General features: G+C 37.4%; 48 protein-coding genes and 1 pseudogene (1 of these 49 running past the window's edge). 25 read left to right on the top strand and 24 right to left on the bottom strand.

Annotated elements, in window-relative coordinates; translation table 11 throughout:
* Window positions 1–328: 328 nt before the first annotated feature.
* Window positions 329–1,807 carry a cardiolipin synthase gene (gene cls, locus H592_RS0112765; protein ID WP_028869110.1) on the top strand — a complete coding sequence of 493 codons (1,479 nt, stop codon included), beginning with the start codon at window positions 329–331 and terminating at the stop codon, window positions 1,805–1,807.
* A 966-nt stretch (window positions 1,808–2,773) separates the two neighbouring features.
* Window positions 2,774–3,085 carry a hypothetical protein gene (locus H592_RS0112760; RefSeq protein WP_245600420.1) on the top strand — a complete coding sequence of 104 codons (312 nt, stop codon included), beginning with the start codon at window positions 2,774–2,776 and terminating at the stop codon, window positions 3,083–3,085.
* A 417-nt stretch (window positions 3,086–3,502) separates the two neighbouring features.
* On the opposite strand, the gene adhE is transcribed toward H592_RS0112760, so the two are convergent.
* Window positions 3,503–6,160 (bottom strand): bifunctional acetaldehyde-CoA/alcohol dehydrogenase, encoded by a 2,658-nt coding sequence (gene adhE / locus H592_RS0112755; RefSeq protein ID WP_028869108.1) that lies wholly within the window; start codon window positions 6,158–6,160, stop codon window positions 3,503–3,505.
* A gap of 411 nt (window positions 6,161–6,571) precedes the next feature.
* On the opposite strand from adhE, the gene H592_RS22285 reads away from it, so the two are divergent.
* Both H592_RS22285 and H592_RS0112745 read left to right on the top strand, forming a co-directional pair.
* A complete protein-coding gene (locus tag H592_RS22285; RefSeq protein WP_051369160.1) occupies window positions 6,572–7,717 on the top strand; it encodes an AI-2E family transporter in 1,146 nt (381 codons plus the stop codon).
* A gap of 62 nt (window positions 7,718–7,779) precedes the next feature.
* Window positions 7,780–8,718, top strand: coding sequence for a class I SAM-dependent methyltransferase (locus tag H592_RS0112745; RefSeq protein WP_028869107.1), 939 nt, complete (start codon window positions 7,780–7,782; stop codon window positions 8,716–8,718).
* A 164-nt stretch (window positions 8,719–8,882) separates the two neighbouring features.
* Here H592_RS0112745 and pta read toward each other — a convergent pair whose 3' ends face one another.
* Entirely contained in the window at window positions 8,883–11,045 is a 2,163-nt protein-coding gene (pta, locus tag H592_RS0112740) for a phosphate acetyltransferase (protein WP_028869106.1), read from the bottom strand.
* 62 nt (window positions 11,046–11,107) lie between these two features.
* Window positions 11,108–12,307 carry an acetate kinase gene (locus H592_RS0112735; RefSeq protein ID WP_028869105.1) on the bottom strand — a complete coding sequence of 400 codons (1,200 nt, stop codon included), beginning with the start codon at window positions 12,305–12,307 and terminating at the stop codon, window positions 11,108–11,110.
* 278 nt (window positions 12,308–12,585) lie between these two features.
* Here H592_RS0112735 and yfbV point away from each other — a divergent pair, with 278 nt between their 5' ends.
* The gene (yfbV, locus tag H592_RS0112730; RefSeq protein WP_245600419.1) at window positions 12,586–13,035 is read left to right on the top strand and encodes a terminus macrodomain insulation protein YfbV; all 450 of its coding nucleotides are present in this window, start codon (window positions 12,586–12,588) and stop codon (window positions 13,033–13,035) included.
* A gap of 1 nt (window position 13,036) precedes the next feature.
* On the opposite strand, the gene rlmA is transcribed toward yfbV, so the two are convergent.
* The 4 genes from rlmA to H592_RS0112710 all read right to left on the bottom strand — a co-directional run bounded on the left by rlmA (window position 13,037) and on the right by H592_RS0112710 (window position 17,512).
* Window positions 13,037–13,852: a 23S rRNA (guanine(745)-N(1))-methyltransferase gene (gene rlmA, locus H592_RS0112725; RefSeq protein ID WP_028869103.1), complete on the bottom strand. Its 816-nt coding sequence runs from the start codon at window positions 13,850–13,852 to the stop codon at window positions 13,037–13,039.
* Between the two features lie 131 nt (window positions 13,853–13,983).
* Window positions 13,984–14,724, bottom strand: coding sequence for a pyruvate formate lyase 1-activating protein (pflA, locus tag H592_RS0112720; protein ID WP_028869102.1), 741 nt, complete (start codon window positions 14,722–14,724; stop codon window positions 13,984–13,986).
* A gap of 199 nt (window positions 14,725–14,923) precedes the next feature.
* The gene (gene pflB / locus H592_RS0112715; protein WP_028869101.1) at window positions 14,924–17,209 is read right to left on the bottom strand and encodes a formate C-acetyltransferase; all 2,286 of its coding nucleotides are present in this window, start codon (window positions 17,207–17,209) and stop codon (window positions 14,924–14,926) included.
* A gap of 18 nt (window positions 17,210–17,227) precedes the next feature.
* A complete protein-coding gene (locus tag H592_RS0112710) occupies window positions 17,228–17,512 on the bottom strand; it encodes a hypothetical protein (protein WP_028869100.1) in 285 nt (94 codons plus the stop codon).
* Between the two features lie 541 nt (window positions 17,513–18,053).
* Between H592_RS0112710 and H592_RS0112705 the strand changes: the two genes are divergently transcribed.
* Complete coding sequence (locus tag H592_RS0112705) at window positions 18,054–18,557, top strand: glycine cleavage system transcriptional repressor (RefSeq protein ID WP_028869099.1); 504 nt, start codon at window positions 18,054–18,056, stop codon at window positions 18,555–18,557.
* A 268-nt stretch (window positions 18,558–18,825) separates the two neighbouring features.
* On the opposite strand, the gene H592_RS0112700 is transcribed toward H592_RS0112705, so the two are convergent.
* Both H592_RS0112700 and fldB read right to left on the bottom strand, forming a co-directional pair.
* Window positions 18,826–20,346 (bottom strand): DUF3360 family protein, encoded by a 1,521-nt coding sequence (locus H592_RS0112700; protein WP_028869098.1) that lies wholly within the window; start codon window positions 20,344–20,346, stop codon window positions 18,826–18,828.
* A gap of 411 nt (window positions 20,347–20,757) precedes the next feature.
* On the bottom strand, window positions 20,758–21,276 hold the full coding sequence (gene fldB, locus H592_RS0112695; protein ID WP_028869097.1) for a flavodoxin FldB: 519 nt from the start codon (window positions 21,274–21,276) through the stop codon (window positions 20,758–20,760).
* 56 nt (window positions 21,277–21,332) lie between these two features.
* Here fldB and xerD point away from each other — a divergent pair, with 56 nt between their 5' ends.
* The 3 genes from xerD (at window position 21,333) to recJ (ending at window position 24,887) form a co-directional block, all read left to right on the top strand.
* Complete coding sequence (gene xerD / locus H592_RS0112690; RefSeq protein ID WP_028869096.1) at window positions 21,333–22,229, top strand: site-specific tyrosine recombinase XerD; 897 nt, start codon at window positions 21,333–21,335, stop codon at window positions 22,227–22,229.
* A gap of 105 nt (window positions 22,230–22,334) precedes the next feature.
* Window positions 22,335–23,087 carry a bifunctional protein-disulfide isomerase/oxidoreductase DsbC gene (gene dsbC / locus H592_RS0112685; protein ID WP_028869095.1) on the top strand — a complete coding sequence of 251 codons (753 nt, stop codon included), beginning with the start codon at window positions 22,335–22,337 and terminating at the stop codon, window positions 23,085–23,087.
* A 69-nt stretch (window positions 23,088–23,156) separates the two neighbouring features.
* A complete protein-coding gene (recJ, locus tag H592_RS0112680; protein ID WP_028869094.1) occupies window positions 23,157–24,887 on the top strand; it encodes a single-stranded-DNA-specific exonuclease RecJ in 1,731 nt (576 codons plus the stop codon).
* A 188-nt stretch (window positions 24,888–25,075) separates the two neighbouring features.
* Here recJ and trmL read toward each other — a convergent pair whose 3' ends face one another.
* On the bottom strand, window positions 25,076–25,540 hold the full coding sequence (gene trmL / locus H592_RS0112675; RefSeq protein ID WP_028869093.1) for a tRNA (uridine(34)/cytosine(34)/5-carboxymethylaminomethyluridine(34)-2'-O)-methyltransferase TrmL: 465 nt from the start codon (window positions 25,538–25,540) through the stop codon (window positions 25,076–25,078).
* 424 nt (window positions 25,541–25,964) lie between these two features.
* On the bottom strand, window positions 25,965–26,660 hold the full coding sequence (locus H592_RS0112670; RefSeq protein ID WP_028869092.1) for a response regulator: 696 nt from the start codon (window positions 26,658–26,660) through the stop codon (window positions 25,965–25,967).
* A 522-nt stretch (window positions 26,661–27,182) separates the two neighbouring features.
* Here H592_RS0112670 and H592_RS0112665 point away from each other — a divergent pair.
* Together H592_RS0112665 and cysE are read left to right on the top strand one after the other, a co-directional pair.
* Complete coding sequence (locus tag H592_RS0112665) at window positions 27,183–28,115, top strand: cation diffusion facilitator family transporter (protein ID WP_028869091.1); 933 nt, start codon at window positions 27,183–27,185, stop codon at window positions 28,113–28,115.
* 115 nt (window positions 28,116–28,230) lie between these two features.
* On the top strand, window positions 28,231–29,010 hold the full coding sequence (gene cysE / locus H592_RS0112660) for a serine O-acetyltransferase (RefSeq protein WP_028869090.1): 780 nt from the start codon (window positions 28,231–28,233) through the stop codon (window positions 29,008–29,010).
* A gap of 71 nt (window positions 29,011–29,081) precedes the next feature.
* Here the strand turns inward: cysE and H592_RS0112655 are convergent, their stop codons facing one another.
* On the bottom strand, window positions 29,082–29,303 hold the full coding sequence (locus tag H592_RS0112655; RefSeq protein ID WP_028869089.1) for a DUF1653 domain-containing protein: 222 nt from the start codon (window positions 29,301–29,303) through the stop codon (window positions 29,082–29,084).
* A 171-nt stretch (window positions 29,304–29,474) separates the two neighbouring features.
* Between H592_RS0112655 and H592_RS0112650 the strand changes: the two genes are divergently transcribed.
* Entirely contained in the window at window positions 29,475–29,708 is a 234-nt protein-coding gene (locus tag H592_RS0112650; RefSeq protein ID WP_028869088.1) for a cell division protein ZapB, read from the top strand.
* A 234-nt stretch (window positions 29,709–29,942) separates the two neighbouring features.
* Here the strand turns inward: H592_RS0112650 and rraA are convergent, their stop codons facing one another.
* The 3 genes from rraA to pyrB all read right to left on the bottom strand — a co-directional run bounded on the left by rraA (window position 29,943) and on the right by pyrB (window position 31,966).
* Complete coding sequence (gene rraA, locus H592_RS0112645; RefSeq protein ID WP_028869087.1) at window positions 29,943–30,458, bottom strand: ribonuclease E activity regulator RraA; 516 nt, start codon at window positions 30,456–30,458, stop codon at window positions 29,943–29,945.
* Window positions 30,459–30,565: 107 nt separating this feature from the next.
* The gene (gene pyrI, locus H592_RS0112640) at window positions 30,566–31,021 is read right to left on the bottom strand and encodes an aspartate carbamoyltransferase regulatory subunit (protein WP_028869086.1); all 456 of its coding nucleotides are present in this window, start codon (window positions 31,019–31,021) and stop codon (window positions 30,566–30,568) included.
* A 9-nt stretch (window positions 31,022–31,030) separates the two neighbouring features.
* Window positions 31,031–31,966: an aspartate carbamoyltransferase gene (gene pyrB / locus H592_RS0112635; protein ID WP_028869085.1), complete on the bottom strand. Its 936-nt coding sequence runs from the start codon at window positions 31,964–31,966 to the stop codon at window positions 31,031–31,033.
* Window positions 31,967–32,137: 171 nt separating this feature from the next.
* Between pyrB and dacB the strand changes: the two genes are divergently transcribed.
* The gene (dacB, locus tag H592_RS0112630; protein ID WP_028869084.1) at window positions 32,138–33,592 is read left to right on the top strand and encodes a D-alanyl-D-alanine carboxypeptidase/D-alanyl-D-alanine endopeptidase; all 1,455 of its coding nucleotides are present in this window, start codon (window positions 32,138–32,140) and stop codon (window positions 33,590–33,592) included.
* 204 nt (window positions 33,593–33,796) lie between these two features.
* Here the strand turns inward: dacB and H592_RS0112625 are convergent, their stop codons facing one another.
* Window positions 33,797–35,347, bottom strand: a complete 1,551-nt coding sequence (locus tag H592_RS0112625; RefSeq protein WP_028869083.1) for a hypothetical protein — start codon at window positions 35,345–35,347, stop codon at window positions 33,797–33,799.
* 177 nt (window positions 35,348–35,524) lie between these two features.
* Complete coding sequence (gene srmB, locus H592_RS0112620; protein ID WP_037071750.1) at window positions 35,525–36,889, bottom strand: ATP-dependent RNA helicase SrmB; 1,365 nt, start codon at window positions 36,887–36,889, stop codon at window positions 35,525–35,527.
* A gap of 406 nt (window positions 36,890–37,295) precedes the next feature.
* Here srmB and cobT point away from each other — a divergent pair, with 406 nt between their 5' ends.
* The 7 genes from cobT (at window position 37,296) to H592_RS0112585 (ending at window position 46,195) form a co-directional block, all read left to right on the top strand.
* Window positions 37,296–38,348: a nicotinate-nucleotide--dimethylbenzimidazole phosphoribosyltransferase gene (gene cobT, locus H592_RS0112615; protein WP_245600418.1), complete on the top strand. Its 1,053-nt coding sequence runs from the start codon at window positions 37,296–37,298 to the stop codon at window positions 38,346–38,348.
* A 131-nt stretch (window positions 38,349–38,479) separates the two neighbouring features.
* A complete protein-coding gene (locus tag H592_RS22280; RefSeq protein ID WP_037071749.1) occupies window positions 38,480–39,253 on the top strand; it encodes an adenosylcobinamide-GDP ribazoletransferase in 774 nt (257 codons plus the stop codon).
* Window positions 39,254–39,379: 126 nt separating this feature from the next.
* Window positions 39,380–40,285 carry a histidine phosphatase family protein gene (locus H592_RS0112605; RefSeq protein WP_028869080.1) on the top strand — a complete coding sequence of 302 codons (906 nt, stop codon included), beginning with the start codon at window positions 39,380–39,382 and terminating at the stop codon, window positions 40,283–40,285.
* Window positions 40,286–40,515: 230 nt separating this feature from the next.
* The gene (nhaD, locus tag H592_RS0112600) at window positions 40,516–41,961 is read left to right on the top strand and encodes a sodium:proton antiporter NhaD (protein ID WP_028869079.1); all 1,446 of its coding nucleotides are present in this window, start codon (window positions 40,516–40,518) and stop codon (window positions 41,959–41,961) included.
* Window positions 41,962–42,587: 626 nt separating this feature from the next.
* Window positions 42,588–43,073 (top strand): pilin, encoded by a 486-nt coding sequence (locus H592_RS24810; RefSeq protein WP_028869078.1) that lies wholly within the window; start codon window positions 42,588–42,590, stop codon window positions 43,071–43,073.
* Between the two features lie 3 nt (window positions 43,074–43,076).
* Entirely contained in the window at window positions 43,077–44,762 is a 1,686-nt protein-coding gene (gene pilB / locus H592_RS0112590) for a type IV-A pilus assembly ATPase PilB (RefSeq protein WP_028869077.1), read from the top strand.
* 206 nt (window positions 44,763–44,968) lie between these two features.
* Window positions 44,969–46,195 (top strand): type II secretion system F family protein, encoded by a 1,227-nt coding sequence (locus H592_RS0112585; protein WP_051369159.1) that lies wholly within the window; start codon window positions 44,969–44,971, stop codon window positions 46,193–46,195.
* Window positions 46,196–46,304: 109 nt separating this feature from the next.
* Here the strand turns inward: H592_RS0112585 and H592_RS24930 are convergent.
* The 3 genes and pseudogenes from H592_RS24930 to H592_RS0112575 all read right to left on the bottom strand — a co-directional run.
* Window positions 46,305–46,528, bottom strand: a pseudogene (locus H592_RS24930) (transposase); the annotation flags it as partial.
* 317 nt (window positions 46,529–46,845) lie between these two features.
* The gene (locus H592_RS0112580) at window positions 46,846–47,484 is read right to left on the bottom strand and encodes an SDR family oxidoreductase (protein ID WP_028869075.1); all 639 of its coding nucleotides are present in this window, start codon (window positions 47,482–47,484) and stop codon (window positions 46,846–46,848) included.
* 128 nt (window positions 47,485–47,612) lie between these two features.
* On the bottom strand, window positions 47,613–48,029 hold the full coding sequence (locus H592_RS0112575; RefSeq protein WP_028869074.1) for an MAPEG family protein: 417 nt from the start codon (window positions 48,027–48,029) through the stop codon (window positions 47,613–47,615).
* Window positions 48,030–48,897: 868 nt separating this feature from the next.
* Between H592_RS0112575 and H592_RS0112570 the strand changes: the two genes are divergently transcribed.
* Window positions 48,898–49,641, top strand: coding sequence for a sulfite exporter TauE/SafE family protein (locus H592_RS0112570; RefSeq protein WP_028869073.1), 744 nt, complete (start codon window positions 48,898–48,900; stop codon window positions 49,639–49,641).
* Between the two features lie 208 nt (window positions 49,642–49,849).
* On the opposite strand, the gene H592_RS0112565 is transcribed toward H592_RS0112570, so the two are convergent.
* From H592_RS0112565 to H592_RS0112555, 3 genes are all read right to left on the bottom strand, one after another.
* Window positions 49,850–50,770 carry a LysR family transcriptional regulator gene (locus H592_RS0112565; protein ID WP_028869072.1) on the bottom strand — a complete coding sequence of 307 codons (921 nt, stop codon included), beginning with the start codon at window positions 50,768–50,770 and terminating at the stop codon, window positions 49,850–49,852.
* Between the two features lie 91 nt (window positions 50,771–50,861).
* Complete coding sequence (locus H592_RS0112560; protein WP_028869071.1) at window positions 50,862–51,152, bottom strand: putative quinol monooxygenase; 291 nt, start codon at window positions 51,150–51,152, stop codon at window positions 50,862–50,864.
* A 61-nt stretch (window positions 51,153–51,213) separates the two neighbouring features.
* Window positions 51,214–52,311 carry an L-dopachrome tautomerase-related protein gene (locus tag H592_RS0112555; RefSeq protein ID WP_028869070.1) on the bottom strand — a complete coding sequence of 366 codons (1,098 nt, stop codon included), beginning with the start codon at window positions 52,309–52,311 and terminating at the stop codon, window positions 51,214–51,216.
* A 295-nt stretch (window positions 52,312–52,606) separates the two neighbouring features.
* Here H592_RS0112555 and grxB point away from each other — a divergent pair, with 295 nt between their 5' ends.
* Together grxB and H592_RS0112545 are read left to right on the top strand one after the other, a co-directional pair.
* The gene (grxB, locus tag H592_RS0112550) at window positions 52,607–53,239 is read left to right on the top strand and encodes a glutaredoxin 2 (protein ID WP_028869069.1); all 633 of its coding nucleotides are present in this window, start codon (window positions 52,607–52,609) and stop codon (window positions 53,237–53,239) included.
* Window positions 53,240–53,941: 702 nt separating this feature from the next.
* Complete coding sequence (locus tag H592_RS0112545) at window positions 53,942–54,739, top strand: glycine betaine ABC transporter substrate-binding protein (protein WP_211235664.1); 798 nt, start codon at window positions 53,942–53,944, stop codon at window positions 54,737–54,739.
* A gap of 530 nt (window positions 54,740–55,269) precedes the next feature.
* On the opposite strand, the gene yddG is transcribed toward H592_RS0112545, so the two are convergent.
* The gene (yddG, locus tag H592_RS0112540) at window positions 55,270–56,208 is read right to left on the bottom strand and encodes an aromatic amino acid DMT transporter YddG (RefSeq protein WP_028869067.1); all 939 of its coding nucleotides are present in this window, start codon (window positions 56,206–56,208) and stop codon (window positions 55,270–55,272) included.
* 317 nt (window positions 56,209–56,525) lie between these two features.
* Between yddG and H592_RS0112535 the strand changes: the two genes are divergently transcribed.
* Both H592_RS0112535 and chrA read left to right on the top strand, forming a co-directional pair.
* A complete protein-coding gene (locus tag H592_RS0112535; RefSeq protein WP_028869066.1) occupies window positions 56,526–57,515 on the top strand; it encodes a hypothetical protein in 990 nt (329 codons plus the stop codon).
* Window positions 57,516–57,662: 147 nt separating this feature from the next.
* Window positions 57,663–57,671, top strand: partial view of a chromate efflux transporter gene (gene chrA, locus H592_RS0112530; protein ID WP_028869065.1) — the beginning only. It continues 1,176 nt past the right edge of the window; 9 of the gene's 1,185 nt are visible here — the first part of the coding sequence; the start codon lies at window positions 57,663–57,665; its stop codon lies off the right edge, out of view.

Below are 57,671 nucleotides of genomic sequence, written 5' to 3'. Positions count from 1 at the left end.
TAATTTGGGCCACCATTATTGTCTTTACTCTTCTCTTTGATTTCTCTATTCGATTGTTTATGTTTAAGAAAATTATTCAAAATAAATAATCGAGTCGAGAAATATTTGTTATTATTCACTTTCTTTGGCTGTTGTTTGCAGTATTAATAATGTTCTGAGCGTATTCATACCCTTCATCATTCAAGATGTAAAAAATCAGCCTGTCGCAAGGTGAAAATATTCTAGGCATCAATTGATTGTTCGAATAAAGCTATATTTTTTTTGATCTTTCTATATTGTTAATCAGTAAATATTATAGATATGTTGTAATCATTTTAATGAGAAATTTATGGATCGTTTTATACCGCATATGACATGGCTAGAGAGTGAAATATATATTGTACTTTCCGCAACACTTTATTTTAGCCTATTAGCTATTGTTTCATTTCGAGTGGTATTAACACGTAATCAAATTGGCGTGTCATTAGCGTGGTTATTGCTTATTTTTGCACTGCCTTTAGTCGGTATGGTGGGGTATTTTATTTTTGGAGAGTTAACCCTAGGTGCGAAACGTAGTAGGCAGCGCAAGTTACTAGCGGGAGAGTTTTTAAATTGGATACAGCAACAAGCTACCACTCATAAACAAAGTAAAGATAAGATCAGTGCCAATGCACATTCAATGCAAGCCTTTGTCGAATCCTATACCAATATGCCAATGGTTAAAGGTAATAAACACACATTGCTCACCGATACGGATCAGATATTGTTGGAGCTGATCAAGGAAATAAAAGCGTCACAAAAACATTGTTATTTAATGTTTTATATCTGCAACGAAGGTGGGCTTATTAATCAATTGTTAAATGAATTAAAAGCCGCTGCTATTAGGGGAGTAAGGTGCCAGTTACTCTTAGACTCAGTAGGCAGCCATGATTTTTTTAACTCTGCAATACCTGCTCAATTACGTAAAGCCGGTGTAGAAGTGGTTGAAGGTCTACCTGTAGGCGCGCTGCGCTTATTATTTCAAAGACAAGACCTAAGATTACATCGAAAATTAGTGTGCATTGATGACCATATCGCGTACACCGGCAGTATGAACTTAGTGGATCCTGCTTTTTTTAATGTGCATAAAGGCATTGGTGAGTGGGTTGATGTGATGGTGCGTTGTGAAGGGCCAATCGTACAACATATGCAAGGCTTATTTGTATGGGATTGGTGTTTAGAAACAGAACATGTACTTAATCTCCCGCCTGCAAATAATGCTTTATTTTGCATTGAAGGAGATGAAAATTCTCAATTGATCCCCTCGGGGCCTGAATTTGGCAAAGTGGGTATTCATCAAGTTTTACTGACGGCGATTTATGAAGCTAAATACAGTTTAGTGTTAACCACCCCTTACTTTGTGCCCGATGAAAGTTTGTTAACAGCTTTGCAAGTCGCTGCAATGCGTGGTGTTGATGTGAAGATAATCTTGCCGGCAAAAAATGATTCTTTGATGGTGAAATATGCCTCTCGTGCGTTTTTTGAAGACTTGTTAAGTGCAGGTGTAGAGATTCATCAGTTTTATGGTGGTTTATTGCATACTAAGAGCATTGTGATTGATGAAAAAATTGCTTTAATTGGTACGGTTAATTTAGATCGCCGTAGTTTTTGGTTGAATTTTGAGATGACGATGTTGATTGATAATGCGAAGTTTGCAGGTGAGCTTTTAACTGCGCAAATGCATTATACGCTGGCATCTAAGCAAGTGAGTTTGGTTAAATGGCGACAACGATCTTTTTTCAAACGTTTATTAGAAAGCATTATCTATTTATTTAGCCCGCTGTTGTAGTGTGAACTTATAAATGGCTTATTTACGCGTTGAATTTATTTAGCATCTATATCTTTATGGTTCGTCTGTGCTCATCTTGTTAGTGTGATTAATTGCATGCTTTGCTATTTCGCCCTTGCGGCGGCTTTACTTTCTCTTGGTCAGAATAGAAAGTAAGTAAAGAGACTGGCACCGAATCGTTTTCTTACCCCAATAATAAATGGCTTTTATAACGCACAGGCTCTTACGGCACATCCATGTGCCAAACGAGCCTAATCCCAACATCCTGTTTGGCTTTGCTAAAAGCCATTAATGAGTTGGGAAAACTCAACGGTGATCAATTGTTATCATATTTGAGCGTCGGTGTTTTTTAGTGGTTTGGATTCAGCCTAGGTGAGCCTAAAACTTCACTTAATAAAGATAAATATAAAAGGTATAAAAGGATAACTATATCTGCGTACTAGGTTTTATGTGTAGGCTTCCTATTACAATTGCGTATAACAATGGACCTACTAGAATGGTTGCTGGTTCTGTAATGGCTCTAGTTCAACTTACTCCCATATAAAGTGCTCAGGGCCATACTTAATAATTTTTATTCTTATTTAAAAGTCACCTTTTAACTAAAGATAACGAAGTGAATCTATTTCACTTCGTATACTAGACGGAGAAGTAGGGCTACTTATCTTTTCTATTAACCCTTCGTACCCTCAGCGATCTTCGTAGTAATATGTTTTTTCCATGTCAGAGGCCGTTTGTTATGACGTAATTTCGACAGCCTTAAGTATTCTGCTTATGTATCTTATTACCTCTGTATATCTCGCTGCGTTTCTTGGGAGCTATTTTTAATGTTAAAATCTTTAATATTAAGCTGATAATGCAATAGCTAGATTTTACGTGACCTTAATAAGTTTTTTTACGCGGATCTCGCCGGCAGTGCATCGGATCATCAGTTATCTAATGTATATATCTAACAGGTAAATAAAATTAATGAATCTATTCAATAAAATGGCTACGTTGCTATCAAGAAATTGGAAAAACTTTACTCTGCTTTGTTCTCAGACTCAGCTGTTTCAAGACCGGGTTTGGATAGTTAGTGTTCAGCAAAAAACAGGGCAAAAGAGCAATTTATTTAACGATACTTTTGTGGTCAGTGAGGACGGCTTTGATAAGCCAATGCAATGGATGGAAAAGCAGGGATATCTGCCTGAAATAATTAATGATGTGGATAATATGCAACGCTCTCAGGCGATTAAAATAGAATTGGAAGACAGTTCGCACAGCTTAATGAGAGTTAAATAATACCGATTACATTAAATAAGTGATCTAAATTTTGCGCAGGAAAAATGACTTAGTTTAAGGCGTAAATTTAGCTAAATGGTTGTTTCCTTTATGAAATTTACAACGAAGAAATAAGTTATTTTAACAAGTAAAATAGATCAGTTAATTAGTGTGATTGGTATAATTGTTGGAACCTGCCTCTTTCCCCTTGCTTGATGTCTTTTAGTTCTTACCTTTTAGTCATTACAAATAAAAGATGGGAAACTAAAAATACTTTTAATCCTATCTCAAAGTAAATTGTTAACCCTAACCCTTCGTGCAATCTGTGTAGCGCAGGGCTTCGTGGTTGGTTTTTTTAGGTTTGTTGTTAATTTTACCTATCCCGAACACAAAAAAGCCTGCATAAAGCAGGCTAAAAGTGGGGTACTAAATTATAAACTATTTAGCTTTTTTCTCTTCTTTTGGTTCTGCTTTAACTTCCACTTCTGGTACATCCATTACGTCAGCGTAAGCCGTGCCGTAGTAAGAAGCGATTAATACTTCTTTAAGCTCAGCGATTAATGGGTAACGTGGGTTTGCACCTGTACATTGGTCATCGAACGCATCTTCAGCAAGTTTGTCAACTTTTGCCATGAATGCCGCTTCATCAACACCGGCAGCTTGGATTGATAGTGGAATATTCAATGCTACTTTTAACTCTTCTAACCAGTTTAATAGTGCGTTAAGTTTGTCTTCAGTGTTACCTGTTGTGAAACCTAAGTGTGCCGCTATTTCTGCATAACGAGCACGTGCTTTAGGGCGATCGTACTGTGAGAATGCAGTTTGTTTAGTTGGGTTATTAGTTGCATTGAAACGAATAGTATTCGCAATTAATAATGCATTTGCTAAACCATGTGGAACGTGGAATTCAGCACCTAGTTTGTGTGCCATTGAGTGACAAACACCTAAGAATGCATTAGCAAAAGACATACCTGCGATAGTTGCTGCATTATGTACTTTTTCACGTGCGATTGGGTCTTTTTTACCGTTAGCATATGAGCTTGGTAAGTACTCTTTAAGCATTTTAAGCGCTTGTAGTGCATGGCCGTCTGAGTATTCATTCGCTAATACAGAAACGTAAGCTTCCATTGCGTGAGTGACTGCATCGTAGCCACCGAATGCACATAAAGATTTAGGCATATCCATAACAAGGTTTGCATCAACAATCGCCATGTTTGGTGTTAGCTCGTAATCTGCTAATGGGTATTTTTGACCTGTTTTTTCATCTGTAACTACAGCAAATGGTGTTACTTCAGAACCTGTACCAGATGTAGTCGTGATACAAACTAACTCTGCTTTAGACCCCATTTTAGGGAATTTGTAAATACGTTTACGGATATCCATAAAGCGCATTGATAAGTCTTCGAAATCAGTTTCTGGATGTTCGTACATAACCCACATGATTTTAGCTGCATCCATTGGTGAACCACCACCCACTGCTAGAATCACATCAGGTTGATAGCTTAAACATGCTGCTGCACCTGCTTTTACGACTGCTAATGTTGGATCGGCTTCTACTTCATGGAACACTTCAACTTCCATGCCTTTTTCTTTCAGGATAGAGCGTAGGTCATCGATGTAACCATTGTTGAATAAGAAACGGTCAGTCACGATTAATGCACGTTTTTTACCTTCAAGGTCAGTCATTGCAACTGGTAAACAGCCGCGGCGGAAGTAGATTGATTTTGGTAGTTTATGCCACAACATATTTTCAGCTCGCTTCGCAACAATTTTCTTATTGATAAGGTGTTTTGGACCCACGTTTTCAGAGATAGCGTTACCACCCCATGAACCACAACCGAGTGTTAAAGAAGGTGCAAGTTCGAAGTTGTAAAGATCACCGATACCACCGTGAGAAGCAGGCGTATTCACCAGAATACGTGCTGTTTTCATTTTATCGCCAAAGTAAGCGATACGATCTGCGTTTGCATCTTGGTCTGTGTAAAGTACTGACGTATGACCAACACCACCTATATCTAATACGATACCAGCTTGACGTACTGCATCTTCAAAGTTTTTCGCTTTGAATAAGCCTAAAGTAGGAGATAGTTTTTCATGTGCAAATTCATCATCCCATGAAGCTTCTAGGCCTTCACCGATAAGGATTTTAGTTGAAGTTGGTACTTTAACACCCGCTAGTGCTGCAATTTTGTATGCAGGTTGACCAACGATTTTTGCATTCAATGCACCATCGATGATTAATACTTTACGTACTTTGTCTGCATCTGCTTGGCTTAACACTGCCGCGCCGTATTTAGCGAAACGTGCTTTTACTTCGTCGTAAATAGATTCAACAACAATCGCTGCTTGCTCAGAAGCACAGATTACACCGTTATCGAATGTTTTAGACATTAAGATTGAAGAAACGGCACGTTTGATATCAGCGGTTTCGTCGATAACTACAGGTGTATTACCCGCACCAACACCGATTGCTGGTTTACCTGAAGAGTAGGCCGCTTTAACCATGCCTGGACCACCAGTTGCAAGGATAAGGTTGATATCGTCATGTTTCATTAATGCATTTGAAAGCTCAACTGATGGTACGTCAATCCAACCAATAATATCTTTTGGTGCGCCAGCTTTAATTGCTGCATCTAATACCACTTTCGCTGCGTAGTTGGTTGCATTTTTAGCGCGTGGATGTGGAGAGAAGATACAACCATTACGTGTTTTAAGACAGATTAGGGCTTTAAAAATCGCAGTTGAAGTTGGGTTTGTTGTTGGGACGATTGCACAAACAATACCTACAGGTTCTGCGATAGTGATAGTGCCGCCTTCTTCATTGCGGTCAATCACGCCACATGTTAGCTCGTCTTTGTATTTGTTGTAAATGAATTCAGAAGCAAAATGGTTTTTGATTACTTTGTCTTCCATGATACCCATGCCAGACTCGTTTGCAGCCATTTTAGCTAATTCGATACGTGCTGTAGAGGCTGCTAATGATGCTGCACGGAATATTTTATCAACTTGCTCCTGTGAGTAAGTTGCAAATTCTTTTTGCGCCGTTTTTACACGAGCAACCATTGCATTTAGTTCAGTGACATTACTTACCGTCATATATTTCTCCAAAAGTTTAATAAATTTAAAAGTTTTAAAAATGTTCTATTAAATCGTATCTCTTTATAAAAACTGACTTACTGTTAAAAACGGACTTAGTAAAAAACTTTCACAGTCATTATAGAAATAAGGTGATTTAGCGTATTGATCAAGATCACTATAAAGTGAATGTATTGACCTTGTTTAGTGTGATATTTGTCACGTTCAATAAGTCTTCTTCATTTTTCGATGTTTTTTTTGAATGTCAGTTTTGAGGTCTATGAGTCAATTTAAGCCGAAATCATTGTATGCCTATTTGCTCAAAACAATCTATGGTTTAAGATCTAATTTTCATTAATCTGCGGCAATCCTTTATACTGTCATTTCTTATTTTATATTTAAAAAAATAGCACCACTTAAGGGAAGATAAACATGGTAAGTGTTTCCACAGCAGGTCGTTCCGCATTGTATTTTTCTGCTTTTGTCATTTCATTAGCAGGGATAAAAGAAGCAGCCCCTATTGTTGTTCCTTTTTTGTTATCTCTATTTGTCGCCATCATTTGTAACCCCGCTATTAATTACTTAGAACGTAAACGGATGCCGAGAGGGCTGGCAATTACCTTTGTTATTGTCACTATCTTTTCCTTATTTATTGTTCTAGGTGGCGTGGTAGGGGCGGCTGTTAATGACTTTAGCAAAGCGATTCCAACTTATGAAGAGCAATTGTCAGAGCAAATTACATGGCTAATTGAATGGTTAGGAAAGCATGATATAAAGCTGTCGATGGGGGAAGTGCGTGGTTATTTTGATCCTGCTAAAGTGATGAATTTAGTGACCACTACCTTATCTGGATTCAGTAGTGTGTTGGGCAATATATTCCTTTTATTATTGACCGTTGTTTTTATGTTGGCTGAAGGGCAAGTGTTCCCGAAAAAACTACATATTGCATTTGATGATTCGGAGCAAACGGAGAAAAAGTTAGATCACTTCTTAAGTATGGTGAACCGTTACATGGCTATTAAAACCATGGTGAGCTTAGGAACCGGCATCGTAATTGGTACTGTGTTGTGGGCGATTGGTGTTCAATTTTACGTATTATGGGCATTGCTGGCTTTTTTATTAAATTACATTCCTAACATCGGCTCAATTATCGCCGCGGTGCCTGCTGTTATTCTGACTTTTTTACAGCTCGGTGCAGGTTATGCTGCAGCGGTGGTTGGATTATTTGTCAGTGTAAATATGATCATGGGCAACGTTGTTGAACCGCGTTTTATGGGGCGCAGTTTAGGTTTATCGACCTTAGTTGTGTTTTTATCATTAATTTTTTGGGGCTGGTTATTAGGGGGCGTAGGTATGCTGTTATCTGTGCCTTTAACAATGATTTTAAAAATCGCTTTAGAAAATAGTGAAGATGGACGGTGGTTTGCTATTTTATTAAGTTCAGATCAAGAAGTTGCTGCATTTGAACAAACCAATATCGATAAATCCAATGCGCAACAAGCGAAAGGCTCCGCGTCGTCGAAAGACGTTAATTCAAATAGCCATTCAAGCGAAAACGATTCAAGTAATGGGACTTAGTCATCAGTTCAATCGATCCTTAAAAAAGAAAATTAAAGAACAAGTTAAAGAAGAAAAATAATATGTTTACAGCACTATTAGAAAAAATGCATTTTCCAGACGTATCGTTAACAACTAACGAGCAAAATAAAGAAATGGCGCGATTATTTCACGGGCGTGGATTCTTTTATCCTGAATATCAGCATATTAATATAGATTGGTTAGCGCCAGTTGTATTGATTATTTTATATAAAGAAGAAGATGCACAATGGTTGGCTAATTTGAGTGACTTCCTGCTAGCGGAAATGACTCAAAGAGGCTTTGTGGTGAAGAGCATTCAAGTGCAATTTCGTTGTCGAGATCTTGCACCTACTGAGTTGTTATATGGCGATGCGTTGCATGATTTTGTCGCTTGTGAAAACGGCTTGGCTTATAAAATCAATCTCGGTAAAAATCAAAATTACGGTATTTTCTTGGACATGAAAAATGGTCGTTCTTGGTTAAGAGAAAATAGTCACAATAAGTGTGTATTAAACCTATTTTCCTACACCTGCGCATTTTCTAATGCGGCTATTGATGGTGGCGCAGAGCAAGTCGTTAACTTAGATATGAGTAAAGCTGCATTAGCCGTAGGGCGTGATAATCATAGGCTTAACGGGCATGATTTAGATAAAGTGAAATATCTTGGTCATGATCTTTTTAAGTCATGGGGTAAAGTTAAACGTTTAGGGCCCTATGATATTATCATTGCCGATCCGCCTTCATTACAAAAAGGCAGCGTTAATATAAAACGTGACTACCCAAAGATAATGCGTCGTTTACCTGAGCTGTTAAACCAGGGAGGGCAAGCTTTGTTATGCTTAAATAGTCCTGATTTGGACTTTCAATTTATTTATGATGCATTAGCTGAACATTGCCCTACGGCAAAAGTAATAAGTGTTATTGAGCCGCCTATTGAGTTTACCAATAGTGAACTTGATAAAGGCCTGAAATGTGTATTAGTAGGCATGTTAGCAAAATAAAATTAGCATTAGACTGGCATTCATATCCAATTAATACATAAGGAAATAAGTCGTTAAAAAGAAACGAAGGTAGCTTAAGACTTCCATTTTTGCAAAAACATCATTAGACAAAAAAGCCCTATTTAACATTGCTGTCAAATAGGGCTTTTTTACAACATTAGCTGTTAGCCTTTTAGAGCGGCTTTTTCTGCTGCCTGTGTTGCTTGAATTGCTGTTAGTGCGATAGTGTAAACGATGTCGTCTACTAGTGCGCCACGTGACAAGTCATTAACAGGCTTGCGCATACCTTGCAGCATTGGACCAATACTGATCAAGTTTGCACTACGTTGTACCGCTTTGTAAGTGGTGTTACCCGTGTTTAAATCTGGGAAGATAAACACCGTTGCTTGACCTGCTACTTTCGAGTCTGGTGCTTTACTCTTCGCAACATTTTCCATTACAGCTGCATCGTATTGTAATGGACCATCGATTAATAAGTCAGGACGACGTTGTTGCGCAATTTTAGTTGCTTCACGTACTTTCTCAACATCTGAGCCCGCACCTGAATCACCAGTAGAGTAACTGATCATGGCTACTTTAGGGTCAATACCAAAAGCAATTGCAGAATCAGCAGACTGAATTGCGATATCTGCTAGCTGGTCAGCTGTTGGATCTGGGTTAATTGCACAGTCACCGTAAACTAATACTTGGTCAGGCAATAACATAAAGAAGATTGAAGAAACTAAACTTGCACCAGGTGCAGTTTTAATTAACTGTAATGCAGGACGAATCGTATTAGCAGTGGTGTGAACTGCACCAGAAACCAGACCGGCTACTTCATTTTCAGCTAGCATCATCGTACCTAATACAACGGTATCTTGTAGGTGCTCACGTGCAACAACTTCTGTTAAACCTTTACCTTTACGTAGAGCAACCATTGGTGCTACGTATTGCTCTATCACATCAACAGGGTTAACAATTTCAACTTCATCAGTCAAAACAATACCTTGTTGCGTTGCAACACGGTAGATCTCTTCAGGGTTACCTAATAATACTGGTTTAGCAATACCACGTTCAGCACAAATAACAGCGGCTTGAATCGTACGAGGTTCTTCACCTTCAGGTAATACAATGCGTTGGTTTGCTTTACGTGCTAATTCCGTTAAGTGATAACGGAATGCTGGTGGCGATAAACGACGCGATAATGAAGAATCTTGTGTTAACGTATTTAACCAATGCTTATCGATATGGCTAGCAATGTATTCTTGTACTTTTTCAATACGCTCTAAATCATCAACAGGGATTTCCATGTTGAAGTTTTGTAAACGTTGCGCTGTATGCCATGTGTTACTTTTGATCAGTAGTACTGGTAATCCTGCATCCATTGCGCTTTTACAAAGCTTCATCACTTCATCTTCAGGTGGATAATCGCCGGTTAATAATAAACAACCAATCTTCATACCATTCATCACTGCTAAACAAGCGGCAATGATCACATCACTTCTATCACCTGATGTTACTAGCATTGAACCAGCTTTAAAGTGCTCAACCATATTAGGGATAGAACGAGCACAGAAAGTAACAGATTGTAAACGACGGTTGTCAAGATCACCTTTATTAAGGATCTTAGCTTCTAAATGGATCGCTAGATCTTTAACGCGCGGTGCGATTAAATCAGCACTCCAAGGAATACAGCCTAAAATTGGTAATGGGCTTTTGCTGAACATTTGTAATACTTCAAGGTTGTTATTAATACTACCTTCTGGAATATCAAACATTTCAGTTAAATCGTTACCTGTTTTATCATTCTCATCGACAGGAGCGCCCACTTTATTAATAATACAGCCAGAGATATGTTTATTTTCTTTGCCACCAAATGAAGAGATAGCAATTTCCATGCGCTCTTTTAATTGTTGTGACGTATCGTTACTTGGATGGGTAACAAATACCATATCAGCACTTAATGCTTTAGCGATGCTGTAGTTGATGTTATTAGCAAATTGATGCTTATCGGTAGGGACTAAACCTTCAACAATGATCACATCACTGTCTTTAGTACCTTCACGGAAACGCTCTACGATATTTTCTAGTAATTCTGAAGTACGTCCTGATGAAATAAGCGTTTCAGCATATTTCATCGCAAAGGGTTCAGGAGGAAGAATGTTACTTGAATTACGTAATGTCGTAGTTGAGCGTTCTGTACCTGCATCACCAGGGCGTGGTTGTGCAATTGGTTTGAAAAAATTAACGGCAACACCTTGGCGTTCCATTGCACGAACCATTCCGAGACTAACCGAAGTGACACCAACACCAGCGCCAATAGGGATCAGCATTATTGTACGAGCCATGACTATTCCTTTTTAATAGATGACAAAAAGGGAGTAAATACTCCCTCAAAAATTATTATAAATTACGCACCAACAAGTGCAGCGGAATCTTGCGCGATAACCCATTCTTCATTGGTTGGTATAACCATTGCAATCGGGGAACTATCGGTTGTGATCACGCCTGAATTACCTAGTTTTGCAGCTTTATTTTTCTCTGCATCTACTTGGTATCCAAAGATAGTTAAGTTCTCTAATACTTTCGTACGAATACGTTCAGAGTTCTCTCCAATACCGCCGGTAAATACGATTGCATCAATACGACCAAGTGGTACGGCGTAAGATGCAATATACTTAGCTAAACGGTAAGCAAACATATCAATAGCAAGGATAGCGCCTTGGTGACCTTTTTGGTAGTTTTCTTCTATATCTCGACAATCGCTTGAAATGCCAGAGATACCTAAGAGACCACTTTGTTTTTGTAGCATGTCCATTACACCTTTCAGGCTGTAACCTTCACGTTCAACAAGGTGTTCAATAATACTTGGATCTATATCACCACAGCGAGTGCCCATTAATAAGCCTGCAAGCGGAGTCATACCCATACTTGTATCAACAGATTGACCATTTTTAATCGCTGCAACCGATGCACCATTACCTAAATGAGCAGAGATAATGTTTGTTTCTTCTACTTTTTGACCTAATGCTTTAGCAGCTTCATTGGTAACAAATAAGTGGCTTGTTCCATGCATACCGTAACGACGGATATGATATTGTTTGTATAAATGATATGGCAACGCATATAGGAAAGCTTTTGCTGGCATAGTTTGGTGGAAAGCAGTATCAAATACGGCAACTTGTGTTAATGATGGGAACGCTTTTTGTGCTGCTTTAATACCTAAAATATGTGCAGGATTATGTAATGGTGCAAGTGAAGCGCATTCTTCAATACCTTCAAGCACTTCTTCATCAATAATGACTGACTTAGTAAATTTTTCACCACCATGAACAATGCGATGGCCGATAGCAATAAATTGAGACTCAAGACCCTCAACTTTTTTAATAATATCTTCTACAATGAATGAAATGGCTGCAGAGTGAGCACTATTTTCAGGCAAGTTAGTTGACTCTTTCTTACCGTCAAACTTCCATTTAATACGAGCATCGGGAAGATTAAAACATTCAGCTAAACCACTGATTATTTCATCTCCATTGTTTGCATTGATTACAGCGAATTTAAGCGAAGAACTACCACAGTTAAGTACAAGGACTAATTTATTGCTCATGAAAAAATTCCAGTCAGTAAATAATAAGTATATAAATATCAATTCTAATTTTTGATATTAAGCTAGGGTATAATAGTGAGATATAACTGAATAAGAACGTAGCGTTTGGCGGCATTGTCCATATTAAGCTATATTATCAATTTTACCTTTATGTAATAAAATTACAAATATCAAATTGATAAAAATTATTCGAAATCAATTTTAGTCGCAACATTTTCATTTATTAGGCATGATTTGTATTGTTGTGATTGATCTATCAATTTTAAAGGAGAATTAATTTGTTTAATTTTTTTGAGCTATTAAAAAAAGGCGACCATTATTTAAAAATATGGCCAAAACAAAATTGCCTGTATTCTTTATTTATTGAAAGTAAAATGGTCTGTTATACACAATTATTAATTAAAGTATTCCCAATTTTTATTGTCCTTGTTGCGTCCTTGTACATGTTTTTTCCAACTTATTTTTCTTGGCCAAGTACCGCTACATTTATTCTCTTTTTAATCGGATTACCTGCTCATTGTTTATTATGGCTAGGAAAACGTTCGCAACAAACACTCTCACCTGCGCTATTTAATTGGTATCTTGAGGTAAGTGAGGCCTTACATGGAAAAGATAATGGGCAACGAACCATGGTCGATCAGTTGCGCTTTATCGACCTTGCTAAGTTGTTGAATAAAGGTTTCAAAAAAGGAGGGGATAACTTTTTATATAACAATGAACTAATGTAAGTTAGTTTTTTTGAAATACTTCAATATTAAAATCACATTCAATTTTCCAGTGTGGCTGGCTAAGTAATTTAGCTAGCTTTTCTGGTGTAAACTTCCACGCAAAAGGGGTCATGTTTATGAGATCTTTTAACTGCTGAGGTGAATCAATATCTAGTTCATAACTGAGATTTACTTGCTCCACTTTACTGAAACCTTCGACTGCTTCATTCTCCTGCGCATGGTTATTTACTTGATCGTAAATACACTCTCTTAATTGAAATAAGTGACGTGGCGCAGGTGTTACTGTAATTAAATAACAGCTTTGCTTAATTAGGCGCAACAATTCTTCCGCTTTTGATGGCGCATAGATACGTATCATTAGGTTAATGCTTTGTGCATTTAACGGAACTTGATAGGCACTGGCGACACAAAAATCAATCTTTTTATAACGTTTAGCGGCATAACGAATCGCTACTTTAGAAATATCAATGCCGCAGATATGATGCTGTGGCAATTGTTGATTGATAATGTCGGTGTAATAACCTTCACCACAACCTAAGTCAAGAATCTGTGCTTGTTCGGTGTCTGCTAAATATTGTTTGCTTATTTGTGCTACTTTTTCTGCGAGTGGTAAGTAACCGCTGGTATTTAAAAATGCACGTCTAGCGGCCATCATCTCTTGATTATCACCGGGATTTTTAGAGCTTTTTGATTGCACCGGTAATAAATTTAAATATCCTTCCTTAGCAATATCAAAATGATGATTATTTTCACATACTTGGGTGTTATTGATTTGATTAAATGAAGCTTGGCAAAGCGGGCAAATAAAAGGAGTCATAGAAGCTGCTATTTAGTAAGAAGTAAAAATAAAGACAGTAAAAACTGTCTTTATTAAGAATAGAGGACATTAAACTAAGTAAAGTATACTTAGCTAAGTACTTATTGAGAAGGTTTCACTGAACAAAGGTATTAAAAAATAACATTGTCATGGTATTCAAGAAGCACCTTCTGAACAGCAAGCATCGTATCTCTTGATGGTGGGTGAACGCCATCAAGAGGATATATTTCGCCCATTGCTATCCATTTGTGCTTTCCAAGTTCATGATAAGGTAGCATTTCAATCTTTTCGATATTTTTCATTGGTTGAATAAATTCACCTAATGAATGAGCATCTTTAAGGCTATCTGTGATCCCAGGAACAACCACATAGCGCAGATAGACGGCTTGATTATGTTCGGCTAAATACTTGGCAAATTCTAGGGTATATTTATTGCTAACATGGGTTAAGTCGATATGCTTCTTATTGTCCATCTGCTTAATATCTAATAAGACTAGGTCAGTGTGTTTAAGAATATTTTGTGTTGTCTGGTCAATTTTTCGCACAAAACCATTGGTATCTAAACAAGTATGAATACCTTCTGCACGGCACGCTTCAAACATTGCCAGTACAAATTCTGGTTGTAGCATCGCTTCACCACCTGAAATAGTAATACCACCGCCGGACGCGTCCATATAATGACGATATTGAAGCATCTCTTTCATTAATTCATCAACGGTCATCTCTTTACCGCCTTCAGTATCCCAAGTATCGCGGTTATGGCAATATTGACAGCGCATTAAGCAGCCTTGTAAAAAGATAATAAAGCGGATCCCCGGACCATCTACGGTGCCACAGGTTTCTACTGAGTGTACTCGTCCAGTAACTGACATCTTATAACCTCATAAAAACTAATTATTTGTATCAACTATTAATAGAACATGACTGCGTTATAACAATGGATACAGTGCCATAACAACTGATAAAAATAATTACTTTTGTTGTGATAAAAATAAAGGTTTCATCCCGAAGAATGAAACCTTTTTTATTATAGCAGGCTAATATAAAAGTGAACCTGTTATCGTCTGTTTTTTATAGCGTCGCTGTAAAGGTACGTGTGATTACATCTTGCTTTTGTTCTGCAGTTAACGAGTTAAATCGTACTGCGTAACCCGATACACGAATTGTTAATTGTGGGTACTTATCTGGGTTTTCCATTGCATCCAATAACATTTCACGGTTCATTACATTAACGTTTAAGTGTTGACCACCTTCAATATCTGGCGTGTGCTTGAAGTAACCATCCATTAGACCAGCCAAATTAGATTTTTGAGAATCATCTGTTTTGCCTAGCGCATTTGGTACGATTGAGAATGTGTAAGAAATACCATCCTGTGCGTAAGCAAACGGTAGTTTAGATACTGATGTTAATGAAGCAACTGCGCCTTTCTCATCACGTCCATGCATTGGATTTGCACCTGGTGCAAATGGCATACCTGCACGACGACCGTCTGGTGTATTACCTGTTTTCTTACCGTATACAACGTTAGATGTAATAGTAAGAATTGACTGTGTAGCACGTGCATTACGGTACATAGGGCGTGATTTTATTTTCTTCATGAACGTTTCAACAAGTTCACAAGCAATATCATCAACACGTGGATCATTATTACCAAATTTAGGGTAATCACCTTCAATTTCAAAGTCAGTCGCAATACCATCTTCATCACGAATAGGGCGAACTTTTGCATATTTAATGGCAGCTAATGAATCCGCTGCAATTGAAAGACCAGCAATACCACAGGCCATTGTACGTTCAACATCACGGTCATGAAGTGCCATTAATGAAGCCTCATAGCTGTATTTGTCATGCATGTAGTGGATACAGTTAAGTGCTGTCACGTATTGCTCTGCCAACCAGTCCATAAAGTGGTCAAGGTTTGAATACACTTCATCGTAGTCTAAAATTTCAGACGTAATAGCAGGTAATGTTTTAGGACCTACTTGCATTTTTGATTTTTCGTCTACACCACCATTGATGGAGTACAATAATGTTTTTGCTAAGTTGGCACGTGCACCAAAGAATTGCATCTGTTTACCAACAATCATTGGCGATACACAACATGCAATCGCATAGTCATCGTTATCGAAGTCGGTACGCATTAAGTCATCATTTTCGTACTGGATAGATGAAGTATCAATAGATACTTTTGCACAATATTTTTTGAAGTTAATTGGTAAAGCTTCAGACCATAAAACAGTAATGTTTGGCTCTGGAGATGGACCCATAGTGTATTGTGTGTGTAAGAAACGGAAGCTATTTTTAGTCACTAGCGTACGTCCATCAACACCCATACCACCAATAGATTCTGTAGCCCAGATAGGGTCACCAGAGAATAGGTCATCATATTCAGGTGTACGTAGGAAACGAACCATACGTAATTTCATTACTAAGTGGTCGATTAATTCCTGTGCATCAGTTTCAGTAATCAGACCTGCTTTTAGATCTTTTTCAATGTAGATATCTAAGAAAGAAGCGGTACGGCCAAATGACATTGCTGCGCCATTTTGTGATTTAATTGCCGCAAGGTAACCAAAGTAAGTCCATTGGATTGCTTCTTTAGCATTTTTAGCTGGTCCAGAAATATCATAACCGTATTTAGCCGCCATCACTTTCATTTGATCAAGTGCACGATATTGCTCAAAAATTTCTTCACGCAATTTCATTGTATCTTCTAATGAAGTACCTGCGATTAATTCAGCTTCTAAACTTTTATGTTGAGCTGCTTTTTCAGTCATTAGGTAATCGATACCGTATAAAGTAACACGGCGGTAATCACCAATAATACGACCACGACCGTAAGCATCAGGTAAACCTGTTAACACACCTGATTTACGACATTTAAGAATGTCACCAGTGTAAACGTCGAATACACCTTGGTTATGTGTTTTGCGGTATTCTGAGTAAGTTTTACGGATAGTTGGGTCTAATTCTTTACCGTATACTTTACAAGAACCATCGATCATACGAATACCACCGTTAGGGATAAGCGCACGTTTTAATGGTTTTTCTGTTTGTAGACCAACAATCGTTTCTAAGTCTTTGTTGATGTAACCTGCATCATGTGCAGTAATAGTCGAAACTACATCAGTATCAAAATCAACAGGTGCATGAGTTGCGTTTTCCTGCTTGATACCCACCATTACATTTTCCCATAGCTCGTCAGTCGCTTTAGTCGCGTCAGCTAGGAAGCTTTCATCTCCATCAAAAGGGGTATAGTTTTTTTGGATGAAGTCACGGACATTAACTTCTGTTTTCCAAGTGTCGCCAGCAAAACCTTCCCATGCTGATGCAAATGCTTCGTTTAATTTAGTCATAAAGATTTACCTTTACCGTTAGTGATTAAAAAATGTGTATAAATTAGTTGTTTGTGAATATGTTTGGTACATCCTATGTACCGCACTTAATGCATGCGCACTTAGTCGTGTTAAAAATGCAATAAGCGCAGGTGGGGCAATAACAAAATAGAAAATAATACGGAGTGCAATAAGTATGCTTGTATTGTTTGAAAGAAGAGACACAGGCAAAATAGCTTTGCTTATTTTACTGTTAGCAATACGATTGCTTTGGCTTGGTATTTGGTAAGCTAAATACTCGTTAACGCTATTGTCTATTTGCATCTTAGAAGTTACCCCGTGATGGATTAGTGCTTAGTTTAACAAATGCTTTTGTACAAAAATTGATTCATATCAAGTTGCACAACGATCTCGTAATAAAATTACATTTTTATTTTAAAAAACCTTTTTTGCTCAAGTAATGTACAGGATAAAGTGATGTTAATGTCACTATTATTCATTAAATTGTTTAAATTTAACCTCGTAAAGGTAATTTAATTTCAATTCCTCCTAGGGCTTCCTTGCTATATGACGCTGTTATCTTAAGAAAATTAATCGCTTACTAAAAAATTATTACATAAATAAACTGCTGAATATTTATTAAAATTTAGCTCAATTATTTATTTTTATTAGTGATCAATTATAACTCAGTCAAATGAATCTAAAATATATTTTTATCATCTTTTTTAGATGCTTCTAATAAATACAAAAAATAGTATATAGCCCATGTTTTTGTATGGTTTTTAGCCAAAGGGTAAGTCAGTTAAGGTATAATTATTTTAATAGGATTGCACTAATTTATATCTCACTAAGAAGGAGTTAGTTTATGAACGTACAAATATTAATTACGATCACCGGCATTTACCAACCTGATTTAGTTAAATGTCTTGCAGAAAAAACACATGCATTAAACGGTAAATGGCTAACCAGCAAAATTAACCATATAGAAGGCTATATGGCAGGGTTAATTAAGATTGAATTAGAGCCGGAAAAAGTTGAAACGCTTTTAAATGGTTTTAAAACTTTACCTCTTCATATTGATTGGGTTGAACTGAAGCGCTTACCAAAAGAGAAACCTAATCATTTAAACTTATCCATTGATGCTCGAGATCGTGCTGGTTTAGTGAATGATATTTCACAAGTGTTAAGTGAGAATAGCGTTAAGGTTGAAAATATGGAGTGCAACCGAATTGGTGTGCCTGATATTGGTGGAACAGTGTTTACTAGCCATTTCGAAATAGCGGTATCCGATGCTTTTGACCAGAACCTGTTGATTGCATCATTACAAGAGATATCTAATGATCTCATTATCGATATTAAAGGCTTATAAATAGCTTCAAAGCTGCAATTGAAGCTTTTATGCGAGTCTTGGTTGGCTATATAGGTTGGCTATACAAATCTAGGTTGGTTATACAAGTTTAGGTTGGGTTAAATCACTTTAATAAAACCTTACTATCAACTCACTGCAATAGTCTTCAATATAAACAGAACTTTCAGTATAAAAAAGGGCGCTATGATTAGCGCCCTTTTTGTTTAATCTTGTTTAATAAAGCGAGTATGTTAAATAAATGCTAATACTATCAGTTGCCTAAGCTTGCTTATAATAAAGCGGGTAGACCGTATTGTTTTTCGAACATGCCTACTGCTAACATAGCGATGAAGCAAACCACTAATACTGAACCCGGTATAATAACCTTATCTAAAAATGACAGACGTTTAGCGCGTTCCTTATCTCCAATTAAACCATTATTATCTAATAACATGGTTAATGCCCAAGCAAGTACAGGATTAAACACTGCCGCAGTAAAGATACAAATACCAGCTGCTTGTGAATCTTTGGTGTTTTTAATCATTTGCATACCAGCTTCTAGTAAGGGCAAAAATACACCAACTAATAAGGCAATACGCATCACTGGCGGCCATACTGCAATATCCATTGGGAAACCTAGAAAAGCAATTAACATTACCAAGCAGCCTAATATAATAGAACCCGCTGGAATAGGACGTTTAGCAATCGCTGCAGGGATCATATAAGTTCCCCATGAAGAAGTGATGTTACCACCACCCACTGCAGTACCTACCATTTGACGAACTGAGCACATGGTCATTGTATCGTCCACATCCATTAATACTTTTTCAGTATTTTTGGGGTAGTTTAATTCTTGGAAAATACGGTGCCCTAAGAAATCCGGTGACCACATTGCTACGGCTAAAATTGCAAAAGGTAATGAGGCAATGAAATGTTCAAGATTTGGCAAACCTAACATCCAGCCTTCAGTAGTGCTTCCCCACCAGTAAACAGGATTTAAATTAGGTAGTCCCATTTCAGTTTCGAATGTTAGGTTAAAACCTGCGCCAAGTGCTAGCGCGATTAATAACCCTGTAATCGCACAAGCCGGGATAGCCAACCAACGTTTGTTAATTTTTGCAAGGAAAGCATAAAGAATGATATTTGTTGCTAATACAACTAAGCCAACATATCCCATACTGCCTGCTGCGACATCTGCTGATTGCAGTCCTTTAGCCCAGTCTTGAATTTGGCCTATTTGACTGAATGCACCAGTAAAACCAAGGAATACTAGCAATCCGCCTGCTACGCCTTCTCCGGTTAAATTAACTAGCTTAGACCCACCTTTAAAGTAGCTGAGTAATAAACCAAATACACCGAGCAAGATAGCTAGAGCAAGAGGGTGAGCCCCCGCTAATGCAATCGCACCGATTAACGGGATCATTGGGCCATGGTTACCTGCTAGGTTGGCTTTAGGGTTAACAAAACCCGAAGCAACAATACAGAATAGGAAGGCCGGAATAAGCATTTCAACTCGGGCCACTTCGATAGCAAAATCTTTACCTAAAGTAATGTGCGCCCATTGTTCTGTTAAACCATCTGCCCAAGACATCATTACTGCAGAGTACATTGCGATAATGCCGATGGTACCTGCTACAGCGGGGACTAAATCCTCCCATTCGAAGCGGAAATCTCGACCTGGTAGGTTTAACCCGTAACGACGAGGTTTCATTATCTGTAATTCGTGATCTAAATAATCAGACCGTGTTGCAAACTCGCTAGCGGGTTTATGCAACTCACTATAGCTTTTAGTTTGTTTATCAGTTGGCATTGAGGAGGTACTCCTTTACTCTGGTTAAATTTAAAATTAGTTAATTTTGTGCTAACTAGGCGCTGATATTATTTTGCCAACGACTATAGAATGAGTTAATTATGCATCGATAATTTAATATAGCGTAGCTTAACCAAAGTGAGTAAAAAATCGCTTGATCTGGATCAGAAGAGTTATCATGCTGAAATTAAATTACAAAAAAATGAGGTATTTCCATTAATAACCTGCTAATAACTTACTAATAGCTGTATTTTTGATAATTAATTGCGTATTTAACTTACGTGACAGAGGAAAAGAGTAAGAAATAGAGGTGCAGAAGTCAAAATGCATAGAAGTTATAAAAATGCGGGCTTTAACAACTTCTATGCTTGTTCGGTAACTATATTGCGAGGGTTTGTCTTTAGAAAAAGACTAGAATAGATCTTGCATCTCTTCTAGTATTTGTAGGCACCAATCACTGATACGTTGGTCACTCAGTTCATATTGAGTATCTTCATCAATTGCTAGTCCGACAAAATATTGTCCATCCTCAGTCAATGCTTTAGAAGCCTCAAAGTCGTAACCTTCAACGGGCCAATAACCGATGAATTTAGGATCTTGAGGTAATAATTTATCGTGCAACATACCAACTGCATCAATAAACCATTCGCTATAACCGTTTTGGTCGCCTAAACCAAACAATGCGACTATTTTTCCATTAACATTAAGACCATCAATTTGCTCCCATAATTTGCCCCAATCCTCTTGAAGTTCGCCGTAATCCCAAGTAGAAATACCCAAAATAACAATGTCATAATCATTTATCTTGTTTAAGCCGTCATCTTTTATGTTAAATATGTCTACTAATGATTCACCTAGCTCTGCTTGAATCTTTTCTGCAGCAATTTCTGTATAACAAGTACTAGAACCATAAAATAAACCGATTTTCATAAGTGACCTTTAAATAAAAATATAAGAGGCGCTAATTTACCGTTAAGGCCGTTGGAATGGAAGTATTAAGCATCGAACAATTTTTAGATTCACTTTGGTTAGAGCGTGGCTTATCAAAAAATACCTTAGACTCTTATCGCCATGATTTAAGTTTAGTTGAGGACTATTTACAGCAACAAGAAATCGCCTTAAGCGAAGCCACTGCAGTTGATTTGAGTGATTATTTTGATGCTCGTTTACAAGGGGAAATTGATTATAAAAACACTTCAACCGCTCGATTAATGAGTGCAATTAGACGTTATTATCAATACTTGTGCCGAGAAAAAATACGCGAGGACGACCCAAGTGCAAAATTAGAAAGCCCTAAAATTGTTAAACCTTTGCCTAAATCGCTATCAGAGTCTGAAGTGGATGCGCTACTTTCTGCTCCTGAGTTAGGTGACCCTGTGCAATTTCGCGATAAAGCGATGTTGGAGGTTTTATATGCAACAGGGGTGCGCGTCACCGAATTAGTTGGTTTGACTATGGAAGAAATTAACTTACAACAGGGAGTGATCAGAGTCACCGGTAAAGGCAATAAAACCCGTTTAGTGCCATTAGGGGAAGAGTCTGTGTATTGGTTGGAGCGCTATATTGAAGAGATGCGTCCGGCTTTATTATCTGGCCAAAGTAGTGATGTTTTATTCCCTAGTCGCCGAGGAAATCAAATGGTCAGACAAACATTTTGGCATCGCATTAAACACTATGCTCAACTCGCTCATATTGATAAAGAGGCTTTATCACCACATGTTTTACGCCATGCATTCGCAACACATTTATTGAACTATGGAGCAGACTTGCGGGTCGTACAGATGCTATTAGGGCATAGTGACCTATCAACTACTCAAATTTATACCCATATAGCAAAAGATAGACTAAAAAGTTTACATAGTGAACATCACCCTCGCGCTTAGCCTCATAACTTAATATACATAATAAGAATGGCTGTAATTAACATTCACTTTATGTTTTAAGATAGGCATAATCGAGTACTATAATTTTATTTTCGGGAATTTATAATGTCCATATTAAAGGCTAAAAAAAGTGTGATCACATTCGTAGTGAGTATACTGGTAAGTGCTAGCAGCTTTGCCGCCGTTTCAAATCAAGTTCATGATTTGTTAACTAAAAAGCTAGAATCATTACAAGTAGATGCAGAATCGATTACTGAGTCACCTATTAAGGGGCTGTATGAGGTAGTGAGTGAAGGGGCTATCTATTATTTAAGTGAAGACGGACAGTTTTTGATCAGTGGAAGTATTTACGATACTAATAATGGAATGAAGAATATTACTGCTGCCAAAGTATCTGACATTCGCCGCGAAAATACGGCAGAGCAATTTGCAAAAATTAAAAGCTTCGAAAAAGACATGATTGTTTATAAAGCAGACAATGAAAAATATGTCATTACTGCTTTTACTGATATTACTTGTGCTTATTGTAAAAAACTACATGCAGAAATGGCTGATTATAATAAATTAGGTATTACTATTCGTTACCTTGCTTTCCCCCGTGGTGGTGAAAAATCGAATGCTTATCGTAATATGGTATCGGTCTGGTGTTCGGATGACCCTAAATCAGCGATGGATGATGCAAAGAGAGGTCGTAGAATCAAAACAATGACCTGTGATAATAATGTATTAGAGCAATATAAGTTAGGTATTGCATTGGGCATCACTGGTACGCCTACGATGTTTTTAGAAGATGGTACTGCGATGCCTGGTTATTTACCTGCAGACCGTTTAATTCAAGTATTAGAAGAAAAAATATAGACTAAGTCTTCTGCTATTGTCTGATTCATAATAAACTGCATTGATAATCCTATATCGTGCAGTTTTTTTATGTCTTCAGAAACACCTAAAACACAAGTACAGCAACGTCTTCAACATGATACTAGTTTATTGTCATTATCTTGCTCTCCATTATTGACTAAGCTTTATGCGAATCGAGGCATTACTGCCGACAGTGAATTAGATAACAGTACTAGAACCTTAATTCATGCCAATCAATTAAAAGGTATGGGAGAAGCTTGTGAGTTACTATATCAAGCTTATTTAAAAGGTAAGAAGATCATTATTGTTGGAGATTTTGATGCTGATGGTGCAACGAGCACGGCGCTGAGTGTTTTATCGCTGCGTGCATTAGGGTTTCAACATGTTGATTATTTAATCCCCAACCGTTTTGACTATGGTTATGGATTAAGCCCTGAAATTGTTGATCTAGCCGCGCAACAAGGTGCTAAATTGTTAATGACTGTGGATAATGGCATTTCTAGTATTAGCGGTGTTGCCCATGCCAAAGCGTTAGGCATTGAAGTATTAGTGACTGACCATCACCTCCCTGGAGAGGAAACACCAGTTGCTGATGCTATTGTTAATCCGAATCAAATAGGTTGTCAGTTCCCCAGTAAAAATTTAGCAGGCGTGGGTGTCGCATTTTATGTGATGCTGGCGTTGCGCTCTTTAATGCAAGAAAAAGGCTGTTTTACTGACTTTGCTGCACCTAATTTAGCTAACTTTCTAGATATTGTTGCACTAGGCACCGTTGCTGATGTCGTAAAATTAGATGCAAATAACCGCACTTTAGTGCATCAAGGATTAGCGCGTATTCGTGCTGGATTCTGCCGACCAGGTATTAGTGCGCTTATTCAAGTTGCAAAACGGAATCAACAACAATTAGTTGCCACGGATTTAGGCTTTTCATTAGGACCTAGGCTTAACGCAGCAGGGCGTTTAGATGAGATGAGCCACGGCGTTGAATTACTATTATGCGATAATTATTTACATGCAAATACGCTTGCCTCTGAGTTAGATGCGCTAAATCTGTCTCGCAGAGAAATAGAGCAAAGCATGCAGCAGGAAGCGATGCTGAGCTTACAAAAGTTATCCATTGATCAAAATAACTTACCTTTAGCATTATGTTTGTTTGAGGCCGACTGGCATCAAGGTGTTATTGGGCTGGTGGCTTCTCGCATCAAAGAAAAATATTACCGACCAACCTTTGCTTTTGCGCGTGCAAATGGGGGGGAAATCAAAGGTTCTGCGCGATCCATTCCGGGTGTACATATTCGCGATATGTTGGATTTAGTCGATAAAACGCTTCCTGGCGTTATTTTAAAGTTTGGTGGTCATGCGATGGCTGCCGGTTTGAGTTTGTTAGAAAAAGATTTTGATCTGTTTAATGATACGCTAAATGCCATTTTAAAAGCGCAAGTGGATGAGGACTTATTAAATAACGTCATTTTATCCGACGGACAATTATCCCCTGAGCAGTTTGACTTGAGTATTGCCCAAGAACTACGTGATGCTGGACCGTGGGGACAAGGATTCCCTGCGCCTATTTTTGATGGTGTATTTGCATTAAAACAACAGCGAATTGTAGGGCAAAAACACTTAAAAATGGTATTGCAACAAGGTGATAAATTAATTGATGCCATTGCTTTTAATATTGACCCAGAAGCTTGGCCTGATTTATCAGTGAAAGAAGTCTTTTGTGTTTATAGCCTAGATGTTAATGAATTTAGAGGGCAGAGAACTGTGCAGTTATTAGTACAATTATTACAGTCAAGATAATGCCATTACTCATTTAACCAGTTCTAGTAAGGTTTAAAAGATAAGAATCAAAAAGTAAGTCATTACCTTTTGATTCTTATCTTAAATGTTTTAAAAATTTCGCAGGAATGAAGGTGTTAACTTACTATTATACTGTGCCTTCAAAATCTAAATTGTGCCAAGAAAACCTATACAGAGCCTAGAAAGTCTTAAACTGCCCCCGGAAAATCCAGTTGGCGCCACGCTTCATAAACAAATACAGATACAGCATTGGATAGATTCATCGAGCGACTATCAGCCTTCATTGGAATACGTAATTTTTGCTGTAGGGGTAAAGCATCTAATATCGACGATGGTAATCCTCGTGTTTCTGGGCCAAATAACAAAACGTCACCATCTTGAAAGTTTGCATTATGATGGTAGGTGGTTGTTTTAGTGGTGCAGGCTAATAAACGTTTACCTTCAACTACCTTTAAAAAACTATCAAAGTCTTTATGCAAATGTACATTGGTCATTTCATGATAATCTAACCCTGCACGTCTTACTTTTTTTTCATCTAAGTCAAAACCGAGCGGTTCAATTAAGTGCAATACACATCCTGTATTGGCACATAGGCGAATAATATTGCCAGTGTTAGGTGGGATCTCTGGTTCGTACAATGCAACTTCAATCATTTTTTTACTCTACTGTTATTGATATTAATGCTGATAAATAATTGATCAATTTATTTGAAAATAGTTAAGGATGGTGAGAAAACTACATAAAATGCCACAAAAAAGAGGGGATTTATGTTTAAAGGTTTTCTGTTCGTCGCTAACTATTTTACAGTCTATAAGTGATCACTTTTTAACCTAACGAAATTTTATGAGCAGTGATAAATACGATAAGAACACTATTTATCTAAACTTCAATTCAAATAAAAAGTGTACCACTTTACTGAGAATAATTAGACAAGATTAATGAAAGATTTCTGTTGTTCCATAACTGCTATATCGCAACAGGGCGATTTTGCCGCCACAGGCATTCGCCTTGTTAGAATATGATCTAACAGCGGCTTTGTTCCAGAGTATTGCAGGCGCTGATTATGTTAATGCTCGTTTATTGAAGAGAGTCGTTATCTAACCACATATAACCTCGACCACGAAAGTTTTTTACCCTAATTTGACCATCTAAACGAGTAGGTAATTTACGACGTAGGTTACTTAAATGCATATCAATACTGCGGTCAAATTTTTGTAGTTTTTTACCTAAAACCTGTTCACTCAATGCAGATTTTTCCAATAACTGACCGGGATTGGTTAAGAATTTTTCTAATAACAGCAATTCAGTATTAGTGAGTTCGATGGTACGTTCTTGGCATAAGGCTTGTTGTTGACTAGGAAATAACTCAATATCTAAATGTGATATTTTATTCTCTGCATTGCCTTTTTTGTATTGAACTCTACGTAACATCACTTTAATTCGACCGGATAAATCACGCTCACTAAAAGGTTTGGTTAAATAATCATCTGCGCCCATTCCTAAGCTGATCACTTGTTTGGTTTGATCGTTTTCTGCTGTCAGCATTAATACTGGGATGTCCGTTTTTTGTCTTATTAATTTTAACACCTCAAAGCCAGACATACGTGGCATCACCTCATCTAAAATGATTAAGTCGTAATCTTTTATTAAGAATTTGTTTAAGCCTTCCTCGCCATCGTAGGCTGTTTCAACAATGAAACCTTCGGAAGTTAAATTTTTATCGAGTAATGAAACTAACTCTTTATCATCATCGATTAATAATAAATTTTTCATTGTATATATAGCCTATGTAAAGCGTGTGAATACCAATTTCAAGTAGCGATTCTGCTTGAAGTGGAATTATTGTTGTTTCAGGGAAAAGTAAGCTATGTTTAGCGTTTTTTATTAAGATTGCTGTAAAAATGAATCTTAAACTTGTCACTGCATATTTAGGTAAATCAATAGATTGACTACAATATACCCTATAAAGAGGTATATTGTAGGTCTCTATTTTATATCTTGCACGTAAATGATTGAATAAATAATTATCTATTGAAGTAGGTCAACATAGTTGCACTCATAAATAGGGGGGGATTTAATAAACTACAATATATTCTCGTTGTTAATGTGCCTGCTCAATCATGATTTTTACCGATGCTATTAAGTGCAATATCTAAAGTTAAAAGCATAAGACCTAAAGTTAATTGTTTAAATTGAGTTATGTGTGCTGCCTTTTCATTGTGTTGTCACTGCGTTTTGTTTATTAAATCTTAACGGGTATAATAGCCAACCAACACTTTTTAGAGCTGTAATATTGTGAAACAAACACAACAACCTGAAGAATATGCATACTTAGTAAAACGAGCGGGTCAAGCAGCTATTATTGCCGCCTCTTTATTGATTATTGTGAAGCTTATTGCTTGGATGGTGACGGGGTCATCAAGTATTCTTGCTGCGTTGACCGATTCATTAATGGATGTAACCACTTCTATTATCAACCTTTTTGCAATTAAGGTTGCCCTGCAGCCTGCCGATAAAGAGCACCGTTTTGGTCATGGCAAAGCAGAAAGCTTAGCCGGGTTAGTGCAAGCCGCCTTTATTTCTGGGTCTTCAGTTTTCCTGATGATTAATGGTATTTCAGCGGTGATTAACAATCATCAAATTGTCGCGACTAATTTAGGGATTTCAGTGATGATCTTATCGTTAGTTGTGACCCTTGCCTTGGTTTTATATCAAGGTTATGTGGTGAAAAAAACTAACAGTATGGCGATAAAAGCAGACTCTTTGCATTATCGAACTGATATTGTGCTGAATGGTGCGGTGTTATTGGCGATTGTTTTAGCTGGGTATGGTTGGGGTTGGGCTGATGGTGTTTTTGCCATTGCAGTCAGTCTTTATATTTTACACGGCGCATGGGAAATTGGTACGCAATCAATTGATGCTTTGATGGATAAACAATTGCCTCAAGAAGATAATGAGCTAATCCTTAAATTGGCTTATAAAGTAGAAGGAGTGCGTGGTGTACATGATTTAAGAACACGTTCTTCCGGTTACGTTAAATTTATACAATTACATCTAGAGTTAGATGATGGACAAAGCTTATATGATGCACATAACAAAGCAGACAAACTTGAGTTTGGCTTACAAGCAGCTTTCCCTGGTGCAGATATATTGATCCATCTTGATCCTATTTCCGTGGTGCCGATAGAGAAACGTAACGAAGCAGTAAACATCGACGCACCGGTATAATGAAGATATAAGCTAGTACCAATATATAGTTGATATAGCTGTGGTATGGCATAGAGATGATATCGATATGGCGCTGCATGGATATACATTGATTTGATAGTTTAAGGGTAAAATAATGGAAGAGAAAATTAGAGATCTATGGGAAAAAATCAGGGAAGAAGCATGGGCTAGTTCATCAAGTGAGCCTATTTTGGCTAGCTTTTTCCATTCTACCATTTTAAACCATAAAAATTTATCGTCAGCATTAAGTTACCAATTAGCTAATCGCTTAGATAGCCGAACTATGCCGGGTATATTAGTACGAGAGGTGATTGATGAAGCATTTGAGCATGATCCAACTATTTTAGAAAGTGCGATGGCCGATATTATTGCTGTACAAGATCGTGACCCTGCCGTGGAAGACTATTCTATTCCGTTGTTATATTTAAAAGGTTTTCATGCGATTCAAATCCATCGTGTTGCGCATTGGTTATGGCAACAAAACCGCATTGCATTAGCATTGTACTTACAAAATCGTAGTTCAGTTATCTTTGGTGTCGATGTGCATCCTGCCGCCACTATTGGCAAAGGTATTATGTTTGACCATGCTACTGGTGTAGTAGTGGGTGAAACAGCGGTTATTGAAGATAACGTTTCAATCTTACAAGGGGTTACCTTAGGGGGGACCGGTAAGGAGAGCGGTGATCGTCATCCTAAAATTCGCCAAGGTGTTATGATTGGTGCGGGCGCAAAAGTATTAGGTAATATTGAAATCGGTATCGGTGCAAAAGTAGGGGCGGGTAGTGTTGTTTTAGAAGCGGTGCCGGCTCATACCACAGTAGCAGGCGTACCGGCTAAAATCGTTGGCAGGCCATCTTGTGATATGCCGTCGTTATCCATGGAACAGTGTTTGTGAATAGCTAGCTTCATAAACCATATCCGTTATAAATAACGGACTTTATAATGCTAGCTTTTATAAAACACTCATTATTTTGAGCCAATATACGCAAAGCGTGGTTGGCTTTTTCCCTCTATCTCGACATTTTCTACAAACATTGCTAAGGGTCTTACCCATAAATCGCCTTGCCCGTATAAAGGGCGGTAAATAACCATCTCTTCTTCAGTTTCGCTGTGAAAAGCTATTCCTTCAACTTGATAAAAGCTGCCTTTATAATGTTGGTATTTACCCATTTGTAATTGTTTTGACATTTTGTTACCCAAAAAATTAAAAAAATTGCAGATTAGAGTAACATACTTCAACTTTAAAGAGGAATTGGTGGTTTTTTCCATAAAAATCAAAACAAAGGTTGAATAAGCGTCTTGGAATGCTTATTCTCGTTGCATTCCAGTTAACAACTACTTTGTATTAAGGGACTCCAAATGACATTTGAGCTATTAGAAAAATTAGAAAACAAAATCAACCAAGCTGTAGAGACAATTGCACTACTGCAAATGGAAATTGAAGAACTTAAAGAAGATAAAGTTAATCTAGCAAACCAAACAGAACAACTACAATCTGACAACGAACGTTTAAATGCTGAGCATCAACAATGGCAGGATCGCTTAAGTGCTTTAGTGGGTAAGATTGAACAAGCTGAAGAGAATGTTGACTAATCGACATTAGATTTTTATCAAATTCTATTTCAAAATGAAAAATGGTTTGATTAAATAAGTGACGACAAGTTAAACGTAAAAAAGAAGCATTAAAAAGCCCAAATAAAAATTGGGCTTTTTTGTGTCTATTATATTTGTTAATGATTAAAAATAGCTAATTAATATAAATGCTAATTACTGCAAATTGGCATACGAGACACTAATTCCATTAACTGAGAGCATTAACTAAGCGCATTAGAACACATCTTCTTCATCGGCATCTTCAGTGTCTAATACTAAGGGCTCTGGAGAAATAACGATACCCGTGCTATCGGCATATAAAAAGTCTTCAGGTAAAAAAGTCACTCCTGCAAAGTTTACCGGCGAGTTAATTTCACCCACTTCATTATCATCAGCACCTACTGGCATCGCGGTAATCGCCTGAATGCCAATATCTAATTCTTCTAGCGCGTCGACTTCACGTACACAACCGTTAACTACAATACCTTCCCAACCATTTTCAACCGCTAAATCGGCAATGTGAGCATTAATTAGGGCTCGACGTAAAGAGCCACCACCATCAATCAGTAATACTTTACCTGCACCATTTTCTTCTAATGCTTTATATATTAAACCAACTGACTCAAAGCATTTAATGGTTACCACTTCTCCCGCAAAGGAGTTACGCCCACCAAAGTTAGTTAATAGTGGTTCTGCGACGTCAATGGTATCCGCGTAGATATCACATAAAACAGAAGTATTGTATTGCATATGCATGCTCACTTTTAATGATGAAGTATAAGTTCAGTATAAACGTAACACACTCTATTTCAATCTTATTCTCTGATATTTGTCGAAAATTAGAGCAATCCTTTAAGTTAGTCTAATTCGTCAAAAGTACTGCGTTCAAAGGACTTCTCACAGTAGTGACACTTGAGCTTCAAGGTGTTTTTTTGTTTGACGTAAAAGCGTGTTTGAACCGGTTCATTGTGGCTAATACAATTGCTATTAGGGCAGGCAAGTACACCAATAAATGAGCTAGGCAATTGCACCTGAAATTTATTAACCACTTTAAAATCTTTGATTTGATTAATGGTTGCATTAGGGGCAAATAAAGCTAATTGATTCGCTTGTTGATCATTAAAAAATGTATTTTCAATTTTAATTAAGTCTTTACCCTGACCATTATGAGTTGCAAGGTTTAAACCAATGGTTATTTTTTCATTGGTCTGTGTAAATTTGAAAAACTTTAATATTTTCACACCCTGTTGTGCTGGAATATGGTCAATCACCGACCCGTGTTCAATTGCTTCTACTTGTAATTTCTTTTGCATCATAAAACCTTAAGCGTTTGCTTGAAAATGATTGCTTAATAATAAAGCAAGTAATGCTTGGCGTGCATACACCCCATTTTGCGCTTGTTGAAAATAATACGCATAAGGTGTGGCATCGACATCTATATTGATTTCATCAACGCGTGGCAATGGGTGTAAGACTTTCAGGTTGTCTCTAACATTACCCAGCATGCTGGCGTTTAATAGAAAAGCTGACTTCATATGCTGATATTCTGTTTCATCAAAGCGCTCTTTTTGCACTCTGGTCATATATAAAATATCAAGGTCATCGACCACTTCCTCAATGCTGCTGTGCAGAGAAAAGTTGATATTACGTTCATTCAGCTCTTCGATAATATAGTCCGGCATTGCTAACGCTTCCGGCGAAATAAAGTAGAAGTTACAATTAAATAGGGACAATGCTTGTGCTAAAGAGTGAACTGTTCGTCCATATTTAAGGTCGCCTACAAAGGCTATGTTTAGGTTATCTAATGTCGCCTGTGTTTCATAAATGGTGAATAAATCTAATAGAGTCTGCGTTGGATGTTGGTTAGAACCATCACCACCATTAATGACCGGGATCTCAGTAAACTCAGAGGCTAGACGTGCTGCGCCTTCCTGTGGGTGACGCATGAAAAAAGCATCCGCATAGGAAGCGATGATCTTTACCGAATCAGCCAGTGTTTCACCTTTTTGTGCTAATGACGTGTTACCTCCACTATCAAATCCAATGACGCTGCCACCTAAACGTTGTACTGCTGTTTCAAAGGATAAACGGGTACGCGTTGAAGCTTCAAAAAAGCAACTTGCGACCACTTTGTTTTTTAACAGTTCAGGTTGTGGAGTTTGTTTTAAGGAGTGAGCAGTTTGAAGGATTAGTTCTAGGTCTGAACGTGATAAATCAGCAATGGAGATAATATTTTTTTGGTATAACGGATTATTCATTTTTTCACACTCATGTTGTCGGCCATGTTATTCGGATAAGTGAAGCAGATAATGGCAAAAATTATATCACTATCAATTGCTTTTGTTGTTATTAATCCTACTAAATTTTGATCGCATGGGGCGCTGATAAAGGTTATCCTCAAAATTGATTTTCTGGTTGAGTGGTTTGAGATGTTAAAAGTTGGTTTATTATTTATAAGTAGTCTTTTTTGTACAAGTGTTATCGCACAAGAGTGGCAGGATTTACAGGCATTATTGCCAAAGGGGACACAGGTTTCATATTTAGTGATTGATGCTAAAACAAAAATTAAAGTAGCTTCTTTTCAAGAAGAGTCCTTAAGAACACCGGCTAGCGTACAAAAACTACTTACTGCTACCACCGCCAAGTTGTATTTGGGTGAAAAATATCGTTACCAAACGGTTATTAAAGGTAATAAAAAAGCCATTAAGAAAGGCCAATATCAAGGTGATATTAGTTTATATTTTAGTGGCGACCCAACTTTAACACGGCAACATATTCGACAATTATTACGTAACCTTAAAGCACAGGGGATTAATCGTATTAAGGGAGACTTTTTACTTAATAATAGCCAATTTAATGGTTATCAATGGAGTGATGGACAAGTATGGAATGACTTAGGTGTATGCTATACAGCGCCGGCTAATGCCATTATTGTGAATAGAAATTGTGTGTTAGGGAACTTAAGTTTAACCAGTGAAGATGCCACCAAAGCAACGTTGTACATTCCGAGCTATGAGCCGGTAGATATTAGTAGTGATGTGTCAGTGGTTTCTAAAGCACAACGTGCAGAGCAATTTTGTGCCTTAGAAGTGACTCGTAATAGCAATAATAATTATCATCTATGGGGGTGTATGGTACCTAGGGAACGCGCTTTCCCTTTAGCATTTGCGGTTACTGATCCTAATACTTATGCACAGCGGATCATTGCAAGTGAATTACAGCAAGTGGGGATTGCTGTATCGGGAACAGTAAAAATTGATTCTCAGCCGATAACTCCTGCGCTGAAACAAGATCCCGCATCAACGTTAGCGGTTTATCAATCACCATTATTAGATGTGTTATTGCAACAAATGATGAAAGAGTCCGATAACTTGATTGCCGATAGCTTATTCAAAACCATCGGTGCTCAATATTTTCAGCAACCTGGTAACTTTCGTAATGGCTCGCAGGCGATGAAAGCGATCCTTAAAGAACATGGTATTGACCTTGAAAATGCTTATATAGCAGATGGTTCAGGTTTATCTCGACACAACTTAATGAGTGCTGAATTGTTTATGTCTGTGATGAAATTTGTTTATACACAGGATAAGCAATTAGGCTTGATAAGTAGTTTTGCCATTGCCGGTATCGACGGCACTTTAAAGTATCACCGTGGGGTGAATACGGCTGCTTTAAAAGGCAAGGTGATTGCTAAAACAGGATCTCTAAAGGGCGTTGCTAATTTAGTAGGGCTCGTGAAAGGGAAAGCGGGAGACAAGTTATTTGTGCTAATGCTTAATGGTTATAATCCAGAAAATAGCGCTGTAGATGCTAATATTCCTCGTCACCCAAAAGCTTCTGTGTATTTATTTGAAAAAGCCTTTTTTGAGCGCATTTTTCATTAATATGTAAATGTACTTTTACAGTGGGTTACTCAATCATCTACACCGAGTAACCTATTCAATCTATTCAACCTATTCAACCTATTAAATCAGGCATGAAGAAAGGAATTTAAGGCTTTCATTCGTGCCATTCCAAGTTACCTAGATATCTCTGTTTAATGGGAACTATTTAATGGGAATTATTTAATGGGAATTATTTAATTGGAATTATTTAATTGGGAACCATTTATTTGGTTTACCTTGGCTAAATAAAACCACCCCAGTGGGCTCTGGTTTCGGTTCTGAATTCGCTATTTTATGTGTTTGTAATGGGTAGCTTAAACCATCAAAGTCTAACTGTAACCATTGTTGATTGTTTTTCGAGGCTAAACTTTGCCATGAAAAATGTTGGCTTTTAGCAACGGTGATCGGCGCATAAACTCTTGATATTCTACTTGAAAAAACAAGGCTATCATTCTTTCCTTCAAACACTATCATTTCACAACCAGTACTAGAGCACCAATCTAAAAAGGCGATCGCTTCATCTTGTCCATCTCCATTTAAATCGAATCTAACTGAACTAAATTTAGTTTGTTTAGGGTCGGTTCTATGAATTTTAAAATATTGACGTAATGCTGCCTGCACTTCTGTATCTATTTGTATTTTAGGTTCAATATTTTGAGTGTTAAATTGACGCGTAATTTGTACTGCCTCCTCCTCTGATAAACCTGCTTGCAAGTTCATTTTTTTAAAGGTTAAAGGAGTCGCAAATGAAGTTAGTATATTACTGATGTTAATCGTATTGCTTGAAATGCTTAAACCGCTTTGTTTGAAGATAATTTCTTCTTGTATCGATTGATCATTTTGCTGTGTGAGCATTACTACAACGCTATCTGGCGTATTACTTTTCCAATAACCTGTTTTTATAATTTGGTAAGGTTCATTACCTTGTACGTATTCAACGCTATGATTTTCATTTAACGTCAAATTAACTTCTGGGGATTGATTCGTTGCCGCTTTTAAATAATAACCTGCAAAGGAGGCTGAAGTTTCTAGCCAACCCGGTTGTCCACAGCCACTAAAATGTCCATATACGGTCTCTGCTTCAGTGATATATCCCCAATATTCTTTATCGTCAGACATGTAGCAATGCCCAGGCTGAATATGCAAAGCCAGCTGTTGGCCTTCATCATTGCTGCTTTTTAAATGGTTAATTTGTGTCGCTTCAAAGTTAGCGTTGCCTAAGAGATAAGATTGATTACTGGCTTTTGTGGCAAAAAATAGTTGGTTGTCATGCATATTAATACGCCAGTAAGGATCTTCTCCTTTTGCTTTAAAACGGAAGGTATTCAGTGGTTTAGCGCACTGTAATGATGACTGCGCTAAAGCCATATGGTGTATTCTATCCACACGCAATTGAACGAGATCCTTAGTACGCTTATTCGTCGTAAAATTGATTTCACCTGCAAATTCAATATAAACGGGCTGTTGTGTATTGTTACTTATTTTTTTATAGATAGTCGCCAATTCGGTATCTGTGACAATAGTATATTGCTGATCATCTGCGCAGGCCTGAAAATAAAATTGATCATTCTGTGTAGTGAGTTTTCCTCGAAAGCTATTTTCTAATATGCTTGAAAATGCTTTATGTACGACTTCTTGCGTGGGTTGTGGTGTGGTTGTTTGTGTTGTATTTTGAGTTTGCGGCTGAGTATTAGTGCATGCAGATAAAATGAGCGCAAAAGAAGCAGTAAACAATAAAGACAGGAAAAAACGCATAATTGACCTCTGACAGCACCTGCTGATAAAAATAAACAATGCATACTATAACAGGATGTTATCTGCACTCTGTAATTAACTTCGCATTTTATAGAGAAGTTAATTGTCGAGTGCTAGAAAGTTATCTTAACTGGTCAGTTAAGTAGCAGTTAATATAGGTGGGTCATTTCTAACTTGCTACTTTGAGGGAGTAGTGTCGTCTTCTTTTTTACCCTTTCCGGCCCAGCTTGGCTTGCCTTTACCTTTAATCGTGCGATGACGTTGTTTACCTACCTCTAGTTTTTTCTTTTGACGTTTTTCTTTCTGTAGGCGTTTTACTTCTTCTTCGCGTGCTTTGCCTTTTTTAGTAATTGGCTTTTTAGTTTTACGCACACTGGCTTTCGCTTCTTTATTCTGTGGGCGTAAACCTTTAATCACACGACGCTTTAATACTTGGTCCGTGTAACGTTCAACTTTTGCAAGAATATCAATATCATGTGCTTCGATAATTGACACCGCAGTACCTTTTTTACCACCTCGTGCTGTACGCCCAATACGATGTACGTAAACATCGGCACTACGTGGCATATCGTAGTTAATTACATGCGTAATATCAGGCACATCAATACCACGAGCTGCAACGTCTGTTGCAATCAGGATATTCGTCGTACCTTCTTTAAATTGACGTAATGACAGGTTACGTTTTTCTTGATCCATTTCACCACGTAAATAGTTACAGCGAATATTTAATTCAGCAAGTTGAGCTACTAACTGAGCAAGACGATCACGTGTTTTTACAAATACAATCATCTTGTTAATTTGTTCGTGTTCTGGTTCTTGTTGTAACAGTGCCGCTAATAATTGTAATTTGTGCTCCGGGTTATCAGCAAGGTGGATATATTGTAAAATCTTACCACTTTCTCTACGTGTTACTTCCGCATTTAATTGCACTGGATTATTTAATACATCACGGGCGAATTCACGTAACCCTTTACCTTCAAGTGTTGCTGAAAATAAAGCGGTCATTTTACGCCAGCGTGCTTCACCAGCAATGCGGTCCATTTCTGCAATGAATCCCATGTCTAACATTCTGTCCGCTTCATCAAGGATCAGGCATTCAACTTCACGACAATCAAATGCTTCTGCATCGATGTATTCCATTAAACGTCCCGGTGTGGCAATCACTATATCCACTGAACCCATAATGATATCTTCTTGATCTTGGTATGAAATACCACCGATAATATTACCTGCAACCAGCTGTGTACCAGCGATTAATTGTTCTGCAACTTCACTGATCTGTACTGCTAGCTCACGCGTTGGCGTTAAAACAAGAATACGTGCAGAGCCACCTTTACGACGTGGGTAGTCGATTAAGCGTTGTATCGCAGGTAATAAAAAGGCTAAGGTTTTACCCGTACCTGTAGGTGCACTCGCCATGATATCTCGTTCATCCATGGCTGGTGGAATAACCAACTTCTGGATACTAGTAGGGCGTGTGTGGCCCATCTTAGCAACGGCGTTTAATAAATGCTGATCAAGCTCGAGTGATGCAAATGACATGAATACTTCCAATACAATAAAACAAAAAGCGCATTATAAAGCAAAGATCATGTTTAGGGGGGAAATTGTCTATTAATTAACTTAATAGTTGAATTCAATCTTATGTCAGAGAGAAAATAGTGCTTATTGATTTAAATATCTCTGTAATGGAGTTTGAATTAACGTTATGAGTCACTTTGCAAAGGTGATGTTGACACTTTTCTGCTTTATTAAGGCGTTGATGGATTGTTGTTAGGCTGCCATCTAAAACTAACTTTATAATTTAAAATTAATACTATTAAGTAATTAACTGTTTATTATTCTGATCAAACTTCGCGAGACTGGTTTAAAAACAGTGTAAGCTTTGTGTTTTTATAAGCGCTATTTGAATTGTTTGTTTTCTTTTATATTAAGGTAAGGATTGTCAGTGTTTAATATTATTGCTCCGCTAGATAAAGTCACCTCTGAATTCGTTAATACATTGCAAGAAAAAATTGATTTTAAAACCAAACCTCAGGGGAGTTTAGGTTTATTAGAATCGATTGCATTTAAAGTCGCTTTATTACAACAAAGCTTAACGCCAGTTTTTAGCAAACCGAGTATTATTGTTTTTGCCGCAGATCATGGCGTTGCTGAGCAAGGTGTAAGTTTATTTCCGCAGGTAGTGACGGAACAGATGGTATTAAATTTTTTACAGGGGGGCGCGGCAATCAACTGTTTTTCTGCACAACATGATATTGAATTGAAAATTGTGAATGCAGGGGTTAAAGCTGATTTTTCGCATATAACAGCAACACACTTTGTTAATGCGCCGATAGCGTTAGGGACAAAAGATTTCTCGCAACAAGCGGCCATGACTAAAGAACAATGTTTACAAGCAATCGAGCAAGGTGCTGAACTTGTTAAGCAGCAACATCTGCAAGGGTGTAATGTCATTGGTTTTGGTGAAATGGGGATTGCTAATACTACCTCTGCGGCTGCTATTATGGCTGCCATTATGAACCTAACTGGTCAGCAATGTGCGGGCAAGGGAACAGGGATTGATCAACAAACCATCGCCATAAAAGCAAAAGTCATCGACCATGCTGTTGCTAAATATCAATTAAATGATGCCGATCCATTAACTGTATTACAAAGTGTTGGCGGTTTTGAAATTGCTATGATGGTTGGTGCGATGTTAAAAGCAGCAGAGCTTTCTATGTTGGTACTTGTTGATGGATTCATTGCTTCTAGTGCCGCCTTAGTTGCCAGTGAGATGCACGATGACTTTTTGCAATACACACAATTTTGTCATCAATCAGAAGAGCAAGCGCATCAACTATTATTAACTGAAATGGGAGCAACACCTTTATTACACTTAGGAATGCGTTTAGGGGAAGGCTCCGGTGTTGCGGTTGCTTACCCGCTATTAGTATCTGCATTAGCTTTTTTAAATGAGATGGCCTCTTTTGCCGATGCAGGTGTCAGTGATAGTGAGTAGTCGCTGTTAATAAAAATAGAGCAATTATCGTTAACAGAAACAGATCAATCATCGTTAATAAAAACAGATCAATTATCGTTAAGAGAAACAAACCAATTAATCATTAAACCTAATATGCAGATGAGAAAAGTATGACGCTATTTTTAAAAAAACAATGGGTTTTATTTTGTTACGCATTATCATTTTTTTCTCGTTTGCCTACTTCTAAACAATTGGATTTTACTGCTTATCCTTTTCATCTAGGTAATGTGTATTTACCTATTATAGGATTGATTTATGCGCTTATTTGTTTACTTGCGTATGCCCTTAGCCAGTTGGTGTTTGACCCTAGTATCAGCATTATTTTAATGTTGTTAACAGGTGTGCTATTAACAGGCGCTTTCCATGAGGATGGTTTTGCCGATAGTTGTGATGGTTTTGGTGGCGGTTATAACAAACAACAACGTTTAGCTATTATGAAAGATAGCCAAATAGGCACCTACGGAGTTATTGGTCTAATTCTGTTATTGGTGTTGAAAATCCATGTGTTAGGCCTGCTTATAAATCATAGCATTAGCTTTTTTGCTTTGAGTTTTATAAGTGCGGCTGTATTAAGTCGATGCAGTGTACTGTGTTTAATGCAAAGTACAGACTATGCTCGCGAAGAATCGAGCAGTAAATCAACGCGATCCTCGCAACGCTTACCTCAACGCTACTTGCTGGCCGCTCTATTAACCAGCGCTGTTTCAATGCTATGGATGCCGTTTTTTTGCTTATTATTAGTTTTCACTGTGGTTGTTATCAGTACAATCTTTTGTCGTACGTATTTTCAGACAAAAATACAAGGTTATACCGGAGATTGCCTGGGTTTTGTGCAGCAATTAAACGAACTACTTATTTTATTAATGCTGGTGGCTTATGTTTAAATGACCTGTGTTCAAACCTGCTATTTCTGAATGTAAAGCGGTCAAAAAAGCCCATAAATCCAAGTGCTTTTTACGGAGTAAAGAGTAAAGAATAAAACAAAGAATAAAAAACAAGGGTAAGCGAGAATGAAACAAGAAACAAACAGTAAGCAATCACTAACCTCTGAAGGCCTAACTTATGATTCGTCACTGTCTACTGCTCAAGTTTCCAATTCAACATCGACCTCTAGTGCGACAATAATTAATCATCGCATTTTTCTTGTGCGCCATGGGGATGTTGATCTTCCATCTGGTGTTTGTTACGGGCAGTTAGATTGCGCAGTCACGTCTTCATTTAGTAAAGATGTGCAAAAGCTCATTGATTATTTTCAAACACATTGCTTGTTTCCAGAACAGCAGCAATATCCACAAGAGCTGCCATATCAACAAGAACTAGATTCTCCAATAATTATCACTAGCCCATTAAAACGCTGCGCTCAATTAGCTGAAGGGTTACAAGCTTATTTTGATAACAAATACTCTGGATCAAAAGACGCAGTATCAAAAGATGTAGTATCAAAAGACCCAATATTAAAAGACGCAGTATCAAAAGACTTAACATCAAAAGCGTCATCACCTAAAAATATACCGTCAAAAAGCCCTGTACAGATAAACCAAGCTTTTAAAGAGATCAACTTTGGACAATGGGAGGGGCTAAGTTGGCAATCCATTGGGCAAAAAAAGATAGAAGAGTGGAATAATGATTTACTGAACTTTACTTTTCCAGATGGAGAAAGTGCAAGTGGCTTTGATCAACGAGTAGTCAACGCCTGGCAAGTATTACAGCAACAACTCGCACAGCAAACTAAAACCCAACAGATTATTATTATTTGTCATGCTGGCGTTATTCGCTCTATTTTATCTGATTTCTTGCAAATCCCACTACAACATTCATTAACATTACAAATAGATAAAATGAGTGTCTCTAGTCTTCAGCTTTTCCCGAACCAAAGCGCATTATCACGTTGTACTGGTATTAATCATCAGCTTTAAATGCATGACTTGCTTCAGCTGACTGTTATTAAGCAAGGCAGTTATTGCTTCTAAGTGCTTATAAATACTTATGAGCACTTAAAATTCAAGACTTTTTATGTCATCTTGCTTCAGCCTTCAAACTTTTGTGTTAAAGCTTCGCTAACTATAGGTTGGCTGAGTGGGGCATATGCTAGAATCGCGAAAAAAAATTATCGCTTCAATTTATTAATTACTTTAAGGAAAACGTAATGTTAAAGCTGCCTAAGGTCTTAAGTGTCATATTGACACTTTGTACTGTCTTATTTTCTTCCTCCCTATTAGCGAGTACTGGAGATCATATAGATCTCACTTCACATGGTATTGGTTATGCAGCTGTTTTATTTTTTGCTATCGCCTACTGCTTAGTGATGTTGGAAGATGTGATCCACCTTCGTAAGTCCAAACCTGTGCTAGTTGCTGCAGGCATTATTTGGGGCATGATTGGTTTTTATTATTCTCAAAATGGCATGAGTCATGAAGCTGAAGCAGCATTTCGCCATAATCTATTAGAATACGCAGAGTTATTTTTCTTCCTATTAGTAGCGATGACTTATATTAACGCCATGGAAGAGCGTAAGTTATTTGATTCACTACGTGCGTGGATGGTTAATAAAGGGTTCACTTTACGTTTGATTTTTTGGTTAACAGGTATCTTAGCTTTTTTCATCTCGCCTATTGCAGACAACTTAACCACTGCATTATTAATGTGTGCGATCGTAATGAAAGTGGGTGGTAAAAATACAAAATTCATCGCCTTAGCCTGTATCAATATCGTGGTTGCAGCTAACGCTGGTGGTGCATTCAGCCCATTTGGCGATATTACAACGTTAATGGTGTGGCAAAAAGGCATGGTTGAGTTCACCACATTCTTTGCATTATTTGTTCCGTCCGCAGTTAATTTCTTGATCCCCGCTGTGATCATGAGTTTCTTTATCTCTAAAGAAGTGGCGCAGGGAGATGGTGAGATTGTGCATATGAAGCGCGGTGCTAGACGTATCGTTGGTTTGTTTTTAGTGACTATTTTCTTTGCCGTAGCAGGGCACTCATTCTTAGGTATGCCACCCGTGTTAGGTATGATGACCGGGTTAGGAGTACTGCAGTTCTTTGCTTTCTTTTTACGTAAAACACAAAAAAATCATTATGAATTTGCACTTGAGCATACCGTGGATAAAAAAGAGCATGAACGTCTACGTGGTTTAGGGGATGGCGCTCCCTTTGATATATTTCATAAAGTGGCTAAAGCAGAATGGGACACCTTATTATTCTTTTACGGGGTTGTATTGTGTGTGGGAGGATTAGGTTTCATTGGTTACTTGGGCATGATTTCCGAAGCGATGTACAGCAACTGGGATGCTACATATGCCAATATTACCGTGGGTGTGTTGTCAGCGATTGTAGATAATATTCCGGTGATGTTTGCGGTATTAAGTATGGAGCCTGATATGAATACCGGGCAATGGTTACTTGTTACATTAACCGCAGGTGTAGGTGGCAGCATGTTATCGATAGGTAGTGCTGCAGGGGTTGCATTAATGGGGCAAGCGCGAGGGATCTATACCTTTGGTGTGCATCTAAAGTGGGCACCCGTAATTGCATTAGGTTATGTTGCCAGTATTTACACGCACCTATGGTTTAATGCCGTTTATTTTAATTAAGCTCTGTTTAACTTGAATCAAGGAATGGTTAATTTAATACCTATAAATATGTATTTTTTATAAAGTCTTTAACTTACAATAGTTTTGAGTAGTGTGACCTAATGCGAAATGCTACTTACTTTACTACTTACTTTTTAGCAATTATTAATTGTTAATTGTGAAGTACAAAATTAATTTAGGTCTACTATTATCTGCAAAGCTAAGCTAAAAGTTAGTTTAGTGTTAATAGTCAAATGATACTGATGCTTGGTTAGTTTTTTGAAAAGAAAAGAAAAGAAAAAGTTTGTTTTGAAAAATGAAAGAACAATGAAAATAAAGGTCAAAATAAAATATATTTTATTTCGTTTTTTTATGATTTTCTTGTGAATTCATGGGCTTTGAAAGATTTTTTCAAAAAATATGTGTTTATTTCTTTTCTTTTTTTATAAAAGAACTACTCTAAACGAGGTAATTAAATAAGGCGGCTGATAACAGCCTGTCACGCTAAACTTATATTGCTATCATTCTTGTCAACGCAGATGCTGGTGCTAATGTAAAACTGAATGGTTAGAAAATGTATGTTCATAAAAATGATTGTTTAACCCTATTAAAATAAACAATGGTTTAACAAAGTTAAGGATAAAAAAATGAAAAAAGTACAACAAGGTTTTACATTAATCGAACTATTAATCGTAATCGCGATCATCGGTATTCTAGCGGCAGTCGCTCTTCCTGCTTATAATAATTATACTAAAAAAGCACAATTTACTAATTTAGTTTCTGCTGTTACTGCAGTTAAATCAGCTGTAGAGGTCTGTGGTCAAATTGAAGCGTCTACGGCTGCTTTATTTACATCTAATTGTATTAGCTCTGCAAGTGGTGCTGTCACAACTGTCCCACAATCTTTAGCTGCAGATGGTATTACTACGGTTGCGCGTTCTGCTGCTCCGGATGCAGTTGCCACGGGAGTAACTAGAACAGGTACTCCAGTTACTGCTGCTGCTGGTGTTGTTTTCGTAATAGCTAAAACTACTGCTGCTTTAGGAAGTTTGCCAGTTGGCTCGCAATACATCCTATCTGGAGAATGGGACTCTACAGGCAAAGTTTCTTGGAGTACTGTTGAAGATTTATAATTAATGGCAATACATAATATCAGCGGCTTGGCTTCTAGCCTAGCCGCACGTGGTTTACTTGAGCAAGATAAACTACAACAAATCTGCACCTCGGCGGCTTCTGAACAGAAAGCGTTAGTCTCTTACCTGGTTGAAAATAATTTTATTGCAAGTTTAGCCTTAGCAGAGTTTTGCGAAGCTGAATATGGTATTCCTCTATTAGATAGCGATGCATTAGAACTGGATAATATTCCTGAAAAGTTTATTAACCAAAAGCTAATAGAGAAACATCATGCCTTGCCTGTGTATATGCAGCAAAATACACTTTATATTGCCATGTCAGACCCCACCAATGTATCTGCTCTTGAGGATTTTGGCTTTAGCTTTAGTATGCACACTGAAGCATTACTGGTGGAAGAAAGTAAGCTTAATGAAGCCATTGAAACGTTATTAGACGATGGTACTAGCTCATTAGAAGATATCGGCAGCATTGATGATATTGAAATTGACGAAACAGAATCTCGCTTAGACCAAGCGCAGGCAGCTGACGATGATGCACCGATAGTTAAATACATTAATGGCATATTAGGTGACGCGGTAAAAAAAGGCGCATCGGATTTACATTTTGAACCCTATGAAAAAAAATACCGTATTCGTTTTCGCGTAGATGGCATTTTGCATGAGGTGGCTTCTCCCCCTGTTAATTTAGCTAACCGTTTTTCCGCACGTTTAAAGGTTATGTCTAAGTTGGATATTGCAGAAAGACGCTTGCCACAAGATGGTCGCATTAAATTAAAAATTTCTAATAAACGTAATATTGATTTACGTGTCAGTACGCTACCCACTATGTGGGGTGAAAAAATTGTAATGCGTATTTTGGACTCTTCTGCCGCCAGTTTAAATATCGATAAACTAGGTTATACAGATGAGCAAAAAGCCAAATACATGAATGCCTTATCTAAACCACAGGGCATGATATTGATCACCGGGCCGACAGGGAGTGGTAAAACGGTTTCACTGTATACCGGTTTAAATATTTTAAATACCGTTGAGCGTAATATTTCCACGGCGGAGGATCCGGTAGAAATAAATTTAACCGGTATCAACCAAGTACAAATCAACAATAAAGCTGGGCTGACCTTTGCTTCTGCTTTACGCTCATTTTTACGTCAAGATCCTGATATTGTTATGGTCGGTGAGATTCGAGATTTAGAAACCGCAGAAATTGGTATTAAAGCCGCTCAAACCGGGCATTTAGTATTATCGACTTTGCATACCAATTCAGCAGCAGAAACCCTTACGCGTTTATTAAATATGGGCGTACCTGCTTTTAATATTGCGTCTTCAGTTTCATTGATTATTGCGCAACGTTTAGCGCGTCGTTTATGCGAGCACTGCAAAGCACCGTTGCAAATGTCTGATCCCGAGTTAATTGAATTAGGGTTTAAACCTGAACATCTGGCTGAAAAACAGCATTTATGTGAACCCGTGGGCTGTAGTAAATGCACTGATGGTTATAAAGGCCGTGTAGGTATTTATGAAGTGATGGAGATGTCAGATGAACTAGGTCGTATTATATTAAATGATGGTAATGCTATGCAAATAGCTGATGCCGCCATTGATGAAGGTATGCATACCCTACGTCAATCTGCGATTAAACAAGCGTTAAATGGTGTTACCAGTTTAAATGAAGTTACCCGCGTCACTTAGATTAGAAATATAAATTAGAAGTACAAAACAGAAGCATAAAACTGATTGATAGCATTAATTAACACTCGTATTGCTCCAAGAGGTTGTATTAATTAGCTGAAGCCACTGACTGCAATAACTTCTAATACTCATGCATATAGTCTTAATTCTTTTCACTCAAAAACGTTAGTAATAGTGCAGTTCAGTAATTATTTAAAGGATTTTTAATGGTGAAGAAAAAGACAGTCGCCGATATACATACCTTTACCTGGCAGGGAATTAACCGTAAAGGGGCAAAAGTATCTGGTGAATTACAAGCAGAAAGTGCGATTGAAATAAAGTCTGAGTTACGCAAACAGGGCGTGAGTGTAACCAAAACACAAAAGAAAGCGAAGTCGCTGTTTTCCTTTGGTGATAAAATTCAACCTATGGATATCGCCGTTGTCTCTCGACAAATTGCCACCATGTTGAGTGCCGGTGTACCTCTAGTTCAAAGTTTAGAGTTGATAGCAAAAAGCAATGAAAAAGCCTCCTTAAGAACGTTAATGACTTCTATAGCTAACGATGTATCAACGGGAACACCACTCTCTCAAGCATTGCGTACTTTCCCTAGAAATTTTGATGATTTATATTGCGACTTAGTCGAGGCTGGTGAACAGTCTGGTTCCTTAGATACCATCTACGACCGAATTTCCACCTACAAAGAAAAGTCAGAAGCGTTAAAGTCTAAGATTAAAAAAGCCATGTTCTATCCGATCGCTGTTTTAGTGGTTGCTGGCCTCGTTACATTACTTTTACTATTATTTGTTATTCCACAATTCCAAGATATTTTTGCTGGATTTGGTGCCGAGTTACCAGCATTTACTTTATTTGTACTAAGTATTTCTGATTTTGTACAAAGCTATTGGTATATGATTATTGGCGGTTGTTTTTTAGCGGTGTTTTTGTTTAAAAGGGCGCATCGTAGTAATGAAAAAGTACGTAATAATACGGATAAATTTGTGCTTAAAATACCGGTCATTAAAACGATCCTCAATAAAGCCGCAGTCGCACGTTTTGCACGTACGTTATCCACTACCTCGGCTGCCGGTATCCCCCTAGTGGATGCGTTAGTCTCAGCTGCGGGTGCATCGGGTAACTATGTTTACCGAACGGCTGTGAATACAATGCGCTCTGAAGTGATGGGCGGCATGCAAATTAATGTTGCGATGAAAACCACTGCTGCTTTCCCGGATATGGTTTCACAAATGGTCATGATTGGTGAAGAATCAGGTGATCTAGATGGTATGTTGAGTAAAGTGGCCGATATTTATGAGCAACAAGTTGATGATGCTGTTGATGGTCTCACCAGTTTATTAGAGCCAATGATCATGGTGGTGTTAGGTGTAGTAGTAGGGGGGCTGATAGTCGCCATGTATTTACCTATATTCCAATTAGGCAGTGTTATTGGTTAATAGCTAATCAGCGGCAATTAAGTTGGAAAATCAGAGCAAAGAAGTAACAAAAAGCGAACTGAAAATAGTTCGCTTTTTTGATCCTATTACAGATCTTAAATTCTCCTGATTACCCATAAAACTCAGTCATGCTTAAATAATGTTGTGGCATCGATGGAGTACGTAAAGCAACGCACCTAAACCTAGGTACTAAACCTAGGTAGCATATATTTAAGAATAAAACGCCGATTGAACCTATAACAATATTCAGTTAATTACCTTGGTAAATGCTTTGCTTTAATTGAGTGGTAAGTGCCCATTATTGGTTTTTACATTAGCAATCATGGTGTTAACTCAAATAAACTGTTCTCTGCTAACACTTTCGGTGATACCATCAGTAACAGTACTAAACAGTAACCGTACTGAAATATTTACATTTTGCCTCGGTAACTGCTGTAAAACAAGGTAGACCATCTGAGACAAAGTGTTGGTACTGTTGTGATGGTACTGTTCAGTACAACTTCAGTTGTAGCGATGAAATAGGTAACACATTATTTTATAATGACTGAGGGAGTATTAATGTGGTTACTCCCTCAGAATGCCATCAGATTTTATTTTGCTGCCTGCTATTGACAAAATAATGCATGTTGAGCGTCATAGGAATCAATATTTTATGATGGTAATACTTCAGAAATACGTTTGCTACCGTTAAAAATCTTGGTAATAGTACTTTTTATAGGTGGGTTGTTCAGCGTAAATAAAAGTGCTTTGGCAACGTCATCTCGCGTTATGGTCGCTTGGTCTTTTTGCTCTGGTTGCTGGTCGGTAAACTTACCTTTCTCTGCGTCATTAGTAAGCATTCCAGGACGAATAATAGAGTAATGTAAACCACTGCGTATTAGATGTTCATCAGCCATATGCTTAGCAACTAAGTAGGGTTGCATACTTTCAGATCCTTTTGATGGCGTGTCGGCACCTATTGAACTGACCATTACAAAGTGTTTCAGATCATTGTTTTTGGCGTAATCAGCAGCTCTACAAGCTGCCCATAAATCAATAAGTATGGTTTTATCTGCACCTGTGTGGCCGCCAGATCCCGCCGCAAAAACAACATCTTCACAATGCTTGAAAGCATGCTCAAAATCTTTGCTCAGGTCACCTTCAATAATTGATAGTTTGTCATTATGGATATCTGATAACTTACTTTTATCACGCACTAGCGCTACTACATGCTGGTTGTTATCTAGCATTAATTGGGTAAGTTTTTTACCAATTTGTCCACTTGCTCCAATAATTAATGTTTGTTTCATTTTATCTCCTTCTAGATTTATGTAGTTAGATTTATGTAGTTAAATTTATACAGTTAGGTGTAATAGTTAACTGGTATTGCTCACTGAATCCGTTATAGATTGTTTCTTTGTTTCTTTGTTGCTTAGTGCTAGATAAGCCTTAATCCCAATATCACCAACATGGCTATATTTGCCACAACGCCAATCAAAAAGAAGTAGGTACGAGGACTTGGATTTTTTTCGGTTGCAATTACATAGTACAAAACCATATGCACAATTCTGGCAATAAGGTAAGTCCATATGAAAATAGCAAAGATAGGGCTTTGAACGTTGAGCACAAATGCTAAGAGAACCGTTCCCACAAATAGAGCACTGTTTTCTAACGTATTGTGGAAGGTGCGATGTGCTCTAAAAACAAAACTATCATGAGATAGGTTTTCATTAATTTTCCCTGGCACAGCATCTGGTTGCTTAGATTTACTAAAGGTGGCAACTATCCACTGAATGAGTAGCATCACTAAATACAAATAAAACGCTATATATCCTGAGTAGGCAACTTCGTTCATTTTTATTTTCCTTTTATAAATTCAATAACAGTAAAATTGCAACTATCATGCCAGCTGTAATGCCTTCTGTAATGCTTGGTTATATAAGGGGAAAATGATTTTCTTCTATAAAAAATATGCAATAAGTACAGGGGAGTTGTAAGATCTACACATATCATTTTTCTACTAAATCAAAAAAACTATAACTACTTCTTAATCTATGGGATGCAAAATAATGTCTACTTTGTAACCTTTTTATAGCAAATTATGTCATCAATAGTGCTCTAGAAAGTGAGTATTGAAGTGTTGGCTGAGTTTCGTTAACAAGCACCTGTAAGTAACCACTTTATATGGGGCTTGTTCTAAGTGGAGGATTTTCTTAAGTGTGAGATTTTCTAGTATATGCAAAACGACGTAATGGGTTATAGGCTATTTTTATCCTTAAATTAACTCGCTATATCGTTGTAACTGGCTTAAAAATAAAAACATATTTATTAATTTACTCCTCAAATAAAGTCATCTTTTCTGCGTGAAATTAAGTCTAAATTGTAAATGAAAACTTTAATTGTCAATTAATTGTGGAAAGAAATTCAATTATTAGCCTGTTTATCGTTAGTAGATGCCGCTTTACAATCACCTATACCAATCGTCTTAATAGCAGTTATCTTTAATTTTGTTGTCTTTATTTGATAACAGAATACAAACCTATTTTTAGCGCTAACTATTACCTACATCAAAGTGTAGCAAATTATTACGGTTGCTTTAAGTACAGTAAGTTTTGAATGAAACCTAAGTTTCCTTGCTGGGATCTCTACAACGCTTTTTAGATAGTACTTTTTCGATAGCATTTTTTCGATTGCACCCATGTTAATAATTTTTAGAGTAAAAAATGATCACTGATATTTGGTTTTATATTGCAGCCGTTCCTGCTGTCTTTTTCTATGGCATGGGGAAAGGTGGTGTTGGTGGCATATTAGGCATGCTCTCAGTGCCATTGATGGCAATGACTGTCTCGCCAATCCAAGCTGCGGCGGTTTTACTTCCGTTACTGTGTATTATGGATTTAATGGCGCTTATTTATCATCGAGAAAATTGTAATTACGCTGAATTGAAAAACATGCTTCCCTATGCGGTAGTCGGTGTGGTGATTGCTTCATACTTTATGGGCAGCTTGCCTTCGCATATTGTGGAATTAATTATTGGTGGTTTAGCTTTAACTTTTCTTGGCCAAAAATTTTTACTTGGAAAAAACCAATCAACCTCTGCAAAAAGAGGTTATGCACTCAGTATGATTTCTGGGTTTTCAAGCACACTGGTTCATGCTGGTGGGCCTCCTGCAAGTATGTACTTGTTACCTAAAAAGTTACCAAAAGAGCAACTAATTGGTACCAGTGTGGTCTTTTTTGCTCTGCTTAATTTTATCAAGTTAATTCCCTATAGTTACCTAGGACAGCTTGATGCAGAAAACCTCAAAACATCGTTAGTGTTAATACCCGTTGCTTTTTTAGGAGTAAGAACGGGGGTGTGGTTAGTTAACATTATTTCACAGGAGTTAATTTATAAAATAAGCTACTCAGTTTTATTTATTACTGGTTGTAAGATGCTTTACTCAGGTTTAGCAACTATTTATTAGTGGAAATAGTTTTTGTTATTTAACCGATTAAATAACGTACTTAATGAATTAAATGGTTATTACACTTGACCTCAAAATAAGTCATAGGGTATTGCATCATTAATTAAACCATTAATTACAGTATTATTCGCACGAGTACGGACACAGTTTTACCGCTTAAATGATCTAGCAATGATCAACTATTCGCATTTTATTACTGTCAATTAGGTTATTTAATAATCCCACTGGTAGATAATTTACTTAAAATATCACCCGTTTTTTGTCTAAAGAGATCGCGTAATAATCTAACACTTGGTGTGATTGATTGTTTACTTGGGCAAACCAACCACAATTCTGTTGCTGTGGTTTTATATTCTGGCATTAAGCTGATCACCTTGCCGGAAAGTAAGTCTTCAGACATGTCTAAACAGGATTTAATGGCGATACCTTTGCCTGAAACGCACCAACGTCTCACTAAGTCTCCATCGTTAGAAGCACGATTTCCAGTTAACTTTATTTTGTAGTCTTGTTCCCCGTTAGAAAACTTCCAAGTGTTCTGCAACATATCATGCAATTGATAGAACAACGCATTGTGATCCAATAAATCATTGGGGTGATTTGGCGTGCCATTTTTTTCTAGGTATTCAGGAGTTGCGCATAATACGCGTGGCACATCACATATCTTAAAGCCGACCATGCCAGAATCATTTGGGGAACCATAGCGTAGTGCCATATCTATCGAGTCGCGGTAAAAATCGATATTACTGTCACTGATATTACTTCTTAGCGTCACCTTAGGGTTTGCATCCATAAATTCATCAAGCCAAGGAGTCACTAAGTTACGGCCTAAGTCAGAGGAAAGGGCGATGCGAATACTTCCTTCGATAAACTCTAAACTTTCCTGCATATTCTGCTTGGCGAGTTCCAGCACCAACAAGGCTTTTTCACACTCAGGTAGGTAACGTTCCCCTGCACTGGATAATCGTAGCTGCCGAGTAGTACGAATAAATAACTCTGTTCCCAGCGATGCCTCTACTCGCTTTACAGCTGCACTTGCTGTTGCAGTACGCATATCTAGTGCTGTCGCTGCTCCAGTAATACTGCGAAATTCAGCGACTTTAAGTATAACTTGTAAGTCTTCCAGTAGCATAAGCGTCTCCTTCTTTTTGATCTAGCAAAAACTAAAAAAGCCGACTCATTAAGAGTCAGCTTGTATTGGTGATAGTTGTCATGTTATGACATTAAGCGATGCTGGTCATTTCATTGAGCGTAAAAGTATCGACTGCACCTTCTGTTGCAGCCAAGTAATCTTTTAGGTGTTGGTTATCCATGTGAGTTTGCCACAGTTCACGTGACTCCCAGTTTTCATAGAATAAGAAGTGCTTAGGAGCTTCGTTATCCTGATGCAAGTTGTAATTAATACACCCTTGTTCTGCACGAGTCACGTCGATAAGTTTAAGAAGCTCAGATTTTACTAATTCAATTTTGTCTTCTTTAGCAATAATATTGGCAATAATAGTGAGTTGAGTCATGCGCTATTCCTTATTGGTAATTTAAGTGGTTATAACAATTTAAAAAAATATAAATCCTTTATTACTCTGGCAATTTAATGCGCAAAATATGATAAGGCTTGCTGCTACCTTCCTCACCTTCGTTTAGAGCTGGATGAAGGTGCAGTTGATTTTGTGTCATGTATAGATAACCGTTTTTCTTATCAATTGAAAAACCATCAGCCCAATCAAGTAACTGCTTATCCTGCGCTAGAATACTGTATCCATCTTTATTTGACACCGCAATGGCATTTTTCTCAACATCGCCAACGTAAATATTGCCTTTAGAATCAATGATCATTCCATCACTTGGTCTTTTCTCACTGTAAAATTCAATGCTCGCAGCTTGTTTTTGCTTTGAAACTTTCTGATCAGCGAGCACTGCTGCGGGAATACGATAGATTTTATCGCCATTCACAGAACCAAAGTAAACCCACTCATTCTCTGCGTCGATAGTAATTGGGTTAAGACCAAGGTAAAGGGCATCTTTACTGCCATCTTCACGCTTAGTACCCATGACAGAGTCGTTGATCACTACTTTATGCTTAGGTGACATCAATTCAGCTTGAGACTCTAAAACACGACGCGCTTTACCGGTTTCTAAATCAACCACAACAAATGCAGATTTTGATTCACCGACTAAGTTACCTAAAGTTGTATCGGCTATGTACATCATATTACGCTTGCTATCTAGCGCGAAATCCTGAAGGAAAGAGTTAGCCACTATTGCTTCTTTATCAATTTTGATATTTTTAACCAGTTTATTGTTCACACTATCCCAAGCTAGGATTTGTGGAGCTGAAGTTTGGCTACCCATATCTAGAATATAAACAACACCATCAGCAGTTGAGTCGACTCCGATCACTGACGCTAAACCCACTTCACCTTTCTCTGGTCCATCAGCCCAGTCAACCGTTGGAAATGGTTTAAGATCGCCATTTGCCATTAGTTCTACAACTCGAAATTCCGGTCCATCTAAAGGTTGCATTGAAAGAATGATACGTCCTTCTGATGTCACTGTCGGATTACCCGGACGGCTACCATCAAATTTAGCAACGATTTCTAAATCGCTGGTCGCAGCAGATGCTGTGTTTAAAATAAGTGCCGTGCTTAGTGCAAGAAGCGTTTTTAACTGTTTCATAGTATGACGTCCTGTTTGGGTTAACTGTTTAGATGCGACCATTATAGAAATTAAATAAATATTTATAAACAGGGTAATATTTGAAAGATTATCCAATAATATTTGGTAATCTATTTTAATTCAGCGAATGTCATTATTTTCTGAGTGTTCACTACACGATATTTTCAATTTAAACAGGAAACTGTTTCTAGTATTAGATGCTATTTGGAGGCGGCTCGATAGGCTAAGGTAGCATTGATCTGGTTGTCTTACTTTGGTTGTAATGCAACATTATGCCTTTATTATGGAGTAGCGAATGAAATTATATATTTATGAACACTGTCCTTTTTGTTCTCGTGTGCAATATGTTGCAAAGAGCTTGGGGATTAAACTGGAGACGGTTGTGCTTGCCTACGACGATACTCAAACACCTAACACACTCATTGGCAAAAAAATGGTGCCTATCTTAGTTAAAGATGACGAACAAGTGATGGTCGAAAGCGATGCTATCATTGCCTATTTAATAGAGTTAGCAGGTAGTGATGAAGTGCGAGAAGTGAGTCAACAAGCATTAGATTGGCAGTCTCGCTCATTTAATTCTTTACTTCGCATTGGTTACCCTCGCTGGTATTCACTTGACCTTGAGGAGTTTTCTAGTGAAAAAGCTCGTCAAGCTTGGTTGGATCGTAAACAAACTGATACGGTGAACTTTACTGAACTTATTGAGAAACCCGAAGAGGCAGTGATTGATAGCAATGCTTTTTTACAAGAGACTGAAGCGCAATTAACATTTAAAGCAGGTTATGCACAACTATCTTTAGTTGACCAAGCTATTTATTTCTCGTTATTACGTGGTTACTGTTGTGAACCATCAATTCAATGGCCAGTGCAACTGCAAACTTGGCTGAATAAGATAAGTAAAGACACTAGTATTCCACTATTAAAGTGATTTTATGTTTGCTTTAGAGCAACCGTCATTATTTAGTAATCTATACCCGTTAGCAATCAAGATGTATTAATCAGTCGCTTACTCGGACTTCATAACAAGGTGTAGCACTATGACCTTTGGAGCAATTAACTTCGTTAATTCTATCGGTAGGTGGTTAAAAAAGTCGTTACCTCTTAAATGACTCGTCCTTATCGAATGCTACAACGCAGTATTGAAGTTCGAGTTAGCGACCCTCAGGGTAAATCGCAGGTAATCATTTCGTTCCTGTTGTGAAAGACGAATAAAGTCTCGATTTAACCCTTAGACCTTCAACTTTATATCTTCAACTTTATGTCTTTACCTTTATACGTAAAACCTGCTCACCTTACGGCTTGCTGTTATTTACATCATGCTTGGTAATGGGGGGATGAGCAAAGCAACTTGCCTTTAATTGGCCGTTTTATCAACAAAGCTGCCAATTACAATATGTTTTTTTAGCATAAATATAAATCATTGAGTCAATACACTTGCGAGTGCTTGTTTATCCTCAACCCTTGCGGGCATTTCTTCAAAAATAAGTATTAATAGCAATACAATGATGACCTTTCTACTCAGTAATAATTATCAAATTTATTTTGAAAATAATTCGCTTTTAAAGCTGTTTTTAACTCTGTTGTTTAGCAATATGATGTGACTCATCTTATTAATAGGAGGAAATTTAAAATGACAACAAAAATTACAATGGGGGTGACTGACTTATCTTTCCATCACACAACCGCGTCATTAGTGGCTAATGTATTGACTGATATGGGATTTGAGGTTGAACGAATCTTTTCTCCTCATCAAGAAAACTTCAAAAAACTAAAATCAGGAGAGGTTGATATGCTTGCTTCTGCCTGGTTACCTTCAAGCCATGGGATCTATAAAGCTGATGTTGAAGAGATTCAACCACTTATTGAGTTGGGGTTGCACTATCAACCTTATGCGCATTGGGGAGTGCCAGACTATATACCTGCAGATCAAGTTTCAGAGGTTGCTGATTTATTAAAGCTCGACGTTGCCAATAAAATGCGTAAAAAAATTCAAGGGATCAACGCAGGGGCGGGGATTACTCGTTTTTCTATTCAAATGATGGAAGACTATGGCTTAAGCAATACTGGTTATGAGTTTTTCACAGGAACAGAAGACGATTGTTTTAATGCCTATGAGCAAGCTGTGGCGAATAAAGAATGGATTATTGTTCCATTATGGAAACCTCAATTTCTACATTACCGTTATAATATTCGTGAAATTAAAGAGCCTAAAGGACTGTTAGGTATTGTAGATAGAGCGGTTCTGTTATTAAGAGATGATAAAAAAGAGTTGTTCACTGAGCAACAAATTAAAAAATTAGACTCTCTGCGTTTCTCTAACGAAATCATTGCAGAGTTGGATCACAAAGTTTGCCGTGAAGGGCAGCTTCAGGATCAAGTGACTCATGACTGGTTAGCGGCGAATGGCTTCTTAAGTCATTCTTCTTAAGTCACTCATCGCCCTCTACGTTAGCCCTCTCCACTAGAGCCCATATCATGCGCTTGGTTTGCAAGGTTAATGTGCTGCTTATAAGCCTTCATATAACAATGCCGTCAACTATTCTCGGCATTGTTGTATCCAATAAAGCATTCTCGTGATTCCATTCATTCAAGTAGGCTTGTCGCCTGTTTAAAAAACACATAGAAAGGGATGCCTAGAAAGTTGTCTTTGAAAAAGCACTCAAACAAGGGAAAAGCCGATTTTAATAAATAGTGATTGTAGCCATGCCTAATGTTATCGGTCTTTCAAATTAAAAGGTCGCTTGTGCCCTAAGCGATATCAATAAGCGGATACGCTTCTTTAAAGGTTTTAACATCGAATATTGTAGCGTCTATGTCTTTAGGTGGACTAAAATTACTAGCGTTTTTTACAGCAGAAAAATGCAATTGATTTGAAATATTATCAATTGCTTTTTGATAAACAGTCGACGTACCGCTATCTAGTGCGTCAACCGAGGTAATCTGTCGGCGATCAAACCTTTACTTTATGGCGTTGCTACCGTTTGTCTCGGTTGTATTATTCGCAGTAGGTTTGCTTCTTGTCACTAAAAAGCAGATCAATGACCCTAAGGTCACTAAAGCGACACCTTTCCAAAATGAACTTGTTAGTGAAATTGATAAATAAACAGAAGCAAAAAGCGTAGAGAAGACAGGGGTGAAATAGGAGATGGTACCTAATAAAATGATATTGCCGCCTATTACTGCTTGATTCCATAAAGCATAACCCGTTCCTATTACTATGCCTGAAATAATTAATGTTAGCGTTGATGGAAGAGTAAAGTGCAAGCTGGGTTCATTACTGAAAAAGTATTTTACCCATAACGTTATCGCGGTAGCCGCAAAAAATAGCACAATAGCATTTTTTCCGTTGCTGATTTTTTTAGTAATTACGCAATAGAAAGCCCAAATGAAGGCGGCTGAAAAGGCCATTAAGTAGGTTATTGGATTACCTGAAATATTATTCATCAAGGTATTTAATGAAATACCTTGGTCGCCGGCAATACACCATCCGACACCCGTAAAAGCAATAAGAATACTTGGGTATACTAATATATTTACTTTTTTAGGGCTGATTAGCACGCTCAATAATATGGTCAATGCAGGCCATAGGTAATTGATAATAGACATTTCCATCGCTTGATGTCGACTATTTGCCATGCCTAAAGACAGTGCTAAGCAGATTTCATAGGTGACAAATAAAACCCCACCGATCAACAGGTAACGTATCGGATAGTCTTTTATTTTAGGTACGCCCATAACAGACATTAAAAAAATAGCGCTGACACTATACATCATGGCTGCCCCTGCGATAGGGCTAAATAACTCTGATAAGTCTCTGATCAAGGCGGTGACAGAACTCCAAAGCAGGATCGCAACAATGCCATAAAACGTATATTTATTTTCATTAATAAAAGACATAAAAAACCAACGTTATCATTAGATTAGAATTAGTATCACATTATCGTATTTAATCATTTGGATGCAATACATTAACGTGCTTATTTAACAGTATTGATAGTCGTTGTTATTTGACTTAAAAACACTGGTTTAAAAAGATAGAGTTATAAGCATGACTTAAAAAACATTGACTTAAAAAAGTGAATTAAAGATAACCATCATTTAATGCACACTAGCAAAGTTTATTGATGAGATATCTTGCTAAGATAGTTATTATTGTGGTTTTACAGCTGTGCTTTTATGAGTGCTTTATTTTATAACGTTATAGAGAGAAGTTGATGTTGGATGCCATTTGCATTTTACCTAAGAAAGATGACGTTGAACGTGATGCTCAGTCGATAGAAGATGAGATACAAACGCAAACTACTTTCTCTATTTTTGAATTTAAATTACTGTCGGATGAAAAAATTGCACTATACCGACATTCATTATTTTGCCCTGAATGTTTACAGAACGCTTATTTTAGGCGCGCTTCTAAAGATGGTAAACAAGCTTGTTTTGGCTCTCGTTATCATTTGCCAACCTGCTCAGCGCTAAATAGCCGCCCCAAAATAAGCTTACCGGAAAACGATAAAGATAAAACGCAATCTGTCACTAAACATAAGCATGAAGGGCAACAAAAGTTACAACAAAGTAGTGAATTTGAAGATGGATTTACAATCGATTTTTCCAGCAAGTTTTCAGCCAAGATAGAGCCTTTGCGTAATCAAACAACTAAAAGCGACAGCTTGAAAACAACTTCAATAATTAAGGTTGAATCTGAATCTGGAACTGAAGTAGAAACTGAATTAGAAGACATTGCTGACTTGAATTTATCGTCAAGAAAAGTTGTTAAAAAAAGCATTAAACAAACATTGCCTAAGTTATTAAAGAGCTTGTTAAATAATAGCTCTTTAGCTACTTCTGATGTGTGGGTTTATACCAGTGATAAGCATAAGTGGCGTGCAAAGAATTTGTTTGTGTCTTTAACTAAGGTAGAAGTACTAGAAAATTTTGCACCTCGTATGTACTGGGGAGCAATAAGTCATGCCGACAAAGATCTTTTATGGTTGAATGTTGCAGAGGCTAAGGATCTTGCTATTCCAATTAAACCTTTTCAGCAGGCGTTGTTAAAAAAGTATGCGATACAAAAAAGTAGTGATTTGATTGGTGCCAATATTATTCTATTTGCAAAATGTTTGAGCAATAAAGATAAATCACGAAAATTCTTACAGTTATGGAGTAATGATTTGCAGTATTTACACTTATCATTAAAAAAACTGAAATAGGTTAAACACAAAAAATCTATTTAGAGACTGTAATAAAAACTGTTTACCTAGTTAACTGCGTGTCATCCTCTTGTCATATTGATCCTGTATTTTCGACTATTTTAAAATATCAGTCATTGCTATCTCTTTGTATCAGGATATAAAAGTATGTGGGAA

It is taken from the genome of Psychromonas arctica DSM 14288 (assembly GCF_000482725.1).
Taxonomy (GTDB): domain Bacteria; phylum Pseudomonadota; class Gammaproteobacteria; order Enterobacterales; family Psychromonadaceae; genus Psychromonas; species Psychromonas arctica.
The sequence above is the reverse complement of the archived record's forward strand: the minus strand, read 5'-3'. Positions and strand labels throughout refer to the sequence as shown.

What these genes read in the sequence shown, in the direction of transcription:
- cysE (WP_028869090.1), top strand. Translation starts at nt 28,231, where the DNA reads ATGGAAGAGAAAATTAGAGATCTATGGGAAAAAATCAGGGAAGAAGCA.
- H592_RS0112560 (WP_028869071.1), bottom strand. Translation starts at nt 51,152, where the DNA reads ATGACTCAACTCACTATTATTGCCAATATTATTGCTAAAGAAGACAAA.
- xerD (WP_028869096.1), top strand. Translation starts at nt 21,333, where the DNA reads ATGGAAGTATTAAGCATCGAACAATTTTTAGATTCACTTTGGTTAGAG.
- H592_RS0112745 (WP_028869107.1), top strand. Translation starts at nt 7,780, where the DNA reads ATGTTTACAGCACTATTAGAAAAAATGCATTTTCCAGACGTATCGTTA.
- H592_RS0112700 (WP_028869098.1), bottom strand. Translation starts at nt 20,346, where the DNA reads ATGCCAACTGATAAACAAACTAAAAGCTATAGTGAGTTGCATAAACCC.
- dsbC (WP_028869095.1), top strand. Translation starts at nt 22,335, where the DNA reads ATGTCCATATTAAAGGCTAAAAAAAGTGTGATCACATTCGTAGTGAGT.
- grxB (WP_028869069.1), top strand. Translation starts at nt 52,607, where the DNA reads ATGAAATTATATATTTATGAACACTGTCCTTTTTGTTCTCGTGTGCAA.
- dacB (WP_028869084.1), top strand. Translation starts at nt 32,138, where the DNA reads ATGTTAAAAGTTGGTTTATTATTTATAAGTAGTCTTTTTTGTACAAGT.
- pilB (WP_028869077.1), top strand. Translation starts at nt 43,077, where the DNA reads ATGGCAATACATAATATCAGCGGCTTGGCTTCTAGCCTAGCCGCACGT.
- H592_RS0112655 (WP_028869089.1), bottom strand. Translation starts at nt 29,303, where the DNA reads ATGTCAAAACAATTACAAATGGGTAAATACCAACATTATAAAGGCAGC.
- pflB (WP_028869101.1), bottom strand. Translation starts at nt 17,209, where the DNA reads ATGACTAAATTAAACGAAGCATTTGCATCAGCATGGGAAGGTTTTGCT.
- H592_RS0112575 (WP_028869074.1), bottom strand. Translation starts at nt 48,029, where the DNA reads ATGAACGAAGTTGCCTACTCAGGATATATAGCGTTTTATTTGTATTTA.
- H592_RS0112535 (WP_028869066.1), top strand. Translation starts at nt 56,526, where the DNA reads ATGTTGGATGCCATTTGCATTTTACCTAAGAAAGATGACGTTGAACGT.
- rlmA (WP_028869103.1), bottom strand. Translation starts at nt 13,852, where the DNA reads ATGACTCCTTTTATTTGCCCGCTTTGCCAAGCTTCATTTAATCAAATC.
- H592_RS0112565 (WP_028869072.1), bottom strand. Translation starts at nt 50,770, where the DNA reads ATGCTACTGGAAGACTTACAAGTTATACTTAAAGTCGCTGAATTTCGC.
- nhaD (WP_028869079.1), top strand. Translation starts at nt 40,516, where the DNA reads ATGTTAAAGCTGCCTAAGGTCTTAAGTGTCATATTGACACTTTGTACT.
- H592_RS0112580 (WP_028869075.1), bottom strand. Translation starts at nt 47,484, where the DNA reads ATGAAACAAACATTAATTATTGGAGCAAGTGGACAAATTGGTAAAAAA.
- H592_RS0112670 (WP_028869092.1), bottom strand. Translation starts at nt 26,660, where the DNA reads ATGAAAAATTTATTATTAATCGATGATGATAAAGAGTTAGTTTCATTA.
- pyrI (WP_028869086.1), bottom strand. Translation starts at nt 31,021, where the DNA reads ATGCAAAAGAAATTACAAGTAGAAGCAATTGAACACGGGTCGGTGATT.
- H592_RS0112710 (WP_028869100.1), bottom strand. Translation starts at nt 17,512, where the DNA reads ATGCAAATAGACAATAGCGTTAACGAGTATTTAGCTTACCAAATACCA.
- H592_RS0112625 (WP_028869083.1), bottom strand. Translation starts at nt 35,347, where the DNA reads ATGCGTTTTTTCCTGTCTTTATTGTTTACTGCTTCTTTTGCGCTCATT.
- H592_RS0112760 (WP_245600420.1), top strand. Translation starts at nt 2,774, where the DNA reads ATGAATCTATTCAATAAAATGGCTACGTTGCTATCAAGAAATTGGAAA.
- fldB (WP_028869097.1), bottom strand. Translation starts at nt 21,276, where the DNA reads ATGAAAATCGGTTTATTTTATGGTTCTAGTACTTGTTATACAGAAATT.
- H592_RS0112570 (WP_028869073.1), top strand. Translation starts at nt 48,898, where the DNA reads ATGATCACTGATATTTGGTTTTATATTGCAGCCGTTCCTGCTGTCTTT.
- H592_RS22285 (WP_051369160.1), top strand. Translation starts at nt 6,572, where the DNA reads ATGGTAAGTGTTTCCACAGCAGGTCGTTCCGCATTGTATTTTTCTGCT.
- adhE (WP_028869108.1), bottom strand. Translation starts at nt 6,160, where the DNA reads ATGACGGTAAGTAATGTCACTGAACTAAATGCAATGGTTGCTCGTGTA.
- srmB (WP_037071750.1), bottom strand. Translation starts at nt 36,889, where the DNA reads ATGTCATTTGCATCACTCGAGCTTGATCAGCATTTATTAAACGCCGTT.
- H592_RS0112605 (WP_028869080.1), top strand. Translation starts at nt 39,380, where the DNA reads ATGAAACAAGAAACAAACAGTAAGCAATCACTAACCTCTGAAGGCCTA.
- H592_RS24810 (WP_028869078.1), top strand. Translation starts at nt 42,588, where the DNA reads ATGAAAAAAGTACAACAAGGTTTTACATTAATCGAACTATTAATCGTA.
- trmL (WP_028869093.1), bottom strand. Translation starts at nt 25,540, where the DNA reads ATGATTGAAGTTGCATTGTACGAACCAGAGATCCCACCTAACACTGGC.
- H592_RS22280 (WP_037071749.1), top strand. Translation starts at nt 38,480, where the DNA reads ATGACGCTATTTTTAAAAAAACAATGGGTTTTATTTTGTTACGCATTA.
- H592_RS0112705 (WP_028869099.1), top strand. Translation starts at nt 18,054, where the DNA reads ATGAACGTACAAATATTAATTACGATCACCGGCATTTACCAACCTGAT.
- rraA (WP_028869087.1), bottom strand. Translation starts at nt 30,458, where the DNA reads ATGCAATACAATACTTCTGTTTTATGTGATATCTACGCGGATACCATT.
- H592_RS0112585 (WP_051369159.1), top strand. Translation starts at nt 44,969, where the DNA reads ATGGTGAAGAAAAAGACAGTCGCCGATATACATACCTTTACCTGGCAG.
- H592_RS0112735 (WP_028869105.1), bottom strand. Translation starts at nt 12,307, where the DNA reads ATGAGCAATAAATTAGTCCTTGTACTTAACTGTGGTAGTTCTTCGCTT.
- pflA (WP_028869102.1), bottom strand. Translation starts at nt 14,724, where the DNA reads ATGTCAGTTACTGGACGAGTACACTCAGTAGAAACCTGTGGCACCGTA.
- pyrB (WP_028869085.1), bottom strand. Translation starts at nt 31,966, where the DNA reads ATGAATAATCCGTTATACCAAAAAAATATTATCTCCATTGCTGATTTA.
- pta (WP_028869106.1), bottom strand. Translation starts at nt 11,045, where the DNA reads ATGGCTCGTACAATAATGCTGATCCCTATTGGCGCTGGTGTTGGTGTC.
- H592_RS0112650 (WP_028869088.1), top strand. Translation starts at nt 29,475, where the DNA reads ATGACATTTGAGCTATTAGAAAAATTAGAAAACAAAATCAACCAAGCT.
- H592_RS0112555 (WP_028869070.1), bottom strand. Translation starts at nt 52,311, where the DNA reads ATGAAACAGTTAAAAACGCTTCTTGCACTAAGCACGGCACTTATTTTA.
- recJ (WP_028869094.1), top strand. Translation starts at nt 23,157, where the DNA reads ATGTCTTCAGAAACACCTAAAACACAAGTACAGCAACGTCTTCAACAT.
- cls (WP_028869110.1), top strand. Translation starts at nt 329, where the DNA reads ATGGATCGTTTTATACCGCATATGACATGGCTAGAGAGTGAAATATAT.
- yddG (WP_028869067.1), bottom strand. Translation starts at nt 56,208, where the DNA reads ATGTCTTTTATTAATGAAAATAAATATACGTTTTATGGCATTGTTGCG.
- H592_RS0112545 (WP_211235664.1), top strand. Translation starts at nt 53,942, where the DNA reads ATGACAACAAAAATTACAATGGGGGTGACTGACTTATCTTTCCATCAC.